Consider the following 57253-nt stretch of genomic DNA (forward strand, 5'->3'; position numbering starts at 1 on the left):
TCGTCCTCGCCGTGGATCTCGCGGCGCTCGGAGTGCCCGACGACGACGTAGGTGCAGCCCAGCTTGGCCAGCATGACCCCCGACACGTCACCGGTGTAGGCACCGGAGTCGTGCGGGGACAGGTCCTGGGCCCCGTGCACGAGGCGCAGCTTGTCCCCGTCGATCAGCGTCTGCACGCTGCGGATGTCGGTGAACGGCGGCAGGACGGCGACCTCGACCTTGTCGAGGTAGCGGTCGGGCAGGGCGAAGGCGAGCTTCTGCACCACCGCGATGGCCTCGAGGTGGTGGAGGTTCATCTTCCAGTTGCCGGCGATCAGCGGCTTGCGGGTGGCCATCAGGCGTTCTCCTCCAGCACGGCGACACCCGGCAGGGTCGCGCCCTCCAGGAACTCCAGGGACGCGCCGCCCCCGGTGGAGATGTGGGAGAAGGCGTCCTCGGCGATGCCGAGCGCCCGGACCGCGGCGGCGGAGTCCCCGCCACCGACGACGGAGAAGGCGTCGCCGTCCGCGATCGCCTGCGCCACGCCGCGGGTGCCCTCGGCGAACGGCGCCAGCTCGAACACGCCCATCGGGCCGTTCCAGAAGATCGTCTTCGCGTCGGCGATGCGGGCCGCGAACTCCCGCACCGAGTCGGGCCCGATGTCCAGGCCCATCCAGCCGTCGGCGATCTCCTCGACCGACACCGTCTTCGTGTTCGCGTCCGCGGAGAACGCGTCGGCGACGACGACGTCGGTCGGCAGGACGATCTTGCCGGACTCCAGCAGCGTCCGGCAGACCTCGACCTGGTCGGCCTCCAGCAGCGAGGACCCGACGCCGTGGCCCCGGGCGGCCAGGAACGTAAAGCACATCCCGCCGCCCACGAGCAGGGTGTCGACCTTGGGCAGCAGCGCCTCGATCACGGCGAGCTTGTCCGAGACCTTCGAGCCGCCGAGCACGACCGCGTACGGTCGCTCCGGGTTCCCGGTCAGGGTGCGGAGCACCTCGACCTCGGACAGGACGAGCCCGCCGGCGTAGGGGTCGAGCCGCTGGGCGACGTCGTAGACCGACGCCTGCTTGCGGTGCACCACGCCGAACCCGTCGGACACGAACGCCGCGTCCTCGCCGACCAGGGCGACGAGCTCGTCGGCGAACGCGCCGCGCTCGGCGTCGTCCTTGCTGGTCTCTCGGGCGTCGAACCGGATGTTCTCCAGCAGTACGACGTCACCGGCGGCCATCGACGGTAGCGGCGTGCCGAGCTGCACCAGGCGCACCGGGGCGCCGAGCAGCTCGCCGAGCCGCTGCGCGACCGGGGCCAGCGAGAGCTTCTCGTCCGGCCCGTTCTTCGGACGGCCGAGGTGCGCGGTGACGACGACCCGGGCGCCGCCCTCGTAGAGGGCGTTGATCGTCGGCACGGACGCGCGGATGCGGCCGTCGTCGGTGATGTTCCGGTCGTCGTCGAGGGGAACGTTCAGATCGCTGCGGACCAGGACGGTCCGGCCCTGCACGCCCTCGGCGACGAGGTCGTCGAGGGTCCTCACAGCTTCGACGCCACCAGACCGGTGATGTCGACGAGCCGGTTGGAGTAGCCCCACTCGTTGTCGTACCAGCCGACGACCTTGACCTGGTTGCCGATGACCTTGGTCAGACCGGCGTCGAAGATCGTCGAGTGCGGGTCGGTCACGATGTCGGAGGAGACGATCGGGTCCTCGGTGTACTTGAGGATGCCCTTGAGCGGGCCCTCGGCGGCCGCCTTGAACGCCGCGTTGATCTCCTCGACCGACGCCTCCTTGCGGACGTCGACGGTCAGGTCGGTGGCCGAGCCGGTGGGGATCGGCACCCGCAGCGCGTAGCCGTCGAGCTTGCCCTTGAGGTGCGGCATGACCAGCGAGATCGCCTTCGCCGCACCGGTGGAGGTGGGGACGACGTTGAGGGCGGCGGCGCGGGCGCGGCGCAGGTCCTTGTGCGGGCCGTCCTGCAGGTTCTGGTCCTGGGTGTAGGCGTGGATCGTGGTCATCAGACCCTTCTCGATCCCGAGCAGGTCGTCGAGGACCTTCGCCAGCGGGGCGAGGCAGTTCGTGGTGCAGGACGCGTTGGAGATGATCGTCTGCGAACCGTCGTAGTCGCCGTCGTTGACGCCCTTGACGATGGTGATGTCCTCGTCGGTCGCCGGGGCGGAGATGACGACCTTCTTGGCGCCGCCGTCGAGGTGCTTGGCCGCGGCCTCGCGCTTGGTGAAGATGCCGGTCGACTCGACGACGACGTCGACGCCCAGGTCCTTCCAGGGCAGCTCGGCGGGGTCGCGGACGGCCAGGCCCTTGAAGCCCTTGCCGTCGACGACGATCTCGTCGCCGGAGGTGCTGACCTCGTAGGGCAGGCGCCCGAGGATCGAGTCGTACTTCAGCAGGTGCGCGAGGGTCGCGTTGTCGGTGATGTCGTTCACCGCGACGATCTCGATGTCCGTGGTGCCGGCGGCGCGCTGGGCGTCCACCGCCCGCCAGAAGTTCCGGCCGATGCGGCCGAAGCCGTTGACTCCTACGCGGACCGTCACAGATGCCTCCAGGGCTCGTCGTGCCTGTCGTCTTCTCCCCCGGCCCGCCGGGTCCCGGCGGTGGGGTGTGGCAGGTCGATCGCGGGTCGACACCCGTGCGGGCGCCGGCGCGTGCCGTGCTCGGCAGCCACCCTATCGGCGCATCGGCCGTCGCGACGCCCGTAGGGCCCGTGACCTGCGCCGCGCTCCGCGGTCGGGCACGGTCGGAGCGCTCCGGACGGTCCCCGGTGTGGGGACGGACCGGTACCGGCCGGTATCCGGACACCCGGCGGCCCCGTGCCCGGGCGGGTCACGGGGCCGTCGGGTGGGTGCTCAGGCCAGGCGGAGCAGGCGGCGCCAGCCCGGACGGGTGTCGGGGACCTCGGCGGCGGCGCGCTCGTCGTCGGAGAAGCCCTCGACCGGCTCGTGCGGGCGCCCGGCACGGGCCCGGGTCACGAACGCCGACGCCGCGGACAGCGCGGCGGTCACGCCGGCGGCCCCCGGGCCTGCGGTGATGGTCGCGGTGGCCGGCACGCCGAACCGCTCGGCACCGTCGCCCGCGGGGCGCTCGGCGACGGCGACGGCGGCGTCCCCGCCCTCGCCCCGGTTCTCCTCGGACGCGGCCGCCCGGGCACCGGCGGTGGCCGGGATCGTGCCGGTGGTCACGTCGACCAGCACGAACTCCCAGGCGTAGGTGTTCTGCTGGTGGACGATGCGCTCGCGGACCGCGGAGGTGTCGCCCACGGCGCCCTCCCCGACGAGCAGGACGACGACCCGCTCGGGGCGGTCGGCCTCGTCGCGGGCGGCGAGCTCGTCGCCGACGGCGCCGAGCAGCCGGGCCGCGCCGCCGCGCAGGTCCGGGCCGCCCAGCGGGCGGAGCTTCGCGGGCAGTGCGGTCCGGGCCTCACCGGCGCCGACCGGGACGGCGGGCGGGTGCGTGCCGTCGGGCAGCGAGCGGGTGAGGTCGTCCCCGGTGGCGACGACGACCTGCAGGTCACCGTCGTGGGCGTCCTGCTCGGCGAGCAGGTCGGCGAGACCGGAGCGCAGTGCGGGCAGGAGCGGCCGCAGCGTGCTGGATCGATCGAGATGGACGGCGAGGAGGGTGGAGCCCGGGATCGTCACGAGGGCATCATGCCCGACGCTGCGCAACCTCTCGTGACGGGGTGTGACCGGGGTCAGCGCCCGCCGCCGTCCTCCTCGAGCATCTCGGCGGTGACGGCGGACTCGGTGTCGGGGATGCCGAGCTCGGCGGCCTTCTTGTCCGCGGTCTGCAGCAGCCGCCGGATCCGGCCGGCCACCGCGTCCTTGGTCATCGGCGGGTCGGCCAGCTGGCCCAGCTCCTCCAGCGACGCCTGGGTGTGCTCGGCCCGCAGCCGGCCGGCGGCCTGCAGGTGCTCGGGCACCTCGTCGCCGAGGATCTCCAGGGCGCGGCTGACCCGGGCCGCCGCGGCGACCGCGGCCCGTGCCGAACGGCGCAGGTTCGCGTCGTCGAAGTTCGCCAGCCGGTTCGCCGTCGCCCGGACCTCGCGGCGCATCCGCCGCTCCTCCCAGGACAGCACGCTCTGGTGGGCGCCCATCCTGGTCAGCAGCGCGCCGATCGCGTCGCCGTCGCGGACGACGACCCGGTCGGCGCCGCGGACCTCGCGGGCCTTCGCCGTGACACCCAGCCTGCGTGCCGCGCCGACCAGCGCCAGCGCGGCCTCCGGGCCGGGGCAGGTGACCTCCAGGGCGGAGCTGCGGCCCGGCTCGGTCAGCGAGCCGTGCGCGAGGAACGCGCCGCGCCAGGCGGCCTCGGCGTCGGACAGGTCACCGGAGACCACGGGCGGCGGCAGCCCGCGCACCGGGCGGCCCCGGTTGTCGAGCAGCCCGGTCTGGCGGGCGAGCCCCTCGCCGTCGCGGATCACCCGGATCACGTAGCGGGCGCTGCGGCGCAGCCCGCCCGCGGTGATCACGTGCGCGTCGGCGGTGTGGCCGTAGAGCTCGTGGATCTCGCGGCGCAGCCGGCGGGCGACCGAGCCGGTGCCGACCTCGGCCTCGATCACCACCCGGCCGCCCACGATGTGCAGGCCGCCCGCGAAGCGGAGCAACGAGGCGACCTCCGCACGCCGCGACGACTGCTTGGTGACGGTGAGCCGGCTCAGCTCGTCCTTCACCGTGGCGGTCATGGCCATCGGGAGCTCCTTCCACGCTGCGGGCTGTCGTGCTGCGGGCTGTCGTGGGTGCCGTTCTCCGCCGGGATCCGGCCGGGGGCCAGAGCACCGAACACGTCGACGAGTGCCCCGGCCAGTGCGTCCGGGTCGTGACGTGGGGTCGACGCCCGGGCGTCGGCGACGGCGGCCGACCACACCCGCCCGCCGGGGACCAGCAGGTCGGCGGCGGCCGCGTCCAGCCGGTCCGGCAGGCTCACCGACCCGGCGTCGGCCAGGACGGCGTGCACCCGCAGCCCGGGAGCGTGCCCGGACAGTACTTCAAGGTGCTGTTCGGGGGAGAAGCCGGCGGTCTCCCCCGGCTCGGGGGCCAGGTTGAGCAGCACGACCCGGGCCGCCACGGTCTCCAGCAGTGCCGCACGCAGCTCCGGCACCAGCAGGTGCGGGAGCACGCTGGTGAACCACGAGCCGGGTCCGAGCAGCACGACGTCGGCGTCGCGCACCGCACGCACGGCCTCGTCGCAGGCCGGCGGGCTCTCGGGCCGCAGCCAGACCCGGCGCACCCGGCCGGGGGTGGCGGCGACGGCGACCTGGCCCCGGATCAGGTGGGCACCGTCCACGCCGTCCAGCGCGACCTCCGCCTCGATGTCCAGCGGCACCCGGGCCATCGGCAGCACCCGCCCGGCACAGCCCATCAGCTCGCCGACGGTCGCCAGCGCCCGCACCGGGTCGCCGTCGCGCTCCAGCAGCCCGGCGAGGAGCAGGTTGCCCACCGCGTGCCCGGCCAGGGCGCCGGTCCCGCCGAAGCGGTGCTGGACCAGCCCGGACCAGAAGCGGCCCCGCTCGTCGTCACCGGCGAGGGCGGCCAGCGCCATCCGCAGGTCGCCGGGCGGGAGCAGACCGAGCTCGCGGCGCAGCCGCCCGGAGGAACCGCCGTCGTCGGCGACGGTGACCACGGCGGTGATGTCGGTGACCGGCGGGCACCGACGCAGCGCGGTCAGCGTGGCGTGCAGGCCGTGCCCGCCGCCGAGCGCGACCACCCGCAGTCCCCCGCCGTGCTCGGGCGGGCGTGGGCTCACTCGCGCCCCATGTCGCGGTGCTCGACGTTGACCTGGATGCCCTCGCGGTCGGCGAGCCGTCGGCCGATCTCCTCCGAGATCGCGACCGAGCGGTGCTTGCCGCCGGTGCAGCCGACGGCCACGGTCAGGTAGCGCTTGCCCTCGCGCCGGTACCCGGCCCCGACCAGGTCGAGCAGCTCCAGGTAGCGGTCGACGAACTCCTCCGCGCCCTCCTGGGACAGCACGTAGTCGCTGACCTCCCGGTCGCGGCCGGTGAACGGGCGCAGCTCGGGGATCCAGTGCGGGTTGGGCAGGAACCGCACGTCGACGACGAGGTCGGAGTCCAGCGGCAGGCCGTACTTGTAGCCGAACGACAGCACCGTCACCCGGGTCGCGGCGTGCGCGCTCTCCTGGGCGAACGAGCCCTCGATCCGGGTGCGCAGGTCGTGCACCGACAGGTTCGAGGTGTCGACGACGAGGTCGGCGTCCTCGCGCAGCGGGCGCAGCACCTCGCGCTCGGCGTTGAGCCCGTCGGTGATGCGTCCGGCGCCCTGCAGGGGATGCGAGCGGCGGTTCTGCTCGAAGCGGCGCACCAGCACCGCGTCGGAGGCCTCCAGGAACAGCAGCTTCGGCCGGTAGCCGCGGCCGTCGAGGTCCTTGATCACGGCGCCGAGGTCGTCGGTGAACGCACGCGAGCGCACGTCCATCACCACCGCGATCCGGGCCACCTCGCCCCGGGCCCGCGACCCGAGCTCGACCATCGTGGCGATCAGCTCGGGCGGCAGGTTGTCCACCACGAACCAGCCCAGGTCCTCCAGGACCTTCGCCGCGGTGCTGCGCCCGGCCCCCGACAGGCCGCTGACCACCGCGACCTCGATCCCCGGGCCCGCGGCCGCCTCGCCGTTGTCCTCGGTCATGCCTTCTCCCCCTCGGTTCCGGCGTGCAGGGCCGCGACCACGGACTCGGCGGTCCGGCGACCGAAGCCGGGCACGCCGGCGATCTCGTCGACGTCGGCGGCGCGCAGCTTGCGCACCGACCCGAAGTGCTTGAGCAGCGCCTGTCTGCGGGCCGGGCCGAGCCCGGGGACCCCGTCGAGCGCGGACGCCGTCATGCCCTGCGAACGACGCTGGCGGTGATAGGTGATGGCGAACCGGTGCGCCTCGTCCCGGATGCGCTGCAGCAGGTAGAGCCCCTCGCTGGTCCGGGACAGGATCACCGGGTCGGTGTCGTCGGGCAGCCAGACCTCCTCGAGGCGCTTGGCGAGCCCGCACACCGCGACGTCGGTGATGCCCAGCGCGGCGAGCTCCGCCGCGGCCGCGTCGACCTGCGGCTTCGCCCCGTCGACGACGAGCAGGTTCGGCGGGTAGGCGAACTTCTTGGGCCGGCCGGTCTCGGGGTCGATCCCGGTGCGGACGGTGTCGCCCGGCGCGACCTCGCCGGAGCCCTCGGTGGGCGCGGGCTCGTCGGCCGTCTCGGCCAGGTAGCGGCGGAACCGGCGCCGCACCACCTCGGCGATCGAGGCGACGTCGCCCTCCGCCGCGGCGTCGCGGATCTCGAAGCGGCGGTACTCGGACTTGCGGGGCAGCCCGTCCTCGAAGACCACCAGCGAGGCGACGACGTTCGTGCCCTGCACGTGGCTGATGTCGATGCACTCGATGCGCAGCGGGGCCTGGTCGAGCTCCAGGTTCTCCTGGATCTCCTGCAGGGCGGCCGAGCGGGCGGTGAGGTCCCCCGCGCGGCGCAGCTTGTGCTGGGCGAACGCCTCCTTCGCGTTGCGTGCGACGGTCGCGGCGAGGTCCCGCTTGTCGCCGCGCTGCGGCACCCGGATCTGCACCCTGGACCCGCGCAGCCCGGTCAGCCAGCGCTCCAGCGCGGGCGTCTCGGCGGGCAGCACCGGGACCAGGATCTCCTTGGGCACCGGCTGGGCGGCGTCGTCGGCGGCGCCGGCGAGTGCGTGCTGCTCGCCGTAGAACTGGGAGACGAACCGCTCCACGAGCTGCTCGGTGTCGGTGGGCTCGACCTTGTCGACGACCCAGCCGCGCTGGCCGCGGACCCGACCGCCGCGGACGTGGAAGACCTGGACCGCGGCCTCCAGCTCGTCCTCGGCGAAGGCGACGACGTCGGCGTCGGTGCCGTCACCCAGCACCACGGCCTGCTTCTCCAGGGCGCGGCGCAGGGCGCCGAGGTCGTCGCGCAGCCGGGCGGCGCGCTCGAACTCGAGGTTCTCCGAGGCCTCGGCCATGTCGCGTTCGAGCCGGCGCACCATCCGGTCGGTGCGCCCGGACAGGAACTCGGAGAAGTTCTCGACGATCTCCCGGTGCTCGTCCGCGCTGACCTTGCCCACGCACGGGGCGGAGCACTTGTCGATGTAGCCGAGCAGGCAGGGCCGCCCGATCTGGCCGTGCCGCTTGAACACCCCCGTCGAGCAGGTGCGCGCGGGGAAGACCCGCAGCAGCAGGTCGAGGGTCTCGCGGATGGCCCAGGCGTGGGCGTACGGGCCGAAGTAGCGCACGCCCTTGCGACGCGGGCCGCGGTAGACGTGCAGCCGCGGGTACTCCTCGTGCATCGTCACGGCGAGCACGGGATAGCTCTTGTCGTCGCGGTAGCGGACGTTGAACCGCGGGTCGTATTCCTTGATCCAGTTGTACTCGAGTTGGAGGGCCTCGACCTCGGTCCCGACGACCGTCCACTCCACCTTCGACGCGGTGGTGACCATCTGCCGGGTGCGCGGGTGCAGACCGGACAGGTCGGCGAAGTAGGAGTTCAGCCGCTGCCGCAGGCTCTTGGCCTTGCCGACGTAGATCACCCGGCCGCGCGGGTCGGAGAAGCGGTACACCCCGGGCGACTCCGGGATCGTCCCGGTCGCCGGACGGTAGGTGCTGGGGTCGGCCATGGTGACTCCCAGGGTAGTTGCGGGCACCGACAGTCCCGGTCCGGCCCCGGTCTCGGCGCGGGCCCCGGACGAGGTGTAGGGACGCGTGTCGACCGGGGACCTCGCGCGGCGCCGCCGGAACTGTCGGTAGGGTCCGGTACACCTCGCCCTCGAACACGAGTTCGACCCTACCGAGCCCGAGGAGACCGCCGTGGCCACCGCGCAGGAGACCGGCCCCCGCACCGACACCGGCACCGAGATCGGCACCGCACCGGGTGAGCAGGTGCCCGGGGCCCGGCTGGACCGGATCCGGAAGCTGCTGGCGAAAGCGGAGCGGGCCGGCACGCCGGACGAGGCCGAGATCTACACCGACAAGGCGTTCGCGCTCATGGCGCGGCACGGGATCGACGAGGCGCTGCTGGCCGCGGCACCCGGCGCCGGGGCGCGGGCCGATCCGATCGGCCGGAGCCGGATCACCGTCGACAACCCCTACAGCGGGGCGAAGGCCCGGCTGCTGGGGTGGACGGCGTCGGCGCTGCGGTGCCGCTGGGTGATGCACGACCAGCGGGGCGGCTCGGTCGCCGCGGTCACCGTGTTCGGGTTCGCCTCGGACCGGGAGCGGGTGGAGCTGCTGTACACGTCGCTGCTGCTGCAGGCCACGGCCGCGCTGGCCGCGGTCCGCCCGCCGGACCCCGGCGAGTCGGTGGCGGCCTACCGGCGGTCCTGGATCTACGGCTTCGCGGGCCGGGTGTACGAGCGGCTGTGCGCGGCCGAGCGCTCGGCACTGGGCGAGACCGAGGCGGAGACCGGGCGGGCGGCGGCGTCGACCGAGCTGGTGCTGGCCGACCGGGGCGCCGAGGTGGACCGCGCCTACGACGCCGAGTTCGGCAGGCTGCGTCGCGCCCGCCGCCCGCAGGTGTCGGGCAGCGGGTTCCGGCACGGGGCCGCCGCGGCCGACCGGGCCGACCTGGGCGGCCCGGTCCTGGACCACCGGGCCGCGGCGCCGGGCATCGGCGCCTGAGCCGTCACTCGCCCAGGACGGCGGCGCGGTGCAGCGTGCGGAGCGTGCGGACGTGGCGCACGGCCAGACCACGGTCGACGGCCTGCACGGCCAGGACCGACTGGTACTCGTCGTCGGGCAGCTCCAGGCGGGCCGAGGCGGCGCCGTCGGGGAACGAGACGCCGTGCACGTCGGCCCAGTCGTACCACCGGGCGGTGATGACGTTGCGGACCTCGATGCCGTGGGAGTCGGCGCGCACCCGAGGCCGGGCCATGAGCAGCAGCCCGCCGGCGACGAACGCCCCGATGACCATCATCGCGACCTGGTCGGCCGGCTGGAAGATCACCCCGGTGTCCTCGGCGGGCATGTAGTAGGCCGCGATGAGGAAGAACACCATCACGCCGAGCGCGCTGAGCCAGGCCGTCCAGCGGATGACCCGCGGGCGCAGGGTCACCGCGTCAGGCCCGGGTCCGGTCCGGGGCCGGGTGTCGGGCGCTGCGGTGCCGGCGGTGGTGGCGTCGGGTGTGGTGGAGTCGGTCGGCTGCTCGGTCACTGGGGTCTCCCTGTGCTGACCCGGGTCGGGGTCACGGGCTGGTCGGGGCGCCGGCACGCAGGTCGCGCAGCGCCAGCGCCGATTCGAGTGCGGCGGTGCAGGCCTCGGCGCCCTTGTCCTCGGCCGCGCCCGGCGCGCCGGAGCGGTCGACCGCCTGGTCCACCGTGTCGGTGGTGAGCACGCCGTTGCCGACCGGGGTCGACTCGTCGAGGGCGACGCGGGTGAGGCCCGCGGTGACGGCGTCGCAGACGTACTCGAAGTGCGGGGTGCCGCCGCGGACGACGACACCGAGCGCGACGACGGCGTCGTGGCCGCGGGCGAGCTCCTGGGCGATCACCGGGAGCTCGATGGTGCCGGGCACCCGGACCACGGTCGGTTCGACGCCGGCCTCGCGGGCCGTGGCGACGGCCCGGTCCAGCAGCCGGTCCACGATCTCGGCGTGCCAGCGGGCCGCCACCACCCCGACCCGCAGTCCGCTCGCGTCCAGCTGCGTGGCCCCGGAGGGCCGGCCTTCACCGCTCATGGGCCGATTCTCGCCTCCGGGTCCGTGGGCCGCAGCGGGGGGGTCCGCCGACCGCGCTCGCCCGCGGTGCGCGGCGCCGGTCAGAGCGCCGGGTCGGCGACCTCACCGAGGTCGGGCAGGTCGTGGCCCATCCGGTCCCGCTTGGTCCGCAGGTACCGCAGGTTCTGCGGGGTGGCGCGCACCGGCATCGGCTCGCGGCCGACGACGCGCAGGCCGTAGCCCTCCAGCCCGGCGCGCTTGTCCGGGTTGTTGGTGAGCAGCCGCATCGACTTCACGCCGAGGTCGGCGAGGATCTGGGCGCCGATGCCGTAGTCGCGGGCGTCGGCGGGCAGCCCCATCGCGAGGTTGGCGTCGACGGTGTCGGCGCCGGCCTCCTGGAGCTGGTAGGCCTGCAGCTTGTGCAGCAGGCCGATCCCCCGGCCCTCGTGCCCGCGCATGTAGAGCACGACACCGCGGCCCTCCTTGGCGACGGACTCCAGGGCCGCGTCGAGCTGAGGGCCGCAGTCGCAGCGCAGCGAACCGAGGACGTCACCGGTGAGGCACTCGGAGTGCACCCGGACGAGCACGTCCTCCCCGTCGTCGGCGGGGGTGGCGACGTCGCCCATCACCATGGCGATGTGCTCGGTGCCGTCGAGGGTGCAGTCGTAGCCGTAGGCGAGGAAGTCACCGTGGCCGGTGGGGATCCGCGCGGTCGCGACCCGTTCGACGTGCTTCTCGTAGCGGCGCCGGTAGGCGATGAGGTCGGCGATGGTGATCAGGGTGAGGTCGTGGTCGGCGGCGAAGACGCCGAGCTCCTCGCCACGGGCCATCTCGCCGGTGTTCTTCTCCGAGACGATCTCGCAGAGCGCCCCCGCGGCGGGCAGGCCCGCCATCCGGGCCAGGTCGACCGCGGCCTCGGTGTGCCCGGGGCGGCGCAGCACGCCGCCCTCGCGGGCCTGCAGCGGCACCACGTGCCCGGGCCGGACCAGGTCGTGCCGGTCGGACTCCGGGTCGGCCAGCGTGCGGATCGTGTGCGCGCGGTCCTGGGCGGAGATGCCGGTGGTGATGCCCTCCTTCGCGTCCACGGTGACCGTGTACGCGGTGCGGAAGGAGTCCCGGTTGGTGTGGTGCATCGGCGGCAGGTCCAGCCGGTCGCAGGCCTCACCGGTGATGGCCACGCAGACGTAGCCTGAGGTGTAGCGGACGGTGAACGCCAGCAGCTCCGCGGTCGCCTTCGACGCCGCGAAGATGAGGTCGCCCTCGTTCTCGCGGTCCTCGTCGTCCATCACGACGACCGGCTTGCCCTCGGCGATGTCGGCGATGGCCTTCTCGATCAGGGCGAAGCGCTCGGCCCGTTCCGAGGGCGACATCGCGGTGTGCGGGGCGTCCGGCAGCTTGCCAGCCCCCTGGTCTGCCGGGTTGACCGGCGACTCCGACGGCTCGCTCACCGGGCGGCCCCTTCCTGTCCGGACCCGGGCCCCTGCAGGTACCCCGCGGTCATGCGTTCCACGTACTTGGCGATCACGTCGACCTCCAGGTTGACCGGGTCCCCCGGGGCGCGCGACCCCAGGGTGGTCTCGGCCAGGGTCGTCGGGATCAACGCCACCCCGAACCCGTCCGGGTACACCGAGGCGACGGTCAGCGAGACCCCGTCGACGGCGACGGAGCCCTTCTCGACGACGTAGCGGGCGAGCTCGGCGGGCAGTGAGAAGCGGACCTCGTCGCTGCGCTCGCCGGGGGTGCGGGAGACCACGGTGCCGACGCCGTCGACGTGGCCCTGCACGATGTGGCCGTCGAGCCGGCCGCCGGCGGGCACCGCGCGCTCCAGGTTGACCCCGGAGCCGGGGCCGACGGCGCCGAGCGAGGTGCGCTTGAGCGTCTCGGGCACCAGCTCGAGGGTCAGCGTGGCCGCGCCCGGCCCGGTGACGACGGCGGTGAGGCAACAGCCGTTCACCGCGACCGACTCCCCGTGCCCGACCTCGGCGGCCAGGGCCGCGCGCACGGTCAGCACGACGACGTCGTCGTCGGTGCGGACGTCGACGACCTCGCCGACCTCCTCCACGATCCCGGTGAACATCGCCCGTCCCTCCTACTGCGGCACGTCCGGCCCGGTCGGGCCGGGTACCGGTCGTGCGTCGATGACCACGTCGTCGCCGGCGCGGTGGATCTCGTCCACGTGCAACCGCACGATGTCGGCGATCGTTACCACGCCCGCGTCGCCGAGGGCGTGCGGTCCCGCGCCGAGCAGGGCCGGGGCCAGGTGCACGAGCACCCGGTCGACGAGTCCTGCGGCGACGAAGGCACCGGCGAGGGTCGGTCCGCCCTCGAGGAGCACGTCCACCACGGTCCGGTGGTCGAGCTCGGCGAGCACCTCCCCCGGATCGCGGGTGCGGAGGTGGAGCACGTCGGCGGTGCCGTCCTCGTCGGTCCGGGCCAGCCGGGCGCCGGGCGGGACGTCGCGGTGTCCCACCACCACCCGCAGGGGCTGGTGGTCGAACAGGGTGCCGTCGGGCCGGCGGGCGGTCAGCGCCGGGTCGTCGGTCAGGACGGTACCCGTCCCCGCGACGATCGCGTCCATCCTGCGTCTCAGGTCATGGACCGTGGCCCGGGCGGCCGGCCCGGTGATCCAGCGGCTGGTGCCGTCGGCGGCGGCGACCCGGCCGTCGAGGGTGGTGGCGACCTTCCAGGTCACGTGGGGGCGACCGGTGCGCTGGCGGTGCAGCCAGCCGCGCAGCGGACCCCGGGCCACCTCGTCGGCGAGGGTGCCCAGTGTCACAGCGACTCCGGCGGCGCGGAGCCGGTCGAGGCCGCCCGCGGCGACCGGGTTGGGGTCGGCGACGGCGGCGTGCACCCGGGCGACGCCGGCATCGAGGAGGCCGTCCACGCACGGCGGGGTGCGACCGGTGTGGTTGCACGGCTCCAGGGTCACCACGGCGGTCCCGCCCGCGGCGCGGTCCCCCGCCTCCGCGAGCGCGACCCGTTCGGCGTGCGGTCCGCCGGGCGGTGCGGTGGCGCCGGTGCCGACGACGACGCCGTCGCGGTCGAGGACCACGCAGCCGACCGCCGGGTTGGGGCTGGTGCTGCCGTGGACCTCGACGGACGCGGCGAGGGCGCGGCGCATGGCCGCGGCCGTGCGCTCGTCGGTGCCGGTCGGGCGGTCCACTGCGGTGTGCTCGGTCGCTCGGTCGTCCGCGGCGGGCTCAGTCGGCCCAGCGGTGCGGGGTCGCCCGGCGGACGCTGTCGCGCAGCGCGGCGACGGCGCGGCCCGGGTCCTCGGCGCCGTAGACGGCGGACCCGGCGACGAAGCAGTCGACACCGGCCTCGGCGGCCGCGTCGATGGTGTCGGCGTTGATGCCGCCGTCGATCTCGACGAGCACCGTGAGGTGCCCGGTGTCGACCAGGTTGCGGACGGTGCGGACCTTGTCGAGCACCTCGGGCATGAAGCTCTGTCCGCCGAAGCCGGGCTCGACGCTCATCACGAGCAGCGTGTCGTAGTGGCGGAGCACCTCGACCCACGGGTCGAGCGGGGTGCCGGGCTTGAGCGACAGACCGGCGAGGGACCCGGCGGCACGCAGGTTCTTCGCGAGCATGACCGGGTCGTGGGCGGCCTCGGCGTGCACGGTGACGTTGCGGGCGCCCGCCTCGGCGTAGCCCGGGGCCCAGCGGTCCGGGTCCTCGATCATCAGGTGGCAGTCGAGCGGGATGTCGGTGGCGGCGCGCAGGCTCTGCACGACCGGCAGACCGAGTGTCAGGTTCGGCACGAAGTGCGCGTCCATGACGTCGACGTGCAGCCAGTCCGCGCCGTCGCCGGTCCCGTCGCCGCGCACGGCGGCGGCCTCCTCGCCGAGTCGGGCGAAGTCGGCCGAGAGGATGCTGGGCGCGATCATCGGGTGCACGCGGAGCAGGCTACTGGCCGTGTCCCGGCGGCCTCGCACCCGTGGGCGAGGCCGCCGTCACACCGCGCTCAGTCGGTGAGCGGGCGGCGCAGCAGCGCCAGGAACATCGCGTCGGTGCCGTGCACGTGCGGCCAGAGCTGCACGGTCGGGCCGTCGCCGAGCCCGGGCATCCCACCGGGCAGGCAGGCGCGCGCGTCGAGCTGTTCGACGACACCGGCCGGGCCGGGCCGTCCCTCGCGGCCGACGATCCGGCCGACGACGCCCAGGGTCTCCGACACGTGCGGCGAGCAGGTGACGTAGGCGACGACGCCGCCGGGGCGGACGTGGCGCAACGCGGCGGTGAGCAGCTCGCGCTGCAGCCGGGTCAGCGTCGCGATGTCCTCGGGGCGGCGCCGCCAGCGGGCCTCGGGGCGGCGGCGGAGCGCGCCCAGCCCGGTGCAGGGCGCGTCGACGAGCACCCGGTCGTAGCCGCCGTCGGGCAGCGGGGCCTCCCGGCCGTCGGCGACGTGCACGGTGACCGGCAGCTCCGCCACGGACCGGCGGACGAGGTCGGCGCGGTGCTCGCTGGACTCGACCGCGTCCAGCGTCCCGCCCCGGGCGGCGACGAGCCCGCCCAGCAGCGACGCCTTGCCGCCCGGTCCGGCGCACAGGTCGAGCCAGCGCCCGGTGTCCTCGCCGAGCAGCTCGGCGCGGGCGAGCGCGGCCGCGACGAGCTGGCTGCCCTCGTCCTGGACGATCGCGAGCCCCTCGGCGACGGCGTCGAGCTCGCCGACGTCCCCGCTGCCCGGCTCCAGGTGCACCCCGTAGGGCGAGTACGGCGCCTGCTCACCGCCGGTGGCCAGGGCCAGCTCCTCGGCGGTGATCTCGCCGGGGCGGGCGAGCAGGTGCACCCGGGGCCGGGTGTCGTCGGCGGCGAGGGCGGCGGTCAGCTCCTCGCCGGTGCCGCCGAGCGCGTCGGCGAAGGCCTGTGCGATCCAGCGCGGGTGGGCGTGGCGCAGCGCGGCGTCGCCGACCGGGTCCTCGGCGGGGTCGGGCGCGAGGCGGTCGAGCCACTCGGCCTCGGTGTGCTCGCCGATGCGGCGCAGCACCGCGTTGACGAACCCGGCCGACTGCGACCCGTGGTCGGAGCGCACCAGCTCGACGCAGGTGGTGACGGCCGCGTGGTCGGGCACCCGGGTGCGCAGCAGCTGGTAGGCGCCCAGGCGCAGCGCGTCGAGCAGCGCATGCTCGATCTTGGCCAGCGGACGGTCGGTGCAGGTGTCGATGATCGCGTCGAGCAGGCCCTGGGCGCGCAGGGTGCCGTAGCCGAGCTCGGTGGCGAGCGCGGCGTCGCGGTCGCGCAGCCGGTGGCGACGCAGGATGCCGGGCAGGGCGAGGTTGGCGTAGGCGTCGCGCTCGCGGACGGCGGTCAGCAGCTCGTAGGCCGCCTGCCGGGCCGGGTCGACGGCCGGGGGCCTGGTGGGGCCGCCGCGGCCGCGGGACGGGCCGGAGTTGCGGGGGCCGGAGGTGCGTTCGCGGCGGGGGCCGCGGTCGCCACCCCGGTCGCCGCCCCGGTCGTCGCGGCGCGGGGCGCCCCGGTCGTCCCGGGGGCTGCGGCGGTCGTCGCCGCGGTGCCGGTCGGGCCGGGGGCGGTCGCCCTGCGGCCGGTCGCCGCGCGGCCGGTCGTCACGGTCGTACCGCGGGCGGTCGCCGCCGGGGCGGCCACCCCGGGGGCGGTCGTCACGCGGGCGGTCGTCACGCGGGCGGTCGTCACGGCGGTCGGAACGGTCGCCGCGGGGGCGGTCCGCATCCCGCGGGCGGTCGTCGCGCCCCCGGAACGGCCGGTCGACGCGGGGTCGGTCGTCGCGCTGGCGGTCACCGCGCGGACGGTCACCGCCGTCGCGCGGGCACGCCGCGTCCCGGCCGGACCGGGACCGATCGGGCCGGTCGGAGTCGCGCCCACCACGACGCTCCTCGGATCCACCGGAACCGGGCCCGCCGCGCCGGTCGCCGGACCCCGATCCGGAGCCCGGGCCGCCGCCCCAGCCGGACCCGGCGCGCGGGCCGCGGTCGCCGCGCGACCGGTCACCGCCCGTTCGGTCACCGCCCGTTCGGTCACCGCCCGTTCGGTCACCGCCACGGTGCCGGTCGTCGCCGGAGCGCCGCTCGGGGCGGTCCGGCCGGTCGCGGTCGGGTCGGGGGTCCTGCTCGCTCACGTGGTCTCCTCGGCGGTGGTCCGCCGTGGCCGGGGTCCGGCCGTCGTCCGGGATGTCGGGAAGTCGGTGGGTGTCGGGAGGTCGGTGCGCCGGACCGGGCTGGGCGTCGGCGGTCAGCTGAGGTACTCGACGCCGTCGATCCGGGCGCCGCGGGCCCAGTCCGGCGCGGGCATGGACCGCTTGCCCTTCGGCTTCACCTCGCCCAGCTCGACCGGGACGGTCGCGGTCCCGGCCAGCACCCGGCGGCGTTCGACCCGCAGCTCCCCGGGCGCGAGCTCGACCTCACCGGTGCGCAGCGGGCGGACCGGGCCGAGTCCGAGGCGGTCCCCGCGGAACCCGCACCACGCGCCGGGCTCGGGGGTGACCGAGCGGATCAGCCGGTCCAGCGCCGCGGCCGGGGTGGTGAAGTCGGCGCGGGCGTCGGCGGTCGTGACCTTCGGCGCGAGCGAGACACCCTCGGCGGGCTGCGGGACGGCGGTCAGCGAGCCGTCGGCGATGCCGTCCAGGGTCGCGGCGAGCAGCCGGGCGCCGGACTCGGCGAGCCGGCCCAGCAGGTCCCCCGCGGTGTCGGTGGCACCGACGGTCTCGGTGACCAGGCCGTAGGTGGGCCCGGTGTCCATGCCCTCCTCGAGCCGGAACGTGGTGGCGCCGGTGACGTCGTCGCCGTGCCGGATCGCGGCCTGCACCGGGGCCGCGCCGCGCCAGGCGGGCAGCAGCGAGAAGTGCAGGTTGACCCAGCCGTGGACGGGGATGTCGAGCACCGGGCGGGGCAGCAGCGCGCCGTAGGCGACGACCGGTGCGCAGTCCGGGGCGAGCGCGCGCAGCGTGTCGAGGAACTTCGGGTCCGAGGGCTTCGCGGGCGTCAGCACCGGGATCCCGGCGGCGTCGGCGAGCTCGCCGACCGGGGAGCGGGTGAGCCTGCGGCCGCGCCCGGCGGGGGCGTCGGGGCGGGTCAGCACCGCGACGACCTCGTGGCCGGGGTGCTCCAGCAGCGTCCGCAGCGACGGCACCGCCGGGTCGGGGGTGCCGGCGAACAGCAGCCTCATCGAGCCTTGCCGAACATGGGGTGCGGGCTCGCCTTGACGACCGGCTCGGGCTCGCCGAACCAGGCGGCCTCGCGGATCTCGCGCATCGCCAGCTTGCGGGTGTCGGCGTCGAGCCGGTCGACGAACAGCACGCCGTCGAGGTGGTCGGTCTCGTGCTGGATCGCCCGCGCCAGCAGCTCGGAACCCTCGATCACCTGGGGCTCGCCGTGCATGTCCCAGCCCCGTGCGACGACGTGCAGCTTGCGCCGGCAGTCCCAGCCGAGCCCGGGGATGGACAGGCAGCCCTCCATGCCGAACTGCTCCTCGTCGCCGACGGCCTCCCAGGTCGGGTTGACCAGGTGCCCGGAGAAGCCGTCGCAGTCGTAGACGAACACCCGCTTGCCGACGCCGATCTGCGGCGCGGCCAGACCGGCGCCGCCCTCGTCGTGCATGGTGTCGGTCAGGTCGCTGACGAGCTTGCGCAGCTCCGCGTCGAAGTCGGTGACCTCGGTGGCCCGGGTGCGCAGGACCGGGTCGCCGAACAGCCGGACGGGCTGGATGGGCACGGGTTCTCCCTCGGGCGGACGAGTGCGGTGATCAGCGTTCCATTGTGCCACTGCGGCACCGCCGGTCCCGCCCGGTGTCGCGGCGGCGACCCGGTGCGCGCGGCTCAGTCGATCTCGTCGGGGTCGAGCCGGACCCGCACGGTCTCGGGGGCCTTGCGGGCGGTGCGCAGGGCCTGCGCGTCGTGCAGGGCCCTGGCCAGGTCGCGGCCGGCACGCCGGGGGACCCGCAGCAGCGCGCGTTCCCGGACCTCGTCGGCGGCGCCGTGGCCGGCCCCGGGGCGGTCCGGCGGGTCGATCTCGACCGGTCCGAGCAGCTCCACCCCCTCGGGCGGGGAGGGGTCGACGCGCCCGGTGCCGAGCACCGCGTCGCAGATCTCGGCGACGGCGGCGGGCGGCCCCTCCACCGCGGCCATCCGGACGGCCGGTGGGAACCCCACCTCGGCGCGTTCGGCGAGCTCGGCCTCGGCGTGCCCGGCCGGGTCCCAGCGCACCAGTGCCTGCACGGTCGGCAGGGACGCCTCGGCGACGACCACCACCCGTCCGCCGTCGGTGTGCGGGACGACCCCGGCGGCCGCGGCGAACCAGCGGCGCAGCGTCTCCTCGGCGACGCGCAGATCCGGCCGGGCGAGCATCGCCCAGCCGTCGAGCAGCAACGCTGCGCCGTACCCCGCCCCGCCGCCGCCCTCGACGACGGGCTCCGCACCCGGGGTGGCGACGACCAGTGAGGGCCAGGCCGGGACGGTGTCGAGGACCTCGGCGCCGCCGCCGGAGGTGCGCACGGTGACGCCGGGGAACGCGCGGCCCAGCTCTTCCGCGGTGCGCCCGGCACCGACGACCCCGGCCCGCAGCCGCCGCGACCCGCAGTGCCCGCAGCGGAACGCCGGCTCCGCGCGGCCGCACCAGCGGCAGGCGGGCAGGGCGCCCTCGGAGCCGGCGCCGGAGCGGGGCAGGCCGAGCGGGCCCGCGCAGTGCCGGCAGCGGGCGGCGTCGCGGCAGGTCGCGCACGCCAGGAACGGCAGGTACCCCGACCGCGGCACCTGCACCAGCACCGGGCGGCCGGCGCTCAACGCGGCGCGGGCGGCCTCGAACGCGACGCCGGGGACCCGGGCGGCGCGGGCGGCCGGGTCGCGCACGAGCTGGGTGTCGGTCTCGCCGATCGCGGTGACCCGCGGCATCCGGGCCCGCACGGTGGCGCGGTCGGCCGCGACCGGACTCGCCCAGCGGGTCTCGACGAGCACCTGTGCCTCGGCGGTGCGGGCGAACCCGGCGAGCAGCAGCGCGGCGCCCTCGCGGTGCGCACGCAGCACCAGCACGTCGCGGACCTGCGGGTAGGGGGCGCGGGGCTCGGAGTGGGAGTCGTCGCCGTCGTCCCACACGGCCAGCAGGCCCAGCTCGCCGAGCGGGACGAACGCCGCGGACCGGGTGCCGACGACGACCCGCACGCTCCCCCGCCGCACCGCCAGCCAGCGCCGGTAGCGCTCGGCGGGCCCGAGCTCCGCGGTCAGGGCCACCACCCCGTCCTCGCCGAGCAGCGCGGCGCACGCCGCGTGCAGCCGGGCCACGTCGCGCTGGTCGGGCACGACGAGCAGCGCCGAACGCCCGGCCGACCGGGTGGCGACGGCGGCCTCGGCCAACCGGGCCGCCCACTCCTCCCCCGGCAGTGCCTGCCAGACGGCGTGCGCGGCGCGTCCGCCCGCCAGCGCGTCGAGGAAGGCGCCGCCGCGCGGGTAGGCCTCCCAGCCCGCGCGGTCCACCGGGGCGGGGTCGGTCGTGGCGCGCTCGCGCGGGGTCTCGGCCTCGACGCGGGCGTGCCGGGCGGGCACCGCGAGGCGCAGGACGTCGGCCATCACACCGGCGTAGCGGTCGGCGACGGCGCGGGCCAGGCCCGCCACCTCGGCGGTGAGCACCGGTTCGGGCGAGACGACCTTGTCGACCCAGGCGAGCTTCCCGACGTGGGCCGTGTCGTCGGAGCGTTCCAGCAGGAAGCCGTCGACCATCCGGCCGGCGAACCGCACCCGCACCCGCACGCCGGGGACGGCGGCGTCGTCGAGATGGGTCGGGACGCGGTAGTCGAAGGTCCGGTCCAGGTGCGGGAGCGCGACGTCGACCAGCACCCGCGCGACCGGACGGACCGCGGCGGGCTGCCACTCCCCCCGGTTGCGCCCCGGGCGGCGGGCGCGGGCCGCCGGGGCCGGACGCGGAGAGCTCACGCCGAGGGTCTACCACGAGGCACCGACTCCCCCCGGAGACGCCCGTGGCCGCCGACCGCACGGTGCGGTCGACGGCCACGGGGCACGTGCTCGGCGGTCAGGCGCCGGCGACCGACTTCAGGGCCTCGGCGCGGGAGGTGTCCTCCCACGGCAGCTCGACGTCGGTACGGCCGAAGTGGCCGTAGGCGGCGGTCGGGCCGTAGATCGGGCGCAGCAGCTTCAGGTCGCGGATGATCGCGGCCGGGCGCAGGTCGAAGACCTCCTCGATGGCGGCCTGGATCCGCGCCGGGTCGACGTTCTCCGTGCCGAAGGTCTCCACGAACAGCCCGACCGGGGCGGCCTTGCCGATCGCGTAGGCGACCTGGACCTCGATCCGCCCGGCGAGCCCGGCGGCGACGGCGTTCTTGGCGACCCACCGCATGGCGTACGCCGCGGAGCGGTCGACCTTCGACGGGTCCTTGCCGGAGAAGGCGCCGCCGCCGTGGCGGGCCATGCCGCCGTAGGTGTCGACGATGATCTTGCGGCCGGTGAGGCCGGCGTCACCCATCGGGCCACCGAGCACGAACCGGCCGGTCGGGTTGACCAGCAGCCGCGGCTCCGACGGGTCCCAGCCGAGCGCCTCCACCTCGGGGGTGACGACGTGCTTGAGGATGTCGGGGGCCAGCATGCCGTCGAGGTCGACGTCCGCGGCGTGCTGCGACGACAGGACCACGGTGTCGAGCCGGACCGGCTTGTCGCCGTCGTACTCGATCGTGACCTGGGTCTTCCCGTCCGGGCGCAGGTAGGGCAGCGTCCCGTTCTTGCGGACCTCGGTCAGCCGGCGCGACAGGCGGTGGGCCAGCGCGATCGGCAGCGGCATGAGCTCGGGGGTGTCCTCGCAGGCGTAGCCGAACATCAGGCCCTGGTCGCCGGCGCCCTGCTTGGCGATCTCGTCCTCGGCGGACTCGACGCGCTTCTCGTAGGCGGTGTCGACGCCCTGCGCGATGTCGGGCGACTGCGCGCCGATCGCGACGTTGACGCCGCAGGAGGCACCGTCGAAGCCCTTGGCGGAGGAGTCGTAGCCGATCTCGAGGATCTTGTCCCGGACCAGCTGCGGGATCTCGACGTAGGCGCCCGTGGTGACCTCGCCGGCGACGTGGACCTGGCCGGTGGTCACCAGGGTCTCGACGGCCACCCGGCTGCTCGGGTCCTGCGCGAGCATCGCGTCGAGGATGGTGTCGCTGACCGCGTCACAGATCTTGTCGGGGTGGCCCTCGGTGACCGACTCACTGGTGAACAGGCGACGGCTCGTGGTTGACACGCGCAGTTTCTCCATCCCGTTGGAAATGTTCTCCGCACCGGCGCGACGGCCCCGTCGCGCTCGCTCGGACGCACGCCCATGATCGCGGGCGCCCCTCGCCATGCAGGGTAGTGCAGACCGGCCGCCCGTACGGGACCACCTGCGACGAACTCACACACGGAGCGTGACGCGCCGTGGTAATGACGCTACTCAGTGTCGCCGGATGGGGTGATTGACCCTGCGCGCACGAATCGAACGGGGGTCGGCTCGTTGGGCCGGACAACACCTCGCACGCCCCGCGGGGTCGCCCACGAACGGATCCGCACGGTGGCCTCCCCGGCCCCGGCGGCACGGAGGTTGTTCCACGATGAAGCCGAACTCGCGACGCGTCGCTGCCGTCCTCGGCGCCCTGGCCGTGGCCGGCGTCACCACCATCGGGATCGTTGCCGGCACCGCGTCGGCCGCCGGTACCGGCACGTGCACCCAGAGCGTCAACGTCCGCTCCGAGCCCGAGACCGACGCCCCGATCGTCGGTGTGTGCGAGCGCGGGGAGACCACCTCGACCGGGGACACCCAGGACGGGTTCGTCGAGCTCCCCGAGTACGGCGGCTGGGCGATGTCCCGGTACGTCTCGACCTCCGGCACCGAGCGCTCCGGGTCCTCGGAGGACTCGCTGACCCCGAGCAGCAGCGAGCGGTCGACCCCGTCGACCTCGTCGCCGTCGACCACGAGCCCGCGGTCGACCTCCTCGGCGACGCCGTCCACCTCCACGCCGCGGTCGACCTCGTCGGCCACGCCGTCGTCGGACGAGGGGTCGGGCGAGGGGTCCGACTCGTCCTCCGGCGAGGCGACGCCGACCCGCAGCTCGTTCTTCGACGAGGACTGAGCCGGGGCCGTACGACGACGTGCCCGCACCGGAAGCTCTCCGGTGCGGGCACGTCGTCGTGTGCGGGGCTCAGCGCAGGCGCGGGGTGACCGCGTCCCAGATGCGGGAGGCGAGCAGCGCCTTGGAGCCGAACGGCAGCTCCTCCTCGCCGCCGTCGCGGGCGAGCAGCCAGCCGGCGTTGTCCGCGGTCTCGAAGGCCTTGCCGTCGCCGACCGCGTTCACCACGAGCAGGTCGCAGCCCTTGCGGGCGAGCTTGGCGCGGCCGTGGTGGAGCACGTCGCCGTCGGCGTCGCCGGTCTCGGCGGCGAACCCGACCACCACCTGACCCGGCCGTGGCGGGTCGGCCACGAGCCCGGCGAGGATGTCGGGGTTCTGGGTCAGCCGCAGCGGCGCCGGCTCGGCGTCACCGCGCTTGATCTTGTCGACAGCCGTGTCGACCGGGCGGAAGTCCGCGACGGCGGCGGCCATGACCACCGCGTCGGCGTCGGCGGCGGCGCCGCGGACGGCGGCCTCCATCGCGACGGCGGTCCCCGCCGCGACGACGTCCACCCCGGCCGGGGCGCCGAGGTCCGCGGTGTGTCCGGCGACGAGCGTCACCCGGGCGCCGCGCTGGGCGGCGACCCGGGCCAGGGCCCAGCCCTGCCGGCCGGAGGAGCGGTTGCCGAGGAACCGGACCGGGTCGAGGTTCTCCCGGGTCCCGCCGGCGCTGACCACCACGTGGCGGCCCTCCAGGTCGCGCGGCAGCGCGTCCGGGCGTTCCAGCAGCAGCCGGGCCAGATCGACGATCTCGGCCGGGTCGGGCAGCCGGCCCTTGCCGGTGTCCGCGCCGGTCAGCCGGCCCGCTGCGGGTTCGATCACCACGGTGCCCCGGGCGCGCAGCAGCGCGACGTTGTCGACCGTCGCGGGGTGCTCCCACATCTCGGTGTGCATCGCGGGCGCCAGCACCACCGGGCAGCGGGCGGTCAGCAGCGCGGCGGTGAGCAGGTCGTCGGAGCGGCCGTGTGCCAGGCGGGCCATGAGGTCCGCGGTCGCCGGAGCGACGACGACGAGGTCCGCACCCTTGCCCAGGGCCACGTGCGGCACCTCGTGGACGTCGGAGAACACCCCGGTGGCCACCGGCCGCCCGGACAGAGCCTCGAACGTCGCGGCGCCGACGAACCGCAGCGCGGACTCGGTGGGGATCACCCGCACCGCGTGGCCGGACTCGGTCAGACGGCGCAGCACCTCGGCGCTCTTGTAGGCGGCGATGCCGCCGGAGACGCCGAGGAGCACCTCGGGAGGAGCCATCGAGAGGTCTTACTCGCCCTCGGTGTGCTCGAGCATCCCCGCCTGGATCTCGCGCATCGCGATCGACAGCGGCTTCTCGCGCGGGCCCGGCTCGACGAGCGGCCCGACGTACTCGAGCAGGCCCTCACCGAGCTGGGAGTAGTAGTCGTTGATCTGCCGGGCGCGCTTGGCCGCGTAGATGACCAGCGCGTACTTCGAGCTGACCTGGCCGAGCAGGTCGTCGATCGGCGGGTAGGTGATGCCCTCGGGGGCGGTGGAGGTGCCGGTGGGCGTGCTCACGTGGTGGACTCCTGAAGAACGAGGGGGACCTGGGGCACTCAGACGGCGCCGCGGTCGACCGCCAATGCTACCAACCGGCCGATCACGGCCTGCAGGTCGTCGTTGACGACCACCTCGTCGAACTCCCCCTGGGCGTCCATCTCCTCGATGGCGGTCCGCAGCCGGCGCTCGCGCTGCTCGGGGGTGTCGGTGCCGCGGTCGGTGAGCCGACGGGTCAGCTCCTCCATCGACGGCGGCGCGACGAAGACGGTGACGGCCTCGGGCACGACCCGTTTGACGGACCGGGCGCCCTGCAGGTCGACCTCGACCAGGACCGGACGGCCCTGGTCGAGGGCCTGCTGGACGGGTACCCGTGGCGTGCCGGAGCGCTGCAGACCGCCGTGCACCTCGGCCCACTCGAGGAGTTCGCCGCGCTCGATGAGCGCGTCGAACTCCTCGCGGGACACGAAGTGGTAGTCACGGCCGTCCACCTCACCCGGCCGCGGGGGCCGGGTCGTGGCGGACACGCTGAACAGCAGCTCCGGCAACGCCTCGCGCAGTCCCGCGACCACGCTGCTCTTGCCCACCCCGGACGGCCCGGCCAGCACGAGCAGCCGCCCGCGGTCGGGGCCGGTCCGGCCGGAGGACATGACGGAGGAGGTGTCGGTCACGGGACGCCCGGATCAGCTCGGGTAGCGCTCGAGCAGCGCCTTGCGCTGACGGTCGCCCAGGCCACGCAGGCGGCGGCTGGTCGCGATCTCCAGCTCCTCCATGATCTGCTGGGCACGGACCTTGCCGACGTTCGGCAGCGCCTCGAGCAGCGCCGAGACCTTCATCTTGCCGAGCACCTCGTCGGTCTCGGCCTTCTTCAGCACCTCCTCGAGGGTGGTGCCGCCGCGCTTGAGGCGGTCCTTCAGCTCGGCCCGGGCCCGGCGCGCGGCCGCAGCCTTCTCCAGCGCGGCGGCGCGCTGTTCCTCGGTCAGCTGGGGAAGGGCCACGGTTGGTTCCTCCGTACTTTCCTGTGTCGTTCTCGTCGTTCTCGCCGCCGTGATCCCGGCTCGCGCCGGGGTGTCGCGTCAGCGATCGGGCGGCGGGTCGCACCTACCCGTCCGGGGGACGTCCCGGCTGGTGCGATCGAACGTACCCACGACCTCCACGGAAGCGTCAATGGGGGTCCCACCTCCGGTTTCGGCCGTGCGGAGGTGATCAACGGCACGCCGGCGGTCCCGCCACACCACCGCCACCCGGCTCCGCCGGACGGCGGGTCGGCGCAGTGGGCGTGCCGGAGGTGCACCCCACCGACACGGTCGGGCGCGCCCGATCGACGTCCCGGTGCGCCGGGGGGCTCCCGACCGGCACGACGGACCGCCGGACGCCCTCCCGGCGCGTCCGGCGTCGCCGACGGCCACGGCCGCGGTCGGTGAGCGGACCGGTGCCGGACGTGGCACCGGTCCCCCGCACACCGACGTCGGCCGGTCCGGTTCAGTGCGATCCGGCGGTCGCCGAGGCCAGCTCCTCGCTCAGGGCGTGCGCGGCGTCACGCAGCGCGGACGGGTCGGGGCCCGCCCGGAGCACCCCGCGGGCCGACACCGGCAGCACCGGGCCCGTGGTGCCCGCGAACCGCGCCACCACGTCGGCCGGGCTCGCGCCCTGGGCGCCGAGCCCGGGCACCAGCACCGGACCGTTCAGCGCGCTCAGGTCCAGGCCGTGGTCGTGGGTGCCGCCGACGACGACCCCCACCGCCCCGCCGGGCTGTGCGCCGGCGTTGCGCGCGGCGGCCTCGTCGACCATCTGCTGGGCGACGGACACCCCGCCCGGCGCCGTGGCGCACTGCACCGCGGCACCGTCCGGGTTGGACGTCCGGGCCAGCACGAACACCCCGCGCCCGGCCTCGTCGGCCGCGGTCAGGGCCGGTTCCAGCGACCCGAACCCCAGGTAGGGCGACAACGTGAGCGCGTCAGCCCCGAGCGGCGCGCCGACGCGCAGGTAGGCGTCGGCGTAGCCGTCCATGGTGGAGCCGATGTCGCCGCGCTTGGCGTCGAGCAGGGTCAGGGTGCCCGTGCCCGCGTACCCGGCGAGCAGCCGCTCCAGCACCGCGACGCCCGCCGAGCCGTGCCGCTCGAAGAACGCCGACTGCGGCTTCACCACCGACACCGCCCCGGCGAACGCGGTGTGGCAGCGGTCGGCGAACGCGGCGAGGCCGTCGGCGTCGTCGGTGAGGTCCCAGGCCGCCAGCAGGGCCGGGTGCGGGTCGATCCCGACGCACAGCGGCCCGTGGGCGGCAACGGCCTCGCCGAGCCGGGCGGCGATGCTCACGCCTTGGCCTTCAGCGCCGCGTGCGCCTGCTGCAGCGACCGCACACCGAGCCCGCCCGAGGCGAGCGCCTCGATGCCCTGCACCGCGGCCGCGGTCCCCTGCACCGTGGTGATGCACGGGACACCGCGGGACACCGCGGCGGCGCGGATCTCGTAGCCGTCCACCCGCGGGCCGGGGTTCCCGACCGGGGTGTTGACGATCAGGTCGACGTCACCGGCGAGGATGGTGTCGACGATCGTGGGGGTGTCCGGGCCGGATCCCTCGCTGTGCTTGCGCACCACGGTGACGTCGATCCCGTTGCGGCGCAGCATCTCCGCGGTGCCCTCGGTGGCCAGGACCTGGAAGCCCATGTCGGCCAGGCGACGGATCGGGAAGACCATCGCCCGCTTGTCGCGGTCGGCGATCGACACGAACACCGTGCCCGAGGTGGGCAGCGAGCCGTAGGCGGCGGCCTGGGACTTGGCGAAGGCCGGACCGAAGGCGGAGTCGAAGCCCATGACCTCGCCGGTGGACTTCATCTCCGGGCCGAGCAGCGGGTCGACGCCCTGGCCCGCGGTGTTGCGGAACCGGTTGAACGGCAGCACCGCCTCCTTGACCGCGACCGGGGAGTCGGCGGGCAGCGCTCCGCCGTCGCCGGTGGCCGGGAGCAGGCCCTCGGCGCGCAGCTCGGCGATGGTGGCACCGAGCATGATCCGGGCGGCGGCCTTGGCCAGCGGCACCGACGTCGCCTTGGACACGAACGGCACCGTCCGCGACGCCCGCGGGTTGGCCTCCAGCACGTAGAGCACGTCGCCGTGCAGGGCGTACTGGACGTTGAGCAGCCCGCGCACGCCGACGCCGTGCGCGATGGCGGCGGTGGCCTCGCGGACCTTCGCCAGGACCGAGGAGCCCAGCGTGATCGGCGGCAGCGTGCAGGAGGAGTCACCGGAGTGGACCCCGGCCTCCTCGATGTGCTCCATGACCCCGCCGAGGTAGATCTCCTCACCGTCGCACAGGGCGTCGACGTCGATCTCGATGGCGTCGTCGAGGAACTTGTCGACCAGCACCGGGCGGTCCGGGGAGATGGTGGTGGCGCGGGCGATGTAGCCGGCCAGGGTCGCCTCGTCGTAGACGATCTCCATGCCGCGTCCACCGAGCACGTAGGACGGCCGCACGAGCACCGGGTAGCCGATCCGCGAGGCGATCCCCCTGGCCTGCTCGAAGGAGGTGGCCATGCCGAACTCCGGGGCGGGCAGGCCGGCCTTGTGCAGGACCTCGCCGAACGCGCCGCGGTCCTCGGCCAGGTCGATCGCGGCCGCGGACGTCCCGACGACCGGCACCCCGGCGTCGGTGAGGCGCTGGGCGAGCCCCAGCGGGGTCTGCCCGCCGAGCTGCACGATGACCCCGGCGACGGTGCCGGAGGCCTGCTCGGCGTGCACGACCTCCAGGACGTCCTCGAAGGTCAGCGGCTCGAAGTAGAGGCGGTCGGCGGTGTCGTAGTCGGTGGACACCGTCTCCGGGTTGCAGTTGACCATGACGGTCTCGAACCCGGCGGCGCGCAGCGCCATGACCGCGTGCACGCAGGAGTAGTCGAACTCGATGCCCTGCCCGATGCGGTTCGGGCCGGAGCCGAGGATCAGCACCTTCGGCTTCTCGGTCTGCGGGGCGATCTCCGACTCGGCCGCGGGGTCGGTCTCGTAGGCCGAGTAGTGGTAGGGCGTCTTCGCCGCGAACTCGGCGGCACAGGTGTCGACGGTCTTGTAGACCGGCCGGATGCCGAGGCGGTGGCGCAGGGTGCGCACGCCGTCCTCGCCGGCGAACTCGGGGCGCACGGCGGCGAGCTGGCGGTCGGACAGGCCGTGGCGCTTGGCCCGGCGCAGCAGGTCGGCGTCGAGGACGGGTGCGGCCTCGAGCTCGGCGCGGATCTCCCCCAGCAGCGCGATCTGGTCGACGAACCAGGGGTCGATGCCGGAGGCCTTGGCGACGTCGTCGACCGACTGGCCGCTGCGCAGGGCGCGCTCGACCTCGTAGATGCGGCCGTCGACCGGGACGGTGTACTCCGGCTCGCCCTCGGGGTCGGGGGCGGTCCAGAAACCGGCCCGGTCCCGCTCCATCGAGCGCAGTGCCTTGCCCAGCGCCTCGGGGAACGAGCGGCCCAGCGCCATCGCCTCGCCGACCGACTTCATGGTCGTGGTCAGCTCGGGGTCGGCGCCGGGGAACTTCTCGAAGGCGAACCGCGGGATCTTGACCGCGACGTAGTCCAGCGACGGCTCGAACGCGGCAATGGTCTCGCCGGTGATGTCGTTGCGGATCTCGTCGAGGGTGTAGCCGACGGCGAGCTTCGCGGCGATCTTGGCGATCGGGAAGCCGGTGGCCTTCGACGCCAGCGCGGAGGACCGCGAGACGCGCGGGTTCATCTCGATCACGACCAGGCGCCCGGTCTCGGGGTGGATCGCGAACTGGATGTTGCAGCCACCGGTGTCGACGCCGACGGCCCGCAGCACGGCGATGCCGACGTCGCGCATGTGCTGGTACTCGCGGTCGGTCAGCGTCATCGCCGGGGCGACGGTGATCGAGTCACCGGTGTGCACGCCCATCGGGTCGATGTTCTCGATCGAGCAGATGACGACCACGTTGTCGTGGTGGTCGCGCATGAGCTCGAGCTCGTACTCCTTCCAGCCGAGCACCGACTCCTCGATGAGGACCTCGGTGACCGGGGAGGCGTCGAGCCCGGCGCCGGCGAGGCGCTCCAGGTCCTGCGCCGAGTGCGCCATGCCCGAGCCGAGACCGCCCATGGTGAACGACGGCCGGATGACCACCGGCAGGCCGAGCTCGTCGGCGGCGGCGCGGACCTCCTCCATCGAGTGGCAGACCCGCGAGCGGGGGACGTCGCCGCCGACCCCGATGACGATGTCCTTGAACTTGAGCCGGTCCTCGCCGCGCTCGATGGCGTCGACGTCGGCGCCGATCAGCTCGACGCCGTGCCGCTCCAGGGCGCCGTTCTCGTGCAGCGCGATCGCGGTGTTGAGCGCGGTCTGCCCGCCCAGGGTCGCGAGCATCGCGGTGACCGGGGTGCCGTTGTCGCGCTCGGCGGCGATCACCTTCTCGACGAACTCCGGGGTGATCGGCTCGACGTAGGTGGCGTCGGCGAACTCCGGGTCGGTCATGATCGTCGCCGGGTTGGAGTTGACCAGCGAGACCCGGATGCCCTCGGCCTGCAGCACCCGGCACGCCTGGGTGCCGGAGTAGTCGAACTCGCAGGCCTGGCCGATCACGATCGGCCCGGAGCCGATCACCATGACGTGGTCGATGTCGTCGCGGCGGGGCATCAGTGGTCCTCCTGCCGGGCCTGGTCGTGCCGGTCCGGGTGCTGCGGGGTGGATGGGGCTGCGTGGGGCGGCGGCCACGGGCGGTCGTCGACGGGCCGGGCGCGGCCGGACACCGGGTCGGCGCCCGGTGCCGGGTCGGCCGGGACGTCCGCCGCGTCCGGGTCCGCGGTGGCGCCCGGGTGGGCGGGTGTGCCGCCGTCGCGGCGCAGCGCGTCCTCGATGTCGGAGAACGGCGCCGTCAGCGGGTCCGGGGTGGCGGGACGACCGAGGGCGGGCATCCGGCTGGTGGGCGGCTCGACCTCGTCGCGGCCGGAGACCGGGGTCCCGGTCGGCGGGGTGACGGGCAGCCGGGTGGTGTGCTCGTCGGCAGGATGCTCGACGGCCGCCGGGCCGGGCCGGACCCCGCCGTGCGGGACCTCCGGGCTGCCCGGCTCGAACCCGCCCGCGGCCGGGGCCGGGCCCGGTGACGGAGCGGGCGGGGTGGGCCGCAGGTCGACCGACGGGGCCGCGGTCGCCGACGGCGGCGTGGCCGGGTCGGGCTGGGCGGTCATCCCCGGCGCGGGCGCCGGCTCGGGCTCCGGCTCGGAGTCGGACACGGACTCGGACACGGGGTCGGACTCGGGCTGCGGGTACGGCGCGGGCGCGGTGCCCTCGGGCCGCTGCCCGGCGACGCCGGCGTAGCCGACCGGGTGCTCGGTCATGAGCGCGACGAACCGGTCGAACAGGTCCGCGGCGTCGTGCGGGCCCGCGGCGGCCTCGGGGTGGTACTGCACGGAGAAGGCGGGGAAGTCCAGCCCGGTCATGCCCTCGACGGTGTCGTCGTTGGGGCAGTAGTGGCTGATCTGCGCCCGGCCGTAGGGGGTGTCGAACTCCTCCCCCGGCGACCCGGCGACCGCGAACCCGTGGTTCTGCGAGGTGATCGCGATCCGCCCGGTGGCGTGCTCGACGACCGGGATGTTCACGCCGCGGTGGCCGTAGCGGAGCTTGTAGGTCTCGCGTCCCAGCGCGCGCCCCAGGATCTGGTTGCCGAAGCAGATGCCGAACAGCGGGATCCGGCGCTCCAGCACCTGCCGGGCCAGCGCGACCGGACCGTCCGCGGTGGCCGGGTCACCGGGGCCGTTGGCCAGGAAGAAGCCGTCCGGACGCAGCGACTCGACCGTCTCGATGGTGCTCGAGGCGGGCAGCACGTGCACCTCGATGCCGCGGGCGGCCATCATCCGCGGGGTGTTGAACTTGATGCCGACGTCGAGGGCGGCGACGACGAAGCGCCGCTCCCCCACCGCGGGCACCACGTAGGTCTCGGCGGTGGTCACGGCGCCGTAGAGGTCGGCGCCCTCCATCGGCGGGGACTGCCGCACCCGCTCGACGAGCTCGTCGTCCGGGGCGATCGCGTCGCCGGAGAAGATCCCGGCCCGCATGGCGCCGCGCTCACGCAGGTGGCGCACCGCGGCGCGGGTGTCGATCCCGGCGACGCCGACGACCCCCTGGGTGCGCAGCGCGTCCTCCAGGGTGCCGGTGGCCCGCCAGTTCGACGGCCGCCGGGCCGGGTCGCGCACGACGTAGCCGGCGACCTGGATGCCGGAGGACTCGTCGTCCTCGTCGTTCCAGCCGGTGTTGCCGATCTGCGGTGCGGTCTGCAGCACGATCTGTCGGTGGTACGACGGGTCGGTGAGGGTCTCCTGGTAGCCGGTCATGGCCGTGGTGAACACGGCCTCACCCAGGGTCTGCCCGGTGGCGCCGTAGGCCTCACCGCGGAAGATCCGCCCGTCCTCGAGAACCAAAAGCGCGGTCACTGCACAACCTTCCCGTCCTGCGCGGTGATGCGTCCCCGCAGCACCGTCGCGACCACCGTTCCGGGCAGCCGCATTCCCTCGTACGGCGTGTTCGCCGCCTTGCTCGCCAGCTCCGCTCCACGGACCGTCCAGACCCCGTCCGGGTCGACCAGCGCGAAGGTCGCCGGCTCCCCCTCCGCGATCGGACGGCCCTGGTCGGGCAGGTTCCCGATCTCCGCGGGGCGCTCCGAGAGCACCCGCGCGACGCCGTGCCAGTCCAGCAGGCCCGGCTCCACCATCGTCTCGACCAGCACCGACAGCGCGGTCTGCAGGCCGAGCATGCCCGGTTTCGCCGCCTGCCACTCGGTGTCCTTGTACTGCGCGGCGTGCGGGGCGTGGTCGGTCGCGACGACGTCGATCACGCCCTCGGCCAGTGCCTCGCGCATCGCGCGGGTGTCGTCGGCGGTGCGCAGCGGCGGGTTGACCTTGTTCACCGGGTCGTAGCCGGTCAGCCGGGAGTCGGTGAGCAGCAGGTGGTGCGGGGTGACCTCGGCCGACACCCGCACGCCCTGGGCCTTGGCCGCGCGCAGCACGTCGATCGTGCGGGCGGTGGAGATGTGGCAGACGTGCAGCCGCGCCCCGGCCTCGCGGGCCAGCGCGCAGTCCCGGGCGACGATCGTCTCCTCCGCCGTCGCGGGCCATCCGGCGAGCCCGAGCCGGGCCGCGACGGCGCCCTCGTGCGCCTGGGCGCCGCCGGTCAGGCGGTGGTCCTCGGCGTGCTGGGCGATGACGACGTCGAGCGCGGAGGCGTACTCCAGCGCCCGGCGCATGATCAGCGGGTCGTTCACGCAGCGGCCGTCGTCGGAGAACATCCGCACCGCGGCGCGGGAGGCGGCCATCGTGCCGAGCTCGGCGAGCTTCTCGCCGCCGAGGCCGACGGTGACCGCGCCGACCGGGTGCACGTCGACCAGCCCGATCTCCTCGCCGCGCCGGCGCACGTGCTCGACGACGACGTCGGAGTCGGCGACCGGGGTGGTGTTCGGCATCGCGAACAGGGCGGTGAACCCGCCGAGGGCGGCGGCCCGGCTGCCGGTCTCGATGGTCTCGGACTCCTCGCCGCCGGGCTCGCGCAGGTGCACGTGGAGGTCGACGAAGCCGGGCAGCAGCACGGCGCCGTCGGCGTCGAGGACCTCGGCGCCCTCGGGCGTGGTCAGCCCGGTTCCGATGGTGGCGACGACGCCGTCGGTGACGAGCACGTCGACCGGGTCCCCGCCGTAGGGCCGGGTGTTGCGGATCAGCAGGTCGGTCATTCGGGAGCTCCGGCGAGAAGGTGGTAGAGGACGGCCATCCGCACGTGCACGCCGTTGCGGACCTGGGCCAGGACGGCGGCGTTGGGGGCGTCGGCGACCGCGGGGGCGATCTCCATGCCGCGGATCATCGGGCCGGGGTGCAGGACGACCGCGTGGTCGGGCAGGAGCTTCGCGCGGTCCTCGGACAGCCCGAAGCGCACCGCGTACTCGCGCGCGGAGGGAAAGAAGCCGCCGTGCATCCGCTCGGACTGCACGCGCAGCATCATGACGGCGTCGAGCGCGGGCAGCTCGGCGTCGAGGGAGTGCGACACCCGGCACGGCCAGGACTCGACGCCGGTGGGCAGCAGCGTCGGCGGCGCGACGAGCACGACCTCGGCGCCGAGGGTCGCGAGCAGCAGCACGTTGGACCGCGCCACCCGCGAGTGCAGGACGTCGCCGACGATCCCGATCCGGCGCCCGGCGATGCCGCCGAGCCGGTCGCGCAGGGTCGCGGCGTCGAGCAGCGCCTGGGTGGGGTGCTCGTGGGTGCCGTCGCCGGCGTTCACGATCGCGGTGGGCGTGCCGGTGACCTCGCGGTCGGCATCGACCCAGTGCGCCAGCCGGTGCGCCGACCCCGACGCGGGGTGGCGCACGATCACGCAGTCCGCCCCCATCGACGACAGCGTCAGCGCGGTGTCGCGCAGCGACTCGCCCTTCGACACCGACGAGCCCGACGCCGACACGTTCACGGTGTCGGCGCTCATCCACTTGCCGGCGATCTCGAACGACACCCGGGTGCGGGTGGAGTTCTCGTAGAACATCGTGATGACCGTGCGGCCGCGCAGCGTCGGCAGCTTGCGCACCTCACGGCCGAGCAGCGCCTGACGCAGCCGGTCGGAGGTGTCGAGCAGCGCGGTGGCCTCGGCGGCGTCGAGGTCGGCGACCGAGAGCAGGTGCCTCACCTGTCCCCCTCTCCCTGGGTGATCCAGACGCCGTCGCCGCCGTCGATCTCGGTCAGCGAGACCAGGATCTGCTCCGAGCGCGACGTCGGGACGTTCTTGCCGACGTAGTCGGCGCGGATCGGGAGCTCCCGGTGGCCGCGGTCGATCAGCACGGCGAGCTGCACCGCGCGCGGGCGGCCCTCGTCGCGCAGGGCGTCGAGCGCGGCGCGGGTGGTGCGCCCGGACATGAGGACGTCGTCGACGAGTACGACGAGCCGGTCGTCGACACCGCCCTCGGGCACCGCGGTGGACTCCAGCGCACGGGCCGGGCCGCGGCGCAGGTCGTCGCGGTAGAGGGTGGCGTCGACCGAGCCGACCGCCGGTGCGGCGCCGGCGAAGTCGGTGATCGCGGCGGCGAGCCGGTGGGCCAGGTGCACGCCGCGGGTGGGGACGCCCATCAGCACGAGCCCGTCGGGGGCCTCGGCGCTGAACGCGGTCTTCTCGATGATCTGGTGCGCGATGCGCGCGACGGTGCGGGTGACGTCGGCGGCGGACAGCAGTTCCCGTGCGGGCTGCTGCGCGTCGGCGTCCCCGCGGCGGTTCTGCGCCACGAGGTGGTCTCCTTCCCCGCCTCACCGGACGGGTCTTAAAGGACGGTCGTGCAAGAGCTGTGCGTCAACCTATCAACCCGGCAGGTGCCGCGCGGGTCGGCCGCAGCGCGTCACAACGCGAGCCGCGCCACAACGGCACCACTCGTTTGAGGTCACGTTCCTGTCACGATGCGCGATGATCGACGGCCGGGCCGGACGGGACTTGCGATACCCGGTTCCGCCCAGGCGCACCCACAGGGGCGGGTGGCGGAGTCGGCGCCCGTACCCTGCGCTACCGCTGTCGAGGGACACGGACTGCCCCGTTCGTGTGGGAAACCGCTCGTCAACCCCCCGAGCAGGGGGTCGAGCTTGACCACGCCGGACCGGACCCGGAGGATTACTCTCCGTATCAATCAGCAATCACTCAGCATCAATCAGCACGCGTGCAGCAGCGCCGCGACGCACGGGACGGCCGGGAGGCCGGCCCCCCGCCGGAGCTGCCGCCCCGAACGGGACCACCCACAGGGGCGATGACGCGGCAGGCGCGACCACGCCACCGGTGCACCGCCGGTGACCGCCGGTCCGTCCTCACCGGCACGGACCGTCAGGAACGAGGAGATCGATGGGCGACTACGCCAAGGCGCTCGGGGGCAAGCTCCGGGCGATCAGGCAGCAACAGGGGCTCTCCCTGCACGGCGTCGAGCAGAAGTCGGGCGGACGCTGGAAGGCGGTCGTCGTGGGCTCCTACGAGCGCGGGGACCGTGCGGTCACCGTGCAGAAGCTGGCCGAGCTGGCCGACTTCTACGGCGTCCCGGTGGCCGAGCTGCTCCCCGAGGGCCGCATCCCGTCCGGCAGCGAGCCCGCCACGAAGATCGTGATCAACCTGGAGCGGCTGCAGCAGCTGCCCGCGGACAAGGTGGGTCCGCTGGCCCGCTACGCCGCGGCCATCCAGAGCCAGCGCGGCGACTACAACGGCAAGGTGCTCTCGATCCGCGCCGAGGACCTGCGGTCGCTCGCGATCATCTACGACATGTCCCCCGGCGAGCTGACCGACCAGCTGATCGACTGGGGTGTCCTGCCTCCCGAGGCACGCCCCGGACAGCACGTGGGATGATCTGCCCCGCCGGCCGCGTCCCAGGGGAAGGGTGACGCGACCGGCACGACGGCGGCCGGGGTTTTCGCACAGTCCCCCGGCCGCCGTCCTCGTCCCGCGGTGCCCGGCCACCGCGCGCGGGGCCGGTGTGCCGCGCGGCGCACCTCACGGTGGGGTCGGCGCCGGCTGGTCACCGGTCGCGGCCCGGTGCGCCAGCATCGCCAGGTGCAGTCCGGTACGGACCTCCGCGTCACCGAGGTCCGCGCCGAGCACACGACGCAGCGTGTCGAGCCGCGCGTAGGCCCCGGCCCGGCTCAGGTGCAGCGAGCGGGCGAACACCGCCATCACCCCGTTGCAGTCCAGGTAGGACTCGAGCATGCGCAGCGTGTCCTCACGTCGTCCGTGGGGAAGCGCGAGGACCCGTCCGAGCTGTTCGTCGACGAAGGCGTGCAGTCGTACCTCGCCGCGCAGCTGCCACAGCAGCCTGCGGACACCGAGGTGCCGCCCGCGCGACACCCGGACCGCCTCACCGGGCCGCGTGGGCCGGGCGATCCCGGCGATCTGTTCGGCCTCGGTCAGGGCCTCGGCCAGCTCCCGCCATCGTCGCACCGGGGGCCCGAGCGCCAGGACGGCCACCGCACCCGCCCCGAGCTCGCTCGCCAACCGGTCGTCGACCCCGTCGCCCCCGTCGAGCAGAGCCACGACCAGGTTGCGGCGGACCCGTCCGACCAGGGCCGTTCGTTGGATGCGGTGCACCGCCGCGCCGAACTGCTCGACGAGCTCGGCATCGGGCCCGCCGTCCCCGCCACGCCCGCGGGCCATCAGCACCGCGATCTCCCCGGCCGGGCTGAAGCCGAGGGCCTGTGCCCTGGCCCCGACGGCCGCCTCGTCGCCGCCGTGTCCGCCGATGACGTCCCGGATCAGCCGCTCGACGGCCATCACCTCGAGCTCCTCGGCAGGCCCGCCCACCAGACGGGTGATCGTCACCGCCTCGGCCGCCCGTTCGAGGACCAGTGCCACGTCCTCGGCCTCGAACTGGTCGACCCGGGTGGGCACCACCAGACGTCCCCACCGGGCGCGGCGGAGCCCGACCGGGATGGCCATCCACCGTTCCGGCCCGCCCCGGATCGTGTCCGCCGCCGGCGGGACCTGCCGTGAGCGCGCCGTCCAGTCGCGCAGGATGTCCTCCGGTGCGGATGCGCCCGCGAACCCGATGACCCGGTGGGAGAGGTCCTCCAGCACGACCGCCCGGTCGACCAGCTCCGCGCAGCGAGCCAGGATCACCTCGACGGGGGCGCCCTCGACCCCCAGCGGTCCGAGCACCCGGTGTGCCCGGCGCGTCAGGTCCAGACGTGCGAACTGCTCGTGCATGACGCGGCCGTGCACGGCTTCGGTGATCTCCACGAAACGCACCGTCGACCGCAGCTCGACCAGGGGGAACCCCACGGAGCGGGCGTACTGCACCAGTTCCTCGGGCAGCCGCTCCACGTGCCGGCCCAGTTCCACCACCAGACCGACCGCCCCGCTGGCGCGCAACGAGTCGAGGTACCGGACGAGGTCGGTGCCCGCTTCGGACAGCACCACCCCGATCTGCAGGACCAGCTCGCCGCCGGTCAACGTTCCCGCCACGTCGGGGAGTTCGCTCACGTGCACCCAGCGCACCTCCGCCCCGAGAGCGGCCGAGCCGGCGCGCACGCGCGGCCGGCCCCGGAGCACCGAGGGGAGCTCCAGCACCTCCCGGAGGGACATCCGCACCGCCCCAACCTAGCCGGACCCCGACACAGTGACCATTCTTCGGCAGATCTGCCGACACAGTGACGGTCGTGGCACGACCGGTCCGGACACCACGATCCGTACGGCCCGCCGCGGTGGGCAACAGCGAACGGGGCCGAGCGACTCGCCCCGACGACCGCGGTGACGTCGTGCAGGTCGCTCTCCGGCTCGTCTGCGGGTAGACCGAGTCCGACGAGATGGAGCGGATCCGACGGCGGACGACCGGCGACGCCGCGTCCGTCGTCCGACCACGGCCCCGACACGGAAGAGGATCATGACGAGCACGCTGCAGAAGACGCTCCACCACTGGGTCGCGGGCACGCGGGTCGAGGGCAGCTCCGGGCGGACCTGCGAGGTCACCGACCCCGCCACCGGCGAGGTCACCGCGCACCTGCCCCTCGCGAGCGCCGACGAGGCCGCCGCGGTGATCGCCGCGGCGAAGGCCGCGTTCCCCGCCTGGCGCGACACCAGCCTCGCCAAGCGCACCCAGATCATGTTCCGCTTCCGCGAGCTGCTCGACGCCCGTGCCCCGGAGCTGGCCGCACTCATCACCGCCGAACACGGCAAGGTCCTCTCCGACGCCGCCGGCGAGGTCGCCCGCGGCCAGGAGGTCGTCGAGTTCGCCTGCGGCATGCCGCACCTGCTCAAGGGCTCGGCGACCGAGAACGCCTCCACCGGCGTCGACGTCCACTCGATCCGCCAGCCACTCGGCGTCGTCGGGATCATCAGCCCGTTCAACTTCCCGGCGATGGTCCCGATGTGGTTCTTCCCCATCGCGATCGCCACCGGCAACACCGTGGTGCTCAAGCCGTCGGAGAAGGTGCCCTCCGCGGCGCTCTGGCTCGCCGAGCTCTGGTCGGAAGCCGGCCTGCCCGACGGCGTGTTCAACGTCCTGCACGGCGACAGGACCGCCGTCGACACCCTGCTGACCAGCTCGGACGTCAAGTCGATCAGCTTCGTCGGCTCCACCCCGGTCGCCCGCCACGTCTACGAGACCGGCACCGCCCACGGCAAGCGCGTCCAGGCACTCGGCGGGGCGAAGAACCACATGGTCGTGCTGCCCGACGCCGACCTCGACCTCGCCGCCGACCAGGCCGTCAACGCCGGGTTCGGCTCCGCCGGCGAACGCTGCATGGCCGTGTCCGCGCTGGTGGCCGTCGGCGACGTCGCCGACACCCTCGTCGCGAAGATCGCCGACCGCGCCCGCAACCTGCGCACCGGTGACGGCCGCCGCTCCTGCGACATGGGGCCGCTCGTGACCCGGGCGGCCCAGGAGCGGGTGTCGGGCTACATCGACGCCGGCGAGTCCGAGGGCGCCACCGTCGTCGTCGACGGCAGGCAGGGCGAGTTCGACGCCGACGGGTCCGGCTTCTTCGTCGGCCCCACCCTGCTCGACCACGTCACCCCCGACATGAGCGTCTACACCGACGAGATCTTCGGCCCGGTGCTGTCGGTGGTGCGCGTCGCGACCTACACCGACGCCGTGGAGCTGATCAACGCCAACCCCTACGGCAACGGCACCGCGATCTTCACCAACGACGGCGGCGCCGCCCGCCGCTTCCAGAACGAGGTCGAGGTCGGCATGATCGGCGTCAACGTCCCGGTCCCCGTCCCGATGGCCTACTACAGCTTCGGCGGCTGGAAGAACTCCCTGTTCGGCGACACCCACGCCCACGGCACCGAGGGCGTGCACTTCTTCACCCGTGCCAAGGTCGTCACCACCCGCTGGCTCGACCCCAGCCACGCGGGGCTGAACCTCGGCTTCCCCACGAACACCTGAGAGGCCCCACCGTGCGGATCGCACCGCGGTCACGCCCGGGTCCCGGGGCGGCGGGGACGCGGCCACCGTCCGCCCGGGACCGCGCGGGCACCGGCACCGAGCGGCCGGGGCCTACAGGGTGGCGCGCAGGTGCTCGGCGATGTCGGAGATCTGGCCCAGCACCCCGTTGACGTAGCGCGGGGAGTCGTCGGTCGACAGCGTCCGGGCCAGCTCGACGGCCTCGGTGATCGCGACCGGGTCGTCGACGTCGTCGACCCACAGCAGCTCGTAGATCCCGAGCCGCAGCAGGCCGCGGTCGACCGCGGGCATCCGGTCGACGTCCCAGCCCTCGGCGTGCTCGGCGATCAGCTGGTCGATCCGCTCCTGGTGGGTGGCGACGCCCTCGACGAGCCGCGCCGCGTAGTCCTGGACGGGCGGCGCGTCGTCGGTCTCGCGGCGCGCGGTGAGCACGGACAGCGCGTCCTCACCGCGGGCCTCGGCCTCGAACAGGATGTCCAGTGCCCGCTTACGGGCCTTGGTGCGTGCGCGCACCTCAGCTCACGCGGCCGAGGTAACGGCCGTCCCGGGTGTCGACCTTGACCTTGGTGCCGCTCTCCAGGAACAGCGGCACCTGGATCTCGGCGCCGGTCTCCAGTGTCGCGGGCTTGGTGCCGCCGGTGGAGCGGTCGCCCTGCAGGCCCGGGTCGGTGTGGGAGATGACCAGCTCGACCGAGGTCGGGAGCTCGACGAACAGCGGCTCCCCCTCGTGCAGCGACACCTGGGCGGTGGCGTTCTCCAGCAGGTAGCGCGCTGCGTCGCCGACCGCCTTCTCCGGGATCGGGATCTGGTCGAAGGTGTCGGCGTCCATGAAGACGAAGTCGGTGCCCTCGCGGTACAGGTAGGTCATGTCGCGGCGGTCCACCGTCGCGGTGTCGACCTTGGTGCCCGCGTTGAAGGTCCGGTCCACGACCTTCCCGGACATCACGTTCTTCAGCGTGGTGCGAACGAACGCACCGCCCTTGCCGGGCTTGACGTGCTGGAACGCCGTCACGGTCCACAGCTGGCCCTCGATGTTCAGGACCAGGCCGTTCTTCAGGTCGTTCGTGGTCGCCACGTGCGCGCTCTCCTGCTCGGATCTCGGATTCGTGCGTCGGTCAGGGTACCGCCACCGGGTTCACCGGCCCGCCCGAGGGGCGGGCGACCTGCCAGGATGGGCGCCATGACGGTGCGGGTGGTGGTGGCCGACGACCAGGCCGTGGTGCGGGCGGGGCTGCGGACGGTGCTGGCGGCGGCACCGGACATCGACGTCGTCGGGGAGGCAGGGGACGGTGCGGAGGCCGCCGAGCTGGCCGAGACCCTGCGTCCGGACGTCGTCCTGATGGACGTCCGGATGCCCGGCACCGACGGCATCGAGGGGACCCGGCGGATCCGGGCGTTGCGCGACCCCGGCATCCGCGTGCTGGTGGTGACGACCTTCGACCTGGACCGCCACGTCTACGACGCGCTGCGGGCCGGCGCGTCCGGCTTCGTACTGAAGGACGTCGAGCCGGAGGACCTGCAGGTCGCGGTGCGCACCGTGCACGCAGGCCATGAGCTGTTCGCGCCGTCGGTCACGCGGCGGCTCGTCGGCTCGTTCGTCCCGACCGACCCGCCCGCGCAGGCCGGACCCGCCGCCGCGCTGACCGAGCGGGAGCGGGAGGTGCTCGGGCTGGTCGCCGCCGGGCTGTCCAACGCCGAGATCGCCGACCGGCTGGTGCTCGGCGGGACGACGGTCAAGACCCACGTGTCGAACCTGCTCACCAAGCTGGGGCTGCGCGACCGGGTCCAGCTCGTGGTGTTCGCCTACGAGCACGGGCTGGTGGGGGCCGCCGGTGCCGACGGCTGAACCCGGCGCGGACGCTCCCCCGGCACCGCTGCCCGGCAGCCGAGCCGGGGACATCGCGCTCGCGGTGCTGGCGCTGATCCTCGCCGCCCAGGAGATGGTGACGGCCCTGGTCGTCAACACCTACGGCTACGTCCACCGGCTGCCGCTGCCGCTGGAGGTGGCCCTGGCGGTCGGGCTGAGTCTGGCGGCGGCCGCGGCGATGCTGCTGCGCCGCCGGCGGCCGCGGTGTGCCTATCTGGTCCTGGCCGTGATCTCCGCCCCGGGGATCGCGTTCCTCGGCGGGGCCGCGGCGCTGGTGTGGCCGCTGCTCGCGTTCTCCGTCGCACGGGCGCCGCAGCGCGGACCGGTCGGCGCTGCGGCGTGGGTGGCCCTGCCCTGGCTCGGTTCGCTCGGACTGGCCGGGCTGCTGCGCCTGCTGGTCTCGCCGGACGTGGCGACCGACGCCGGGCTGATCGTCGGCGGCGCGATGGTGGTCATGCCGATGCTGGTGATCGCCACCATCGCGGGGCGCTGGAGCCGGTCCGTGGCGCTGCGCGCCGACCGCGAACGGGCCGAGACCGACCGGCTGCAGCACGGCACCGCGTTGGGCGCCGAGCGGTCCCGGATCGCCGAGGAGATCGGCGGTGGGGTGCTCAGCGGTCTGCGCCGTCTGGTCGCCCAGGCCGGGGCACTGGGCCCCGACGCGACCGAGGCCGACCTGCGGGCCGTGCGGGAACGGGCCCGGTCCGTGCTGGCCGCGATGCGCCGGGTCCTGGGTGTGCTCCGCGCCCCCGCCGCCGAACCGGGACCCGTCGCCGTCCCGGTGCCGGCCCCGGCCGCGCCCGCGCGGTGTCGCCGGGTGCCGCTGCCCGACCGGGCCGGGCTGTGGGCGCTCGTCGCGTTCGTCGTCCCGGCTCTGCTGATCGGTGCGCTCGTCTCCTCGGCGGGCGACGTGGACACCGGGCTGGTGGTCGTCGACGGGTTCCTGCGCCTGCTGCAGCTGCCGTGGGGGAACCCGGCCGCGGCGCTGGTCGTGGCGGTGCAGTTCGCACTCGTCGCGTGGTGGCGGACCGCGCCGGTGCCGGCGCTGCTGCTCGCCGGAGTGGCGTCGTTCGTCGCGACCATGCTCGACGGCTCCAACACGTTCGCCGAGTCCACCTGGATACTCCTGGTGTGGGGCGCGGCGTCGACGGCGCCGGTCGTGACGTCCGCGGTGGCAGTGGCGGTGTCGACGCTGGTCGTCCTCACCGGGGGCACCCTCGCGGGGGTGTGGCACCGGCTCGGGACCCCGGCGTCGGTGGTCGTGCTCAGCTTCCTGGCCGTGGTGCCGCTGTGGGCGGCCGGGGTCGCGGTCCGCCACCACCGGCTCGACACCGCGACCCGGCGACGCGCGCTCACCGAGGCCGGGGTGCGCGAGGCGCTCACCCGCGAACGCCTGCGGGTGGCCCGCGACCTGCACGACGTCGTCGCCCACCACGTCTCCGCGGTGGCGGTGCAGGCCGGGGCGGCGCGGCTCGCCGCCGACCCGGCGGCCCGCGCCGAGGCGCTCGGGCACATCGCGGACTCGGTCCGCCGGGTCGCCGAGGCGCTGCCCGCCCTCGCCGATCTGGGGCCGGACCCGGACGGCGCGGACCTGTCCCCCGCCGCGTTGGAGGCCCTGGTCGCGCCGTCACGCGCGGCAGGGCTGCCGGTCGCGGTGACCGTCGAGGGCTCCCCCACGGCGACGCCCGGCGAGGCCGAGCTGTTCGCGCGGCGCATCGTCACCGAGGCACTGACCAACACCCTGCGCCACGCCGGGCCCACCCCCACCCGGGTGCGGGTCGTCCACGGCGGCGCCGCCGAGCCGCTCGTCGTGGAGGTCGACGACGACGGCCCGGTGCCCGGCCACCGGCCCGACGACACCGGCTCCCGCCTGGGCCTGCTCGGGATGCGGGAACGGGTCGCGCTGGTCGGCGGCGAGCTGTACACCGGCCCCGGCGACGGGCAGGGGTGGACGGTCCGCGCGGTGCTGCCCCGCAGCCCGCTCGTCCGCGAGGACGACCCCGCCGCGGCACCGATCTCGTCCTTCGCGCCGATCCGCGAGGGCACCCCCGGCTCGTAGCGTCGGTCCCCACAGCGGGGGAGGGACCGATGACCACACAGCAGCAGCAGCTCCGGGCCGGGCCGGTGGCGGACACCGGCGCCACACTCGAGATCGACGCGCTGACCAAGCGCTACGGCGGCACCGTCGCCCTGGACGGGGTGAGCTTCGACGTCCGCCCGGGCGAGATCTTCGGCTTCGTCGGCTCCAACGGCGCCGGGAAGACGACGACGATGCGGATCGCCCTGGGCGTGCTGGCGGCGGACTCCGGACAGGTCCGTCTCGGTGGGCGCCCGATCGACCTCGACGTCCGCCGCACGATCGGCTACATGCCCGAGGAGCGCGGGCTGTACCCGAAGATGAAGGTCGGTGAGCAGCTCGCCTACCTGGCCGAGCTGCACGGCGTCGACCGGGTCGCTGCGCGCCGGGCGGTGCTGCGCTGGGCCGAGCAGCTCGGCGTCGACCACCGGCTCGACGACACCGTCGACGCGCTCAGCCTGGGCAACCAGCAGCGCGTCCAGCTGGCCGCGGCACTCGTGCACGACCCGGCCGTGCTGGTGCTCGACGAACCGTTCTCCGGGCTGGACCCGGTCGCCGTCGACGTGATGAGCGAGGTGCTGCGGCAGAAGGCCCGCGCCGGGGTGCCGGTGCTGTTCTCCAGCCACCAGCTCGACCTGGTGCAGCGGCTCTGCGACCGGGTCGGGATCCTCGTGGCCGGCCGGATGCGGACCGTCGGCACCGTCGGTGAGGTCCGCCGCGGTGGCGGCACCCGGCTGGAGGTGCGCGCCCCCGCCGCCGGACCCGGCTGGGCACACGGGCTGACCGGGGTCACCGTGCTCGCCGAGGAGCGCGGCCGCACCGTGCTGGCGCTCGGCGACGGCGTCGACGACCAGCGGGTCCTCGCCGCCGCCCTGTCCACCGGACCGGTGCACGGCTTCACCGTCACCACCCCGTCGCTGACCGATCTGTACCGGGAAGTCGTCGCATGAGCGCCCCGTCCACCACCCTGCCGGCGCGGCGCGCCATCGCGCTGGTCGCTCGTCGCGAGTTCCGCGTGCAGGTGCACAAACGCAGCTTCTGGGTCAGCAACGCGATCATGCTCCTGCTCATCGCGGGCAGCATGATCGCCTTCTCGCTGTTCGGCACGGGCGACGACCGGCCCTCGGTCGGCGTCGCCGGTGACCCGGCACCGGCCGCGGCCGTCACCTCCGCCGCGGAGCGGCTCGGGTCACCCGTCGACGTCCGGGAGATCGCCTCCGCCGGCGACGGCCGGGCCGCCGTCGCCGCCGGGGACCTCGACGTCGCCCTGCTCGGCGACGAATCAGGGCCGGGCGCGACGGCCGTCGTCGACTCCGAGCTCGCCCCGACGACCCGGGCCGTCCTCGACGCGGCACTGGCCGACCGGGCCACCGGCGTCGGGCTCGCCGTGGTGGGCGTGACCCCGTCCCAGCTGGCCGCCGCGACCCCGCCCGCCAGGCTGACCGTCGACGCACTCGACCCCACCGACCCGGAGGCCGGGCAGCGGTCGGCACTGTCGTTCGCGGTGCTGATCGTGATGTTCATGCAGATCGTCGGTTTCGGGCTGACCGTCGCGATGGGCGTGGTCGAGGAGAAGTCCAGCCGGGTGGTGGAGCTGCTGCTGTCCACGATCCGCCCGCTGGACCTGCTCTGGGGCAAGGTAGTGGGAATCGGCGCGGTCGGGCTGGTCCAGCTGCTGCTCTACGGCGTCGTCGGGATCGCGACCGGGCTCGCCACCGGGCTGCTGACGATCACCGGTACCGCGGTCGGGGTGTTCGGCGCGGCGCTGGCCTGGTTCGTGCTCGGCTACGCCTTCTTCGCCGTCCTCTACGCCGCAGCCGGGTCGCTGGTGTCGCGCCAGGAGGACGTCAACTCGACGACCGGGCCGCTGATGATGCTGATGTTCGCGATGTACGGCGCCTCGTTCTGGTACCTCGGCTCGCCGGACGCGACGGCGCTGCAGGTCCTGTCGTGGATCCCGCCGTTCCCGGCGATGCTCATGCCGCTGATGGTCGCCCAGGGCACCGTCTCGGCCTGGCACGTGGCCGGCTCGGCGCTGGTCATGATCGTCGCCGTGGCGTTGCTGGCCCGCGCCGGGGCCCGCGTGTACGAGCGGTCCGTGCTGCGGATCGGGGCGACGGTGCCGTGGCGGGAGGCACTCAGATCTCGATGAGCTCGCGGGGCAGCCCGGTCAGTGCCCTGGCCGGGCCGCCCGCGGCCACGTGCAGGGTGTCCTCGATCCGCACCCCGCCCCGCCCGTCGAGGTAGACGCCCGGCTCGACGGTCACGACGGCGCCGGCGTCGATCCGCCCGGTGGCGGTGGTCGCGAGCCACGGCGGCTCGTGCACCGCGAGCCCGACCCCGTGCCCGAGCCCGTGCGGGAACCGCTCGCTGTGCCCGGCGGCGGTGACGATGTCCCGGGCCGCCGCGTCGACGGCGGCCACCGAGGCACCGTCGACGAGCGCGGCCCGCCCGGCCGCCGCCGCGGCGTCGACCAGGGCGTGCAGCTCACGCTGCCAGTCCGCGGCCGGGCCCAGGCAGAACGTCCGGGTGGTGTCGGAGTGGTAGCCGTCCAGCGCCGCCCCGAAGTCGATCTTGACGAGGTCGCCGCGACGCAGCTCGGTGCCGGTGGGGCGGTGGTGCGGCACCGCGGAGTGCGGGCCCGCGGCGAGGATGGTGTCGAAGGCGGGGCCGTCGGCGCCCAGGCGGCGCATCCGGTCGTCGAGCTCACGCGCGACGTCGGCCTCGGTGCGTCCCGGGCGCAGGCCGCCGTCGTCGAGCAGGCCGCGCAGCGCGGTGTCCGCGAGCGCGCAGGCGGCGGCGATCCGCTCGACCTCGTCGGCGTCCTTGACCGCGCGCAGCCGCCCGACCAGGCCGGGTGCCCGGCGCAGCCGGCGGCCGGGGACGGCGTCGCGCACGGCGGCCAGGCCGTCGACGGTGAGCGTGGCGGAGTCGTAGCCGAGGGTCCGCCCGGCCCGGACGCGGGCTGCGGCAGCCGGGGCGCTCGGCCGCTCGACGAGGATCTCCAGGCCGGGGCACTGCTCGGCGGCCTGGACGCGGTAGCGCCCGTCGGTGCAGAGCAGGTCCTCCCCCGGGTCGGCGGCGATCACCGCGGCGGCGTTGGAGCCGGTGAACCCGGTGAGGTACCGGACGTCGAGCAGCTCGGTGACCAGCAGCGCGTCCAGTCCGGCGGCGGGGAGCAGGGCGCGGAGGGTGTCGCGCCGGGCGGGGTGGGACATGCCACGAACCCTATGTCTAGGGTCGCGGCCATGGGTCTCTACTTCCGCCAGCTGCTGTCGGGCCAGGACTACGCCGTGGGCGACCAGGTGGCTACCCAGATGGTCAACTTCTCGTACCTGATCGGCGACGACGAGACCCGCGAGGCCGTCGTCGTCGACCCGGCCTACTCCCCCGACGAGCTGGTCGCGACCCTCGACGCCGACGGCATGCGCCTGACCGGGGTGCTCGCCACCCACCACCACCCCGACCACGTCGGCGGCACGATGATGGGCTTCGACCTCGTCGGCGTCGCGCAGCTGATCGGGTCGCACCCGGTGCCGATCCACGTGCAGCGCGCCGAGGCCGACTACGTGACCCGGGTGACCGGGCTGTCGGCGACCGACCTGACCCCACACGACCACGACGACGTCGTCGAGGTCGGGAACGTCGCGATCCGGCTGCTGCACACACCCGGCCACACCCCGGGCTCGCAGTGCTTCCTGGTGCCGGACCCGGACGGCGACCGGCTCGTCGCCGGGGACACCCTGTTCCTGCAGGGCTGCGGGCGCACCGACTTCCCGGGCGGCGACACCGCGCAGATGTACCACTCGCTGCAGCAGCTGGCGGGGCTGAAGGGCAACCCGACGGTGTACCCGGGGCACCGCTACTCCCCGGCGTCGCACGCCCCGCTGGCCGAGGTGCAGCGGACGAACACCGTCTACCGGGCGACGTCGGCGGAGCAGTTCGTGGCGGCGTTCGGCTCCTGAGCCAACCCGGCGTCGTGGGCGGTGATCACGGCCCGGACGGCGACCGCCTGCTCACGCTGCCTCAGTGGGTCTCGTCGTAGTCGAGCCGAGACATCTGGACGTGCGACTGGTGCCGCTTGGCCCAGTCGGTGAGCAGCGACAGCGTCCGCGCGAGCTCCCGAGCCGCCTCGGTCAACCGATACTCCGTCCTGGGCGGCACCGTCGCGTACACCGTGCGGGTCAGCAACCCGTCCCGCTCCAGATTCCGCAACGTCAACGTGAGCATCCGCCTGCTGATCCCCGGGATGCCCCGCTCGAGCTCGGTGAACCGCGCGACCTCCTCCGCACCGATGAGCGTGAGCACACCGATCGCCCACTTCCCACTGACCCGGTCCAGCACCTCGTTCAACGGACAGACGTGGTGGACGGCGTCGTGCCCGCCGGTGGGGCGAGGTCGGCCGCCCTCGTCGGAGGTCGACTCCAGGCCACTACTGGCCACCTCTGTCACCGTAGGTGACCGAGCGCGAATCCACAGTCAGCACTCCTGATCTCGCACGTTTCATGGAGCGGCGCGCAGAGATGACGAAGACCAACCTGATCACCTGCGCGTAGCCCCCTGGAGGAGAGCAGCTCTGCCCTCTCCGAGTGAATCGCCGCCACGCCCTGGCCCGTCGTCGTCGCCGCTGACGGGGCTGGCTCGCTCGGGAGGACTCGACATCCCGCGGCAGCGCGGGGCCTCCCGCACACGGAGACCCACTGTCGCAACGAAGTGCCGAGCAACTCAACTGAACATGGTGTCCACCATAAGTTACGCTGTGCCAACTACGGCAATGGCGCTACTGGAGGTCGGTGGATGTCGGGACGTCGGTTCAGGGGACACGCGATCGTGCTGGCGGTCGCGCTCGTCCTGATGACGGTCGCGCCGGGCTTCGCGGCGGCGCTGCCCGGGCCGTCAGGCCCACGGGGCGAAGACCGGAACGAGTCCTACACCAGCGCTGAAGGGGTTCTGCGCTACCAGGTACATCTCCCGCCGCCGCGGCCCGAAGGCTCGACGGGCGCGCCGCCGGCGGTCGTCGTCGCGATCCACGGGTGCGCGATGACCGGCTTCGGGCTCAACTCGATGAAGGACACGACGCGGCTCGACGATCTGGCCGACCGAGAGGGCTTCATCGTCGTCTACCCGACACAGTCCGTGCTGCGGAACCCACAGCTGTGCTGGAACTCGCTGTCGCCCGAACACCAGCACCGCGGTCGTGGTGAGCCGGAGCTGATCGCCGGAGCCGTGCGGCAGGTCGTGGCCACGCACCATGCCGACGGTGACCGCGTCCACGCCCTCGGCGTGTCCTCCGGAGCAGGCACGGCCGTCATCCTCGGCGTGACCTATCCCGACCTGTTCGCGACGGTCACGTCCGTGGCCGGAGGCGAGTACGGGTTCCGGCGCGAGTTCGCCGAGGAGCCCGTCCCGCCGTCACCGGCCGAGACGGCGGTGCCGGCTCGCGCCGAGATGGGGCCACGGGCCCGCCAGGTCCCGCTCCTGGTCGTTCAGGGTGACCAGGACACCACCGTTCCGCCCGTCATGGCGGAGCGACTCGTACAGCAGTGGCTCGCACTCGGCGAACTCATCGAGGGCCGCATCCCGGACGCGTCGACTCCGGTCCGACCCGACACGGCGGTGCACTCCACGCCGCCGGACGGACACGCCTTCGAGACCGACACCTACCGCCGCCCCACCACCCCCGGTCTCGTCGTCCAGCGGGTACTGATCCACGGACAGGGCCACGCATGGTCGGGGCCCCGCAGCACAGGGCTCTTCGTCGACCGGCGCGGCCCCGACCTTGCCGCTGTGATGTGGGATTTCGTGTCGGAGCGCCGGCTCTCGGGGTGACGGTCGAGTGGGCGCGGGTCGATACCGCGCGGCGACGTACCGTCTCGTACATGACCGAGCGCCCCCCGCGACGGCGCCTGTCCCGCGAGGCCAGGCAAGCGCAGCTGGTCGCCGTCGCCGAGCGCCTCTTCGCCGATCGGGGCTTCGAGGGCACGAGCATCGAGGACATCGCCCGGGAGGCCGGGGTCAGCCGCACGATCGTCTACGCCCACTACGCCACCAAGGACGACATCTTCGTCGCATGTGTCCGACAGGCCCGCGCCGAACTCGAGGACCGGGTCCGCGAGCCGGAGATCCTCATCGAGGCCGGCGCCGACGCCCGCACCGTGATCACGCGGGCGGGCGAGGTGTTCTTCGGCATCCTCGAGCGCGATCCGCGCCGCTGGATGGTGCTGTTCAACCCCAGCACCGCCTTGTCCCCGGAACTGAACGCACAGCTCACGGAGCTGCGTGAGCAGACCATCACGCGGATCGCGGGGATGGTCCGGCACCTCGGGACCTTCGACGACGAGCGCAGCCTCGCCTTCGCCTACGCCATCAGCGGGGTCGGCGAACAGCTCGGACGCTGGTGGCTCACCCGGCCCGACATCCCCCGCTCCACGGTCGTCGCCTACTACCGCGACTTCATCACTCCCGGCCTGGACCTTCGATGAGCGCACCGCGGCCACGGAGGCCCGGTTCCGGACCGGCGACGACCGACGCCGCCCCCACGCTCGTCGCGCACATCGGTTGACCAGCTCGGCGGAGCCTGAAATCGGACCGCGCGGATCGGCAGACGTGGCTAGGGTCGTCGCCGATGACCACGATCGTGAGGTTGATCCGTTCTGCCCGCCTGTCCGACGTGGCGGAGTACGCCTACGCCGCGACCGCGCCCGCGGACGCACGACTGATCTTCCTGGCGGGTAGCTGCCCCCTCCACGCCGACGGCTCGACCGCGGCGGTCGGGGACGTCGCAGGCCAAGCAGCGCACGCCGTCGAGAACATGAGAACCGCGTTGGCCGAGAGCGGCGCGTCGCTGAGTGACGTCATCAGCACCCGGGTGCTCGTCGCGTCCAGCGAGCAGGCCGATCTCGTGGCCGCCTGGGAAGTGGTCCGTGACGCCTTCGGTGACCACGACTCACCCAGCACCCTCATGGGAGTGACCGTGCTCGGTTATGACGATCAGCTCGTCGAGATCGAAGCGGTCGCCGCGGTGCGCGACTAGTTCCTCCTCCGGCGCCGACGTCCGGGGGTCGGTGGTCGACTGTTCGCGATCGTTGATCGCCTAGTAGTGTGCTTGCTCGAACCCTGAGTGTCCGACGCGTTGCTGTTCGTGACATGGTCAGCAGGCCGACTATGAACGATGCCGACTCCGCAGCCGCCGTGCCGAGGCCCCGGCGCCTGACCGAGGTCTTCACGCTTCGCGAGTTCCGTGCGCTCTGGTCTGCCGAGGTCGTCTCGATCCTGGGCGACCAGCTCGCTCGGGTGGCGTTCTCGGTGCTGGTCTACGAGCGCACCAGCTCAGCGGCCCTGTCGGCGGCGGTGTACGCGTTGACCTTCCTCCCTGCGCTGCTGGGCGGCGCACTGTTGGGCTGGGTCGCCGACCGGTATCCGCGTCGGCGGGTCATGATCGGCAGTCACCTCACCAGAGCGGCGCTCGTCATGCCGATGGCGTGGCCCGGCCTCCCGCTGCCCGTGCTGTGTGCCCTGATCGTGGTCCTGGTGCTGGCAGGTTCACCGCACTCGGCCGCGCAGGGGGCGTTGTTGCCGGAGATCCTGCGCGGTGACCTGCTCGAACGCGGTTACGCCGTCCGTCAGGTGACGGGCCAGCTCGCGCAGGTTGCCGGGTTCGCGACCGGCGGAGCGCTGCTGGCCCTGCTGAGTCCGCACGCCGCGCTGGTCATGAACGCGGTGACCTTCGTACTGTCCGCGGCGGTGTTGGCCTACGGGGTCGCACCTCGTCCCGCGCCCGCCCCTGCCGCCGGTGCGGTCCGTTCCTGGTCGGGCGACATCGCTGCCGGAGCGCACACGGTCTTCGCGGACCCCTCGCGTCGCACGCTGGCCGTCGTGGTCTGGCTGGCCGGGACCTACATCGCCCCGGAGGGGGTCGCTGCTCCCTATGCCGCGCAGCTCGGCGCCGGGCCGGTCGCCGTCGGGTTGCTCCTGGCCGCCATCCCGGCCGGCAGTGTCGTGGGGGCGATCGTGTTCACGCGTTGGGTCCCCCAGCGAACCCGGGAACGGTGGATGCTCCCGCTCGCCGTGGCCGCCGGCGTTCCGTTGATGGTGAGCGCGCTCGCACCGTCGGTCGCGGCGATCACCGTGTTGTGGGCACTCAGCGGCGCGGCCGTGGCCGCCGCGCTGATCCAGGCACAGGCCGGTTTCGTACGCCGGACCCCGGCCGAGGCGCGAGGGCGCGCGACCGGCCTCGCGGCCGCGGGGCTGATCGGCGCGCAGGGGCTCGGTCTTCTCGCTGCCGGTCTGCTCGCCGAGTGGTCCTCCCCCGCCGTGGCGGTGGCGGTGACCGCCGCGGTGGCCTCGGCGGGGCTCGCAGCCGTGGCCATGTCGCGGCCCGCGCGAGCACTCTGAGGGGCGGGTCGCCACGGACGACTCACGGCTCCCCGCCACCTCATCGACGTCGCGCGTCGCGCCTTCCCCGGCCGGACGTCGCCGGCGCGTGCTTCAGATCCGTACACGGCTACATGTCACGAGTTGCCTCTTCCCGATCTCGGACGGCAGTACCACGTCACCAGTTCCAGTTGCGCACAGCCATCTCCCCTCTCCGCTCGTGTCCGTCGATCACAACGCTCACCAGTTCCAGTTGCGCATCCCGCATTCCCCTTTCCGACGATCCCCGCCGGCGCCGACAGCCGGATGGCTCGACACCCGCCCCGACTCGGTCACCGTCACCAGTTCCAGTTGCGCATCGCCCACACCTCCCCGCCTGCTTCTTCGACCCGTCGTTGCATCCACGCCTCACCAGTTCCAGTTACGCATGTCGACACCTCCCAGACCATCGTGACCAACACGTCGTCGCATTCACCAGTTCCAGTTGCGCACGCTCGCCACCCACCCCTCATCGCAGACACCGTTCCGCTCGACCACTGCAGTCACCAGTTCCAGTTGCGCATTACGCCCCCTTTTCGATGGAGTGGAGAATCTTTACACCGAACCGCGCTCCGTCACCAGTTCCAGTTACGCACGACTCCCCCTCTCCGGGCAGCCCCTTCTGTCGGGTTACTGCGAACGGCCCAGTCGCCGACCGTCCGCCGACGGCGAGCCGCCGAGGCGCCGAGCCCCGCCTCGCGGCGACCTCGACAGGGTAGGCGAGAAGCATCACCACGTCAGCGCCTTAGTTGATCTTGGCAGGTCGTTCGAGCCCGGGTGGCGCCCAGCAGATCGGTGAGAGCGACACGACTGAGCAGGGATGAAACCGCTGGACGACGTCTATGCTGACACGAGAGAAAACGATCTACGATTCGGGGATTTCGGTGACCTCATCCGCCGCGCGAGACACCGACCGGAGTGCGCTCCGGTCGTGGCTGGCGGCGTGGCAGCTGTGGTCACTTCCGATCGGCGTCCGAGCGCTACTCGTCGCGGTAGAGCTCGCCGCTGTGTGCCTACTCACCGTCGATATCGTCCTCGGCGGCGTCCCGCGCGATCTGTCGGCATGGCTGATCGCAGGCACACTGGTGATCTTGAGCGGGTTCCACGCCGAGATCTCACTGCGTGCCGAACGACTACGGCGGCGCATCGCCGAGACCAGATATGTCGACCTGAGTTCGGTGTGGACGTTCGCGGGCGCGTTGTTGCTACCGCCGATGCTGGCAGCGGCCACGGTGATCGCCAGTTACACACATCTGTACTTCCGCGTGTTCCGACCCGCAGGAACTCCCCCGCATCGACAGCTCTATTCGACGTCGACGGTCGTCCTGGCCGTCTACCTGGTTTCCGCGGTCACACTGATCTTTCCCGGATCCGGCGGATTCGACTCCTGGTGGGCGATCGTCGAGATCGCCGCGTGCCTGGTGGCCTACACCGGTACGAACATGTTGCTGGTCGTGAGCGTCATCCGGCTCGCGCAGCCGGGCAGCACATTCCTCGCGATCCTCGCGGGAGGGGAGATCGCGCTGGAGACCGCCACACTGAGCCTCGGCGGAATCGTCGCGGCTGTCATCGTCCCCGACCACGTCCTGCTCGTCTGGCTGCTGATCCCTGCGCTCGTGTTGATGGAGCAGACGACCCTCATCAGGCAGCTGGAGACACGGGCATCGACGGACGCGAAGACCGGTCTGCTGAACGCCGAGGGCTGGCGTTCCCGCGCGCTGCAGCTGCTCGGCGCGGCGAAGCGCGACTGCACCTGTGCCGGCGTGCTCATCCTCGACCTGGACTTCTTCAAGGAGGTCAACGACCGCTACGGGCACCTGGTCGGTGACGCGGTGCTCCGCGCGGTCGGCGAGGCGATCGTCGCCGAGATCCGCGACGACGACGCGGCGGGTCGCTTCGGCGGGGAGGAGTTCGTCATCGCGCTGGCCGGGATGTTCACCTCGGCAAGCCGCAACGCAGAAGCGGTCCTGGAGGTGGGAGAGCGGATCCGACGCAGGATCGAGCGCCTGGCGGTCCACGTCGACGACGAGGTCCCCCCGGTCGCGGTCACCGACCTCACCGCCTCGATCGGGGCCGCGGTCTACCCGCAGGCCGGTCGCGAGCTCGACGTCCTGCTCGCGGCCGCCGACGAGGCCCTCTACGCCGCGAAGAACGCCGGCCGTAACCAGGTCCTGGTCAGCCACGGCCCGGCCGCTCCTCCGTCCAACCCGTCGGTGCCGTCACCACGCCCGGGACCATGAGGGACGTACGCACCGACGACGCGGGCGCCACCTGATCTCGACCGGTGTCGGCCTCTGTTCGGGGTCACGCCCTCGGCGAGCTCGACGGTCGGGTCGATCACTGCCGCCATGCTGCCCGTGCCGCCTTCAACTACCTGGCGTCACAAGATCCGTTGCGCTTCGTGTAGGCGGTTGGTCTCACCAGGTGACGGAGTGCTCGATCGTATGGCCCTACAGGACGCAATGTGTTGTATTCGCTGCTCCATCCCGCCGGATGAGCGCCAACGGGCTCGGGCGGGCAAGCGACGTGTTCACGGAGGCTGCGCAGGTGACCGCGCGCGACAGCTGGCAGCTCGGTGGAGCTGCTGCCCCGTCACGGGTCGGCGCCGAGCTGACCTGGTGGGGTGCAGCGCTGCCGCACGCAGGTCAGCTGATCGTGGCCGATCCGCTGTTGCCCCGGCCGTTGATGATGGCGTTGTTGTCCGACGCCGCCGACACCGCGTCCGCGCCGGGGCCCCGCCGGGCGCGCCTGATCGTGGTCTCGCTGCTGGTCGGTGGCGGGCTCGGCGCAGCAGTCCTGCAGGCGTCCGAAGCGCTGCTGGTGCTCCTTCTGCTCACTGTTGCGACCGGCTTCGTCGCCTGGGCGTGCCGCATGCGCAGCCGCGAGCGAGCGGTCCGGGAGCGCGAGGGGGCACGGCCGCTGTTCGCGGTACGTCCGGCCGCCGGCGAGCCGACCTGGGACCTGCTCGCCCATCTCGACGACCAACAGGCCTCCAGGTCGGACGACGCCTACCTCGCCGCGTCCCGTCATCTGCTGTGGCGGGTCGCGCACCTGAACCCGCGCGGCGACGCCGCCATCGCCCATCTCACCGCACGCGCTCACGACGGCGAGTTGTCGTCGGCCGAGCAGCTGTGGGCCGCGGCGGACGACCTGACGGCCCTGGCCGTCGCGTCCCCGCGTGACGTGCGCCGTTCGGTCCCCCAGCTGGCCGTCCTGTACCGCTACGAGTCCCACGCGACCCGCTGACCCCCCGGCGACCACGGCGAGCGGAGCGAGGACATCGGCCCGCGGCACGGGCACGGTCTCAGCGGGAGATCGCGGTGTACGCGGTCGCCAACAGCTCCGGGTCCGGGCCCTCCAGGCGGCCGGGCTCGGCGAGCCCGTCGAGGACCACGAACCGCAGCGTCCCGGCGCGGGACTTCTTGTCACCGCGCATGGTCTCCGTCAGCTCGTCGAGCACGCCGGGCTCGTAGCTCGTCGGCAACCCGACCAGCTCCAGCACCTCGCGGTGCAGGTCGGCGGTGGCGTCGTCGAGCCGCCCGGCGGCGCGGGCGAGCTCGGCGGCGAACACCAGGCCGACGGCGACGGCGTTCCCGTGCCGCCAGCGGTAGCGCTCGCGGCGCTCCACGGCGTGGCCGAGGGTGTGGCCGTAGTTGAGGATCTCGCGCAGGTGCGACTCGCGCAGATCCGCCCCGACGACGTCGGCCTTCACCCGGATCGCGCGGCGCACCAGCTCGGCCAGCACCGGCCCGGTCGGGTCCAGCGCGGCGGCCGGGTCGGCGCGGACGCGGTCGAGGATGATCGGGTCGGCGATGAACCCGGCCTTCCACACCTCCGCGGACCCGGCGACGAGCTCCGCGCGCGGCAGCGTGCGCAGCGTGTCGAGGTCGACCAGCACCGCGGACGGCTCGTGGAACGCGCCGACCAAGTTCTTCCCGGCGGCGGTGTTGATGCCGGTCTTCCCGCCGACGGCAGCGTCGACCATCGCGAGCAGCGTGGTCGGGACGTGCACGACCTTCACCCCGCGCATCCAGGTGGCGGCGACGAACCCGGCGAGGTCGGTGACCGCTCCCCCGCCGAACCCGACGACGACGTCGGCGCGGGTCAGCCCGGCCTCGGCGCAGGCGTCCCAGCAGTCGGCCAGCGAGGTCAGCGACTTGCCGCCCTCGGCGTCGGGGACCTCGTGCAGCGCGGCGGCCAGCCCGGCGGCGGCGAGCTCGTCGCAGGCGGCGGCAGCGCGGTCGGCGAGGGTCGGCGGGTGCAGCACGAGCACCCGGCCGGCGCCGGTCCCGGTGACGACCTCGGCGAGACGGGCGGCGACCCCTGCGCCGACGAGCACCGGGTAGGGCTGCTCGGTGCGCACGTCGATGCGGACCGCACCGTCGGACTCGAGGGTGCCGGAGGTGTCGGGCAGCGTGGTGGTGTCGGTCATCGGGCCTCCGCCCGCTCTGTGCCGGTCCCGGTGGCGTCCTGTGGTGAGCCGAAGCCGGGCGCCGGGAGCGTCGAGTCCTGGCGCGGGGTGGGACGGTCGAACGGGTCGGCCGCGTCGGGCGAGGCCTCGGGCAGGGTGTCCGGGCCCTGGCCGAACGCGGCCAGCACCGCGGCGACGACCTGGTTGGGGCTGCGCCGCACCGTGCTCACCTGCACGGTCGCGACCTCCGCGTAGAGCGGGGCGCGCTCGGCGAGCAGGGCGCGGAAGGTGGCACGCGGGTTCACCCCGGCCAGCAGCGGGCGCGCGGTGGACATGCCGGTGCGGCGCATCCCGTCGGCGAGGTCCACCTCCAGGGCGACGACGCGGTGCCCGGCGAGCAGCGCCCGGGTCTCGGCGGCGAGCACCGAGCCGCCGCCGAGGGCGAGCACGCCGTGCCCGGCGTGCAGCTGCTCGGCGACGACCTCCCGCTCCAGCGCGCGGAACGCGGGCTCGCCCTCCTGCACGAACATCTCCGCGATCGGCCTGCCGATGCGCTCGACGATCACCGCGTCGGTGTCGGCGAAGCTCAGCCCGAGCCGCTGGGCGAGCAGGGTCCCGATGGTGCTCTTGCCGCACCCGGGCGGGCCGACGAGCACCAGCCAGGGGCGGCCCTGCGCATCGGGGCCCGGCGCGGTCACCGCTGCCCCGCGAGGTAGGAGGCGACGTTGCGGCGGGTCTCGTCGAGCGAGTCCCCGCCGAACTTCTCCAACGCGGCCTGCGCCAGGACCAGCGCCACCATCGTCTCGACGACGACCCCGGCACGCGGCACGGCGCAGGCGTCGGAGCGCTGGTGGATGGCGGTGGCCTCCTCACCGGTGGTGGTGTCGATGGTGCGCAGCGCCCGCGGCACGGTGGAGATCGGCTTCATCGCGACCCGGACCCGGACCGGCTCGCCGTTGGTCATCCCGCCCTCGATGCCACCGGCCCGGTTGGTGAGCCGGGTGACCGGGACGGTGCCCGCCGGGCCCTGCCCGGGCGAGCCGGCGGGGACCATCTCGTCGTGGGCGACGGAGCCGCGGCGGTGCGCGGTGCGGAAACCGTCACCGATCTCGACGCCCTTCATCGCCTGGATGCCCATCAGCGCGGCGGCGAGCCGGGCGTCGAGGCGGCGGTCGGCCTGCACGTAGGTGCCGACGCCGACCGGCATCCCGTAGGCGATGACCTCGATGACCCCACCGAGGGTGTCGCCCGCGTCGTGGGCGGCGTCGATCTCGGCGGCCATCGCGGCACCCGTGGCGTCGGTGAACGCGCGCACCGGGTTGGCGTCGATCCGGTCGAGGTCGGCGGGGCCGGGCAGCGGCTCGTCG

At 74.1% G+C, this 57253-nt stretch carries 50 protein-coding genes and 2 pseudogenes (2 of these 52 only partly in view); 15 read left to right on the plus strand and 37 right to left on the minus strand.

From position 1 onward, the window contains the following. The 8 genes from tpiA to uvrC all read right to left on the minus strand — a co-directional run. A protein-coding gene (gene tpiA / locus Ae717Ps2_RS13965; protein ID WP_075333477.1) for a triose-phosphate isomerase crosses the window boundary here: on the minus strand, positions 1-335 show its 5' portion. Its footprint begins 454 nt before the window's first position; 335 of the gene's 789 nt are visible here — the first part of the coding sequence; it begins with the start codon at positions 333-335; its stop codon lies off the left edge, out of view. Continuing rightward, positions 335-1516: a phosphoglycerate kinase gene (gene pgk, locus Ae717Ps2_RS13970; RefSeq protein WP_075306113.1), complete on the minus strand. Its 1182-nt coding sequence runs from the start codon at positions 1514-1516 to the stop codon at positions 335-337. The genes tpiA and pgk overlap by 1 nt, the downstream gene beginning before the upstream one ends. Then, entirely contained in the window at positions 1513-2526 is a 1014-nt protein-coding gene (gene gap, locus Ae717Ps2_RS13975; protein WP_020627706.1) for a type I glyceraldehyde-3-phosphate dehydrogenase, read from the minus strand. Before gap ends, pgk begins: the two co-directional genes overlap by 4 nt. 312 nt (positions 2527-2838) lie before the next feature. After that, on the minus strand, positions 2839-3627 hold the full coding sequence (locus Ae717Ps2_RS13980; RefSeq protein WP_075306109.1) for a hypothetical protein: 789 nt from the start codon (positions 3625-3627) through the stop codon (positions 2839-2841). Positions 3628-3680: 53 nt separating this feature from the next. Next, complete coding sequence (gene whiA / locus Ae717Ps2_RS13985; RefSeq protein ID WP_075333478.1) at positions 3681-4676, minus strand: DNA-binding protein WhiA; 996 nt, start codon at positions 4674-4676, stop codon at positions 3681-3683. Next, positions 4667-5698 carry a uridine diphosphate-N-acetylglucosamine-binding protein YvcK gene (gene yvcK / locus Ae717Ps2_RS13990; protein ID WP_083696365.1) on the minus strand — a complete coding sequence of 344 codons (1032 nt, stop codon included), beginning with the start codon at positions 5696-5698 and terminating at the stop codon, positions 4667-4669. Before yvcK ends, whiA begins: the two co-directional genes overlap by 10 nt. Positions 5699-5727: 29 nt before the next feature. Beyond that, positions 5728-6627, minus strand: coding sequence for an RNase adapter RapZ (rapZ, locus tag Ae717Ps2_RS13995; RefSeq protein ID WP_020626127.1), 900 nt, complete (start codon positions 6625-6627; stop codon positions 5728-5730). After that, positions 6624-8603: an excinuclease ABC subunit UvrC gene (gene uvrC, locus Ae717Ps2_RS14000; RefSeq protein WP_020626128.1), complete on the minus strand. Its 1980-nt coding sequence runs from the start codon at positions 8601-8603 to the stop codon at positions 6624-6626. The genes rapZ and uvrC overlap by 4 nt, the downstream gene beginning before the upstream one ends. 190 nt (positions 8604-8793) lie before the next feature. Here uvrC and Ae717Ps2_RS14005 point away from each other — a divergent pair, with 190 nt between their 5' ends. After that, on the plus strand, positions 8794-9603 hold the full coding sequence (locus Ae717Ps2_RS14005; RefSeq protein ID WP_337819502.1) for a DUF2786 domain-containing protein: 810 nt from the start codon (positions 8794-8796) through the stop codon (positions 9601-9603). A gap of 4 nt (positions 9604-9607) precedes the next feature. On the opposite strand, the gene Ae717Ps2_RS14010 is transcribed toward Ae717Ps2_RS14005, so the two are convergent. The 11 genes and pseudogenes from Ae717Ps2_RS14010 to metK form a co-directional block, all read right to left on the minus strand. After that, the gene (locus Ae717Ps2_RS14010) at positions 9608-10135 is read right to left on the minus strand and encodes a PH domain-containing protein (protein ID WP_233147556.1); all 528 of its coding nucleotides are present in this window, start codon (positions 10133-10135) and stop codon (positions 9608-9610) included. 31 nt (positions 10136-10166) lie between these two features. Further along, entirely contained in the window at positions 10167-10658 is a 492-nt protein-coding gene (ribH, locus tag Ae717Ps2_RS14015; protein ID WP_020623634.1) for a 6,7-dimethyl-8-ribityllumazine synthase, read from the minus strand. 80 nt (positions 10659-10738) lie between these two features. Further along, positions 10739-12007 (minus strand): bifunctional 3,4-dihydroxy-2-butanone-4-phosphate synthase/GTP cyclohydrolase II, encoded by a 1269-nt coding sequence (locus Ae717Ps2_RS14020; RefSeq protein ID WP_043277925.1) that lies wholly within the window; start codon positions 12005-12007, stop codon positions 10739-10741. A gap of 74 nt (positions 12008-12081) precedes the next feature. Then, positions 12082-12714: a riboflavin synthase gene (locus Ae717Ps2_RS14025; RefSeq protein WP_020623632.1), complete on the minus strand. Its 633-nt coding sequence runs from the start codon at positions 12712-12714 to the stop codon at positions 12082-12084. Positions 12715-12726: 12 nt separating this feature from the next. After that, complete coding sequence (gene ribD, locus Ae717Ps2_RS14030; protein WP_075334268.1) at positions 12727-13758, minus strand: bifunctional diaminohydroxyphosphoribosylaminopyrimidine deaminase/5-amino-6-(5-phosphoribosylamino)uracil reductase RibD; 1032 nt, start codon at positions 13756-13758, stop codon at positions 12727-12729. A gap of 79 nt (positions 13759-13837) precedes the next feature. Continuing rightward, positions 13838-14524 carry a ribulose-phosphate 3-epimerase gene (gene rpe, locus Ae717Ps2_RS14035; protein WP_075311721.1) on the minus strand — a complete coding sequence of 229 codons (687 nt, stop codon included), beginning with the start codon at positions 14522-14524 and terminating at the stop codon, positions 13838-13840. 77 nt (positions 14525-14601) lie between these two features. Continuing rightward, positions 14602-16053, minus strand: a pseudogene (locus Ae717Ps2_RS39060) (RsmB/NOP family class I SAM-dependent RNA methyltransferase); the annotation flags it as partial. A 788-nt stretch (positions 16054-16841) separates the two neighbouring features. Continuing rightward, a complete protein-coding gene (fmt, locus tag Ae717Ps2_RS14045; RefSeq protein ID WP_075306100.1) occupies positions 16842-17774 on the minus strand; it encodes a methionyl-tRNA formyltransferase in 933 nt (310 codons plus the stop codon). Next, positions 17771-18319, minus strand: coding sequence for a peptide deformylase (gene def, locus Ae717Ps2_RS14050; protein WP_075306098.1), 549 nt, complete (start codon positions 18317-18319; stop codon positions 17771-17773). Before def ends, fmt begins: the two co-directional genes overlap by 4 nt. 104 nt (positions 18320-18423) lie before the next feature. Then, positions 18424-20529, minus strand: coding sequence for a primosomal protein N' (locus Ae717Ps2_RS14055; protein ID WP_075306096.1), 2106 nt, complete (start codon positions 20527-20529; stop codon positions 18424-18426). Between the two features lie 97 nt (positions 20530-20626). Further along, a complete protein-coding gene (gene metK / locus Ae717Ps2_RS14060; RefSeq protein WP_233147557.1) occupies positions 20627-21829 on the minus strand; it encodes a methionine adenosyltransferase in 1203 nt (400 codons plus the stop codon). 346 nt (positions 21830-22175) lie between these two features. Between metK and Ae717Ps2_RS14065 the strand changes: the two genes are divergently transcribed. Further along, a complete protein-coding gene (locus Ae717Ps2_RS14065) occupies positions 22176-22694 on the plus strand; it encodes an SH3 domain-containing protein (protein ID WP_060711960.1) in 519 nt (172 codons plus the stop codon). 69 nt (positions 22695-22763) lie between these two features. On the opposite strand, the gene coaBC is transcribed toward Ae717Ps2_RS14065, so the two are convergent. The 10 genes and pseudogenes from coaBC to pyrR all read right to left on the minus strand — a co-directional run bounded on the left by coaBC (position 22764) and on the right by pyrR (position 34476). Then, positions 22764-23981 carry a bifunctional phosphopantothenoylcysteine decarboxylase/phosphopantothenate--cysteine ligase CoaBC gene (coaBC, locus tag Ae717Ps2_RS14070; protein WP_075306094.1) on the minus strand — a complete coding sequence of 406 codons (1218 nt, stop codon included), beginning with the start codon at positions 23979-23981 and terminating at the stop codon, positions 22764-22766. A gap of 9 nt (positions 23982-23990) precedes the next feature. Then, positions 23991-24260: a DNA-directed RNA polymerase subunit omega gene (rpoZ, locus tag Ae717Ps2_RS14075; protein ID WP_020627644.1), complete on the minus strand. Its 270-nt coding sequence runs from the start codon at positions 24258-24260 to the stop codon at positions 23991-23993. 38 nt (positions 24261-24298) lie between these two features. Beyond that, positions 24299-24889 (minus strand): guanylate kinase, encoded by a 591-nt coding sequence (gmk, locus tag Ae717Ps2_RS14080; RefSeq protein ID WP_075311717.1) that lies wholly within the window; start codon positions 24887-24889, stop codon positions 24299-24301. 33 nt (positions 24890-24922) lie between these two features. After that, the gene (gene mihF / locus Ae717Ps2_RS14085; protein WP_020627642.1) at positions 24923-25237 is read right to left on the minus strand and encodes an integration host factor, actinobacterial type; all 315 of its coding nucleotides are present in this window, start codon (positions 25235-25237) and stop codon (positions 24923-24925) included. A gap of 484 nt (positions 25238-25721) precedes the next feature. Continuing rightward, entirely contained in the window at positions 25722-26555 is an 834-nt protein-coding gene (pyrF, locus tag Ae717Ps2_RS14090; protein ID WP_075306092.1) for an orotidine-5'-phosphate decarboxylase, read from the minus strand. Then, on the minus strand, positions 26552-29863 hold the full coding sequence (gene carB, locus Ae717Ps2_RS14095; RefSeq protein WP_075306090.1) for a carbamoyl-phosphate synthase large subunit: 3312 nt from the start codon (positions 29861-29863) through the stop codon (positions 26552-26554). The genes pyrF and carB overlap by 4 nt, the downstream gene beginning before the upstream one ends. A 698-nt stretch (positions 29864-30561) precedes the next feature. Next, positions 30562-31656 (minus strand): annotated as a pseudogene (gene carA, locus Ae717Ps2_RS39065) (glutamine-hydrolyzing carbamoyl-phosphate synthase small subunit); the annotation flags it as partial. Continuing rightward, complete coding sequence (locus Ae717Ps2_RS14105; protein ID WP_075306088.1) at positions 31653-32945, minus strand: dihydroorotase; 1293 nt, start codon at positions 32943-32945, stop codon at positions 31653-31655. The pseudogene carA and the gene Ae717Ps2_RS14105, both read right to left, overlap by 4 nt. Further along, positions 32942-33886, minus strand: a complete 945-nt coding sequence (locus Ae717Ps2_RS14110) for an aspartate carbamoyltransferase catalytic subunit (RefSeq protein ID WP_075306086.1) — start codon at positions 33884-33886, stop codon at positions 32942-32944. The genes Ae717Ps2_RS14105 and Ae717Ps2_RS14110 overlap by 4 nt, the downstream gene beginning before the upstream one ends. After that, positions 33883-34476, minus strand: coding sequence for a bifunctional pyr operon transcriptional regulator/uracil phosphoribosyltransferase PyrR (gene pyrR, locus Ae717Ps2_RS14115; protein WP_020625789.1), 594 nt, complete (start codon positions 34474-34476; stop codon positions 33883-33885). The genes Ae717Ps2_RS14110 and pyrR overlap by 4 nt, the downstream gene beginning before the upstream one ends. A 601-nt stretch (positions 34477-35077) precedes the next feature. On the opposite strand from pyrR, the gene Ae717Ps2_RS14120 reads away from it, so the two are divergent. Next, complete coding sequence (locus Ae717Ps2_RS14120; protein WP_020625790.1) at positions 35078-35569, plus strand: transcriptional regulator; 492 nt, start codon at positions 35078-35080, stop codon at positions 35567-35569. Between the two features lie 144 nt (positions 35570-35713). Here the strand turns inward: Ae717Ps2_RS14120 and Ae717Ps2_RS14125 are convergent, their stop codons facing one another. Then, positions 35714-37297 carry a PucR family transcriptional regulator gene (locus tag Ae717Ps2_RS14125; protein WP_075311715.1) on the minus strand — a complete coding sequence of 528 codons (1584 nt, stop codon included), beginning with the start codon at positions 37295-37297 and terminating at the stop codon, positions 35714-35716. Between the two features lie 298 nt (positions 37298-37595). Between Ae717Ps2_RS14125 and Ae717Ps2_RS14130 the strand changes: the two genes are divergently transcribed. Beyond that, positions 37596-39101, plus strand: coding sequence for a CoA-acylating methylmalonate-semialdehyde dehydrogenase (locus Ae717Ps2_RS14130; protein WP_075333479.1), 1506 nt, complete (start codon positions 37596-37598; stop codon positions 39099-39101). Between the two features lie 111 nt (positions 39102-39212). On the opposite strand, the gene nusB is transcribed toward Ae717Ps2_RS14130, so the two are convergent. Both nusB and efp read right to left on the minus strand, forming a co-directional pair. Next, positions 39213-39632, minus strand: a complete 420-nt coding sequence (nusB, locus tag Ae717Ps2_RS14135; RefSeq protein WP_020625793.1) for a transcription antitermination factor NusB — start codon at positions 39630-39632, stop codon at positions 39213-39215. Between the two features lies 1 nt (position 39633). Beyond that, complete coding sequence (efp, locus tag Ae717Ps2_RS14140; protein WP_020625794.1) at positions 39634-40194, minus strand: elongation factor P; 561 nt, start codon at positions 40192-40194, stop codon at positions 39634-39636. A gap of 105 nt (positions 40195-40299) precedes the next feature. Here efp and Ae717Ps2_RS14145 point away from each other — a divergent pair, with 105 nt between their 5' ends. The 4 genes from Ae717Ps2_RS14145 to Ae717Ps2_RS14160 are packed head-to-tail and all read left to right on the plus strand — an operon-like array spanning position 40300 to position 45215. Continuing rightward, the gene (locus Ae717Ps2_RS14145) at positions 40300-40965 is read left to right on the plus strand and encodes a response regulator transcription factor (RefSeq protein ID WP_075306083.1); all 666 of its coding nucleotides are present in this window, start codon (positions 40300-40302) and stop codon (positions 40963-40965) included. Next, a complete protein-coding gene (locus Ae717Ps2_RS14150) occupies positions 40952-43045 on the plus strand; it encodes a histidine kinase (RefSeq protein WP_075306081.1) in 2094 nt (697 codons plus the stop codon). The genes Ae717Ps2_RS14145 and Ae717Ps2_RS14150 overlap by 14 nt, the downstream gene beginning before the upstream one ends. A 29-nt stretch (positions 43046-43074) precedes the next feature. Next, positions 43075-44013 (plus strand): ABC transporter ATP-binding protein, encoded by a 939-nt coding sequence (locus Ae717Ps2_RS14155; RefSeq protein WP_075306079.1) that lies wholly within the window; start codon positions 43075-43077, stop codon positions 44011-44013. Beyond that, on the plus strand, positions 44010-45215 hold the full coding sequence (locus Ae717Ps2_RS14160; RefSeq protein WP_075333480.1) for an ABC transporter permease: 1206 nt from the start codon (positions 44010-44012) through the stop codon (positions 45213-45215). The genes Ae717Ps2_RS14155 and Ae717Ps2_RS14160 overlap by 4 nt, the downstream gene beginning before the upstream one ends. Here the strand turns inward: Ae717Ps2_RS14160 and Ae717Ps2_RS14165 are convergent. Continuing rightward, on the minus strand, positions 45202-46281 hold the full coding sequence (locus tag Ae717Ps2_RS14165; RefSeq protein WP_075306075.1) for a Xaa-Pro peptidase family protein: 1080 nt from the start codon (positions 46279-46281) through the stop codon (positions 45202-45204). The two genes, Ae717Ps2_RS14160 and Ae717Ps2_RS14165, sit on opposite strands and share 14 nt — an antisense overlap. Positions 46282-46311: 30 nt before the next feature. Here Ae717Ps2_RS14165 and Ae717Ps2_RS14170 point away from each other — a divergent pair, with 30 nt between their 5' ends. Then, complete coding sequence (locus tag Ae717Ps2_RS14170; RefSeq protein ID WP_075306073.1) at positions 46312-47028, plus strand: MBL fold metallo-hydrolase; 717 nt, start codon at positions 46312-46314, stop codon at positions 47026-47028. Positions 47029-47089: 61 nt separating this feature from the next. Here Ae717Ps2_RS14170 and Ae717Ps2_RS14175 read toward each other — a convergent pair whose 3' ends face one another. Then, entirely contained in the window at positions 47090-47416 is a 327-nt protein-coding gene (locus Ae717Ps2_RS14175) for a helix-turn-helix domain-containing protein (protein WP_075311713.1), read from the minus strand. A gap of 360 nt (positions 47417-47776) precedes the next feature. Between Ae717Ps2_RS14175 and Ae717Ps2_RS14180 the strand changes: the two genes are divergently transcribed. From Ae717Ps2_RS14180 to Ae717Ps2_RS14205, 6 genes are all read left to right on the plus strand, one after another. Next, positions 47777-48892: a PHB depolymerase family esterase gene (locus Ae717Ps2_RS14180; protein ID WP_139318707.1), complete on the plus strand. Its 1116-nt coding sequence runs from the start codon at positions 47777-47779 to the stop codon at positions 48890-48892. A gap of 50 nt (positions 48893-48942) precedes the next feature. Beyond that, positions 48943-49545 (plus strand): TetR/AcrR family transcriptional regulator, encoded by a 603-nt coding sequence (locus tag Ae717Ps2_RS14185; protein WP_075306069.1) that lies wholly within the window; start codon positions 48943-48945, stop codon positions 49543-49545. A 143-nt stretch (positions 49546-49688) separates the two neighbouring features. Continuing rightward, the gene (locus tag Ae717Ps2_RS14190; protein ID WP_075333481.1) at positions 49689-50096 is read left to right on the plus strand and encodes a RidA family protein; all 408 of its coding nucleotides are present in this window, start codon (positions 49689-49691) and stop codon (positions 50094-50096) included. 113 nt (positions 50097-50209) lie between these two features. Beyond that, complete coding sequence (locus Ae717Ps2_RS14195) at positions 50210-51457, plus strand: MFS transporter (RefSeq protein WP_233147558.1); 1248 nt, start codon at positions 50210-50212, stop codon at positions 51455-51457. Positions 51458-52560: 1103 nt separating this feature from the next. Next, on the plus strand, positions 52561-53715 hold the full coding sequence (locus tag Ae717Ps2_RS14200; RefSeq protein WP_233147559.1) for a GGDEF domain-containing protein: 1155 nt from the start codon (positions 52561-52563) through the stop codon (positions 53713-53715). A 307-nt stretch (positions 53716-54022) separates the two neighbouring features. Then, positions 54023-54721 (plus strand): hypothetical protein, encoded by a 699-nt coding sequence (locus Ae717Ps2_RS14205; protein ID WP_143510387.1) that lies wholly within the window; start codon positions 54023-54025, stop codon positions 54719-54721. A 58-nt stretch (positions 54722-54779) separates the two neighbouring features. On the opposite strand, the gene aroB is transcribed toward Ae717Ps2_RS14205, so the two are convergent. The 3 genes in view from aroB to aroC are tightly spaced (each overlapping or abutting the next) and all read right to left on the minus strand, a layout consistent with a single transcriptional unit that may run on beyond the window. Next, positions 54780-55907 carry a 3-dehydroquinate synthase gene (gene aroB / locus Ae717Ps2_RS14210; RefSeq protein WP_075306061.1) on the minus strand — a complete coding sequence of 376 codons (1128 nt, stop codon included), beginning with the start codon at positions 55905-55907 and terminating at the stop codon, positions 54780-54782. Then, positions 55904-56584, minus strand: a complete 681-nt coding sequence (locus Ae717Ps2_RS14215; RefSeq protein WP_020627275.1) for a shikimate kinase — start codon at positions 56582-56584, stop codon at positions 55904-55906. Before Ae717Ps2_RS14215 ends, aroB begins: the two co-directional genes overlap by 4 nt. Further along, a protein-coding gene (aroC, locus tag Ae717Ps2_RS14220) for a chorismate synthase (protein ID WP_075311707.1) crosses the window boundary here: on the minus strand, positions 56581-57253 show its 3' portion. The gene runs 530 nt beyond the window's last position; the window shows 673 of its 1203 coding nt (coding positions 531-1203); its start codon lies off the right edge, out of view — the gene reads right to left on this strand; it ends in the stop codon at positions 56581-56583. Before aroC ends, Ae717Ps2_RS14215 begins: the two co-directional genes overlap by 4 nt.

The sequence above is a fragment of the Pseudonocardia sp. Ae717_Ps2 genome, from assembly GCF_001932475.1.
GTDB lineage: Bacteria > Actinomycetota > Actinomycetes > Mycobacteriales > Pseudonocardiaceae > Pseudonocardia.

Coding starts and splice junctions, on each gene's coding strand:
- whiA (WP_075333478.1), bottom strand. CDS start 4,676: ATGGCCATGACCGCCACGGTGAAGGACGAGCTGAGCCGGCTCACCGTC.
- rapZ (WP_020626127.1), bottom strand. CDS start 6,627: ATGACCGAGGACAACGGCGAGGCGGCCGCGGGCCCGGGGATCGAGGTC.
- uvrC (WP_020626128.1), bottom strand. CDS start 8,603: ATGGCCGACCCCAGCACCTACCGTCCGGCGACCGGGACGATCCCGGAG.
- ribH (WP_020623634.1), bottom strand. CDS start 10,658: ATGAGCGGTGAAGGCCGGCCCTCCGGGGCCACGCAGCTGGACGCGAGC.
- Ae717Ps2_RS14020 (WP_043277925.1), bottom strand. CDS start 12,007: ATGTCGCCCTCGGAACGGGCCGAGCGCTTCGCCCTGATCGAGAAGGCC.
- Ae717Ps2_RS14025 (WP_020623632.1), bottom strand. CDS start 12,714: ATGTTCACCGGGATCGTGGAGGAGGTCGGCGAGGTCGTCGACGTCCGC.
- ribD (WP_075334268.1), bottom strand. CDS start 13,758: ATGCGCCGCGCCCTCGCCGCGTCCGTCGAGGTCCACGGCAGCACCAGC.
- rpe (WP_075311721.1), bottom strand. CDS start 14,524: ATGATCGCGCCCAGCATCCTCTCGGCCGACTTCGCCCGACTCGGCGAG.
- fmt (WP_075306100.1), bottom strand. CDS start 17,774: ATGAGGCTGCTGTTCGCCGGCACCCCCGACCCGGCGGTGCCGTCGCTG.
- Ae717Ps2_RS14065 (WP_060711960.1), top strand. CDS start 22,176: ATGAAGCCGAACTCGCGACGCGTCGCTGCCGTCCTCGGCGCCCTGGCC.
- coaBC (WP_075306094.1), bottom strand. CDS start 23,981: ATGGCTCCTCCCGAGGTGCTCCTCGGCGTCTCCGGCGGCATCGCCGCC.
- gmk (WP_075311717.1), bottom strand. CDS start 24,889: ATGTCCTCCGGCCGGACCGGCCCCGACCGCGGGCGGCTGCTCGTGCTG.
- carB (WP_075306090.1), bottom strand. CDS start 29,863: ATGCCCCGCCGCGACGACATCGACCACGTCATGGTGATCGGCTCCGGG.
- Ae717Ps2_RS14105 (WP_075306088.1), bottom strand. CDS start 32,945: ATGACCGACCTGCTGATCCGCAACACCCGGCCCTACGGCGGGGACCCG.
- Ae717Ps2_RS14120 (WP_020625790.1), top strand. CDS start 35,078: ATGGGCGACTACGCCAAGGCGCTCGGGGGCAAGCTCCGGGCGATCAGG.
- Ae717Ps2_RS14125 (WP_075311715.1), bottom strand. CDS start 37,297: ATGTCCCTCCGGGAGGTGCTGGAGCTCCCCTCGGTGCTCCGGGGCCGG.
- Ae717Ps2_RS14130 (WP_075333479.1), top strand. CDS start 37,596: ATGACGAGCACGCTGCAGAAGACGCTCCACCACTGGGTCGCGGGCACG.
- Ae717Ps2_RS14145 (WP_075306083.1), top strand. CDS start 40,300: ATGACGGTGCGGGTGGTGGTGGCCGACGACCAGGCCGTGGTGCGGGCG.
- Ae717Ps2_RS14155 (WP_075306079.1), top strand. CDS start 43,075: ATGACCACACAGCAGCAGCAGCTCCGGGCCGGGCCGGTGGCGGACACC.
- Ae717Ps2_RS14160 (WP_075333480.1), top strand. CDS start 44,010: ATGAGCGCCCCGTCCACCACCCTGCCGGCGCGGCGCGCCATCGCGCTG.
- Ae717Ps2_RS14165 (WP_075306075.1), bottom strand. CDS start 46,281: ATGTCCCACCCCGCCCGGCGCGACACCCTCCGCGCCCTGCTCCCCGCC.
- Ae717Ps2_RS14170 (WP_075306073.1), top strand. CDS start 46,312: ATGGGTCTCTACTTCCGCCAGCTGCTGTCGGGCCAGGACTACGCCGTG.
- Ae717Ps2_RS14185 (WP_075306069.1), top strand. CDS start 48,943: ATGACCGAGCGCCCCCCGCGACGGCGCCTGTCCCGCGAGGCCAGGCAA.
- Ae717Ps2_RS14190 (WP_075333481.1), top strand. CDS start 49,689: ATGACCACGATCGTGAGGTTGATCCGTTCTGCCCGCCTGTCCGACGTG.
- Ae717Ps2_RS14195 (WP_233147558.1), top strand. CDS start 50,210: ATGGTCAGCAGGCCGACTATGAACGATGCCGACTCCGCAGCCGCCGTG.
- aroB (WP_075306061.1), bottom strand. CDS start 55,907: ATGACCGACACCACCACGCTGCCCGACACCTCCGGCACCCTCGAGTCC.